This is a genomic window from Aeromonas sp. 102P (assembly GCF_051920345.1).
GTDB classification, from domain to species: Bacteria; Pseudomonadota; Gammaproteobacteria; order Enterobacterales; family Aeromonadaceae; genus Aeromonas; species Aeromonas veronii.
In genome coordinates this window covers 851,739-906,840 of record NZ_JBQBCZ010000001.1, presented here as the reverse complement: position 1 = coordinate 906,840, position 55,102 = coordinate 851,739, and the positions used below count along the sequence as shown (strand labels likewise).

Annotated in this window: 54 protein-coding genes, 3 tRNA genes and 1 pseudogene (2 of these 58 only partly in view); 20 read left to right on the top strand and 38 right to left on the bottom strand. The window is 60.9% G+C overall.

The window, feature by feature from the left end:
* The 3 genes from tuf to ACTG1K_RS04350 form a co-directional block, all read right to left on the bottom strand.
* On the bottom strand, nt 1-766 hold the 5' portion of the coding sequence (tuf, locus tag ACTG1K_RS04360; RefSeq protein ID WP_005339879.1) for an elongation factor Tu. It extends 419 nt beyond the left edge of the window; only the first 766 of its 1,185 coding nucleotides appear in the window; the start codon lies at nt 764-766; its stop codon lies off the left edge, out of view.
* A 168-nt stretch (nt 767-934) separates the two neighbouring features.
* Nucleotides 935-1,009 (bottom strand) — tRNA-Gly (locus tag ACTG1K_RS04355).
* A gap of 38 nt (nt 1,010-1,047) precedes the next feature.
* Nucleotides 1,048-1,132 (bottom strand) — tRNA-Tyr (locus tag ACTG1K_RS04350).
* A gap of 263 nt (nt 1,133-1,395) precedes the next feature.
* On the opposite strand from ACTG1K_RS04350, the gene coaA reads away from it, so the two are divergent.
* Nucleotides 1,396-2,334 carry a type I pantothenate kinase gene (gene coaA / locus ACTG1K_RS04345; RefSeq protein ID WP_005339877.1) on the top strand — a complete coding sequence of 313 codons (939 nt, stop codon included), beginning with the start codon at nt 1,396-1,398 and terminating at the stop codon, nt 2,332-2,334.
* Between the two features lie 81 nt (nt 2,335-2,415).
* On the opposite strand, the gene birA is transcribed toward coaA, so the two are convergent.
* Together birA and murB are read right to left on the bottom strand one after the other, a co-directional pair.
* The gene (gene birA, locus ACTG1K_RS04340; RefSeq protein ID WP_440004864.1) at nt 2,416-3,381 is read right to left on the bottom strand and encodes a bifunctional biotin--[acetyl-CoA-carboxylase] ligase/biotin operon repressor BirA; all 966 of its coding nucleotides are present in this window, start codon (nt 3,379-3,381) and stop codon (nt 2,416-2,418) included.
* Nucleotides 3,378-4,415, bottom strand: a complete 1,038-nt coding sequence (gene murB, locus ACTG1K_RS04335) for a UDP-N-acetylmuramate dehydrogenase (RefSeq protein ID WP_440004863.1) — start codon at nt 4,413-4,415, stop codon at nt 3,378-3,380. The genes birA and murB overlap by 4 nt, the downstream gene beginning before the upstream one ends.
* A gap of 127 nt (nt 4,416-4,542) precedes the next feature.
* Here murB and ACTG1K_RS04330 point away from each other — a divergent pair, with 127 nt between their 5' ends.
* Together ACTG1K_RS04330 and ACTG1K_RS04325 are read left to right on the top strand one after the other, a co-directional pair.
* Nucleotides 4,543-5,196 (top strand): potassium channel family protein, encoded by a 654-nt coding sequence (locus ACTG1K_RS04330; RefSeq protein WP_005339863.1) that lies wholly within the window; start codon nt 4,543-4,545, stop codon nt 5,194-5,196.
* Nucleotides 5,193-6,548, top strand: coding sequence for a TrkH family potassium uptake protein (locus tag ACTG1K_RS04325; RefSeq protein WP_440004862.1), 1,356 nt, complete (start codon nt 5,193-5,195; stop codon nt 6,546-6,548). The genes ACTG1K_RS04330 and ACTG1K_RS04325 overlap by 4 nt, the downstream gene beginning before the upstream one ends.
* Nucleotides 6,549-6,590: 42 nt before the next feature.
* Here ACTG1K_RS04325 and ACTG1K_RS04320 read toward each other — a convergent pair whose 3' ends face one another.
* Nucleotides 6,591-7,421: a cupin domain-containing protein gene (locus ACTG1K_RS04320; protein ID WP_440004861.1), complete on the bottom strand. Its 831-nt coding sequence runs from the start codon at nt 7,419-7,421 to the stop codon at nt 6,591-6,593.
* Between the two features lie 101 nt (nt 7,422-7,522).
* On the opposite strand from ACTG1K_RS04320, the gene ACTG1K_RS04315 reads away from it, so the two are divergent.
* Entirely contained in the window at nt 7,523-8,056 is a 534-nt protein-coding gene (locus ACTG1K_RS04315; RefSeq protein WP_139412137.1) for a carboxymuconolactone decarboxylase family protein, read from the top strand.
* 15 nt (nt 8,057-8,071) lie between these two features.
* A complete protein-coding gene (locus ACTG1K_RS04310) occupies nt 8,072-8,512 on the top strand; it encodes a DUF417 family protein (protein WP_123173957.1) in 441 nt (146 codons plus the stop codon).
* Between the two features lie 40 nt (nt 8,513-8,552).
* Here the strand turns inward: ACTG1K_RS04310 and ACTG1K_RS04305 are convergent, their stop codons facing one another.
* The 4 genes from ACTG1K_RS04305 to ACTG1K_RS04290 form a co-directional block, all read right to left on the bottom strand.
* Nucleotides 8,553-10,526 (bottom strand): DNA topoisomerase III, encoded by a 1,974-nt coding sequence (locus tag ACTG1K_RS04305; RefSeq protein WP_440004860.1) that lies wholly within the window; start codon nt 10,524-10,526, stop codon nt 8,553-8,555.
* Nucleotides 10,527-10,593: 67 nt separating this feature from the next.
* Nucleotides 10,594-11,091, bottom strand: coding sequence for a response regulator (locus ACTG1K_RS04300; RefSeq protein WP_042054822.1), 498 nt, complete (start codon nt 11,089-11,091; stop codon nt 10,594-10,596).
* Nucleotides 11,092-11,146: 55 nt separating this feature from the next.
* Nucleotides 11,147-11,716: a sensor histidine kinase gene (locus ACTG1K_RS04295; protein ID WP_440004859.1), complete on the bottom strand. Its 570-nt coding sequence runs from the start codon at nt 11,714-11,716 to the stop codon at nt 11,147-11,149.
* A 104-nt stretch (nt 11,717-11,820) separates the two neighbouring features.
* Nucleotides 11,821-13,113 (bottom strand): cyclic nucleotide-binding domain-containing protein, encoded by a 1,293-nt coding sequence (locus ACTG1K_RS04290; RefSeq protein ID WP_440004858.1) that lies wholly within the window; start codon nt 13,111-13,113, stop codon nt 11,821-11,823.
* A 276-nt stretch (nt 13,114-13,389) separates the two neighbouring features.
* Here ACTG1K_RS04290 and ACTG1K_RS04285 point away from each other — a divergent pair, with 276 nt between their 5' ends.
* Nucleotides 13,390-14,520: a NapC/NirT family cytochrome c gene (locus ACTG1K_RS04285; protein ID WP_042012259.1), complete on the top strand. Its 1,131-nt coding sequence runs from the start codon at nt 13,390-13,392 to the stop codon at nt 14,518-14,520.
* A gap of 23 nt (nt 14,521-14,543) precedes the next feature.
* The gene (gene torA, locus ACTG1K_RS04280) at nt 14,544-17,024 is read left to right on the top strand and encodes a trimethylamine-N-oxide reductase TorA (RefSeq protein WP_429112640.1); all 2,481 of its coding nucleotides are present in this window, start codon (nt 14,544-14,546) and stop codon (nt 17,022-17,024) included.
* Between the two features lie 85 nt (nt 17,025-17,109).
* Here the strand turns inward: torA and ACTG1K_RS04275 are convergent, their stop codons facing one another.
* Genes ACTG1K_RS04275 through ACTG1K_RS04260 form a run of 4 tightly spaced genes read right to left on the bottom strand, consistent with a single transcriptional unit; the run spans nt 17,110 to nt 19,975 of the window.
* On the bottom strand, nt 17,110-17,571 hold the full coding sequence (locus tag ACTG1K_RS04275; protein ID WP_108542312.1) for a hypothetical protein: 462 nt from the start codon (nt 17,569-17,571) through the stop codon (nt 17,110-17,112).
* A gap of 41 nt (nt 17,572-17,612) precedes the next feature.
* Nucleotides 17,613-18,962: a sensor histidine kinase gene (locus tag ACTG1K_RS04270; RefSeq protein WP_005339828.1), complete on the bottom strand. Its 1,350-nt coding sequence runs from the start codon at nt 18,960-18,962 to the stop codon at nt 17,613-17,615.
* Nucleotides 18,959-19,615 (bottom strand): response regulator transcription factor, encoded by a 657-nt coding sequence (locus tag ACTG1K_RS04265; protein ID WP_005339826.1) that lies wholly within the window; start codon nt 19,613-19,615, stop codon nt 18,959-18,961. Before ACTG1K_RS04265 ends, ACTG1K_RS04270 begins: the two co-directional genes overlap by 4 nt.
* 21 nt (nt 19,616-19,636) lie before the next feature.
* Nucleotides 19,637-19,975: a PepSY domain-containing protein gene (locus ACTG1K_RS04260; RefSeq protein WP_005339825.1), complete on the bottom strand. Its 339-nt coding sequence runs from the start codon at nt 19,973-19,975 to the stop codon at nt 19,637-19,639.
* A 63-nt stretch (nt 19,976-20,038) separates the two neighbouring features.
* Here ACTG1K_RS04260 and ACTG1K_RS04255 point away from each other — a divergent pair, with 63 nt between their 5' ends.
* Nucleotides 20,039-20,287, top strand: coding sequence for a PepSY domain-containing protein (locus tag ACTG1K_RS04255; protein WP_128834747.1), 249 nt, complete (start codon nt 20,039-20,041; stop codon nt 20,285-20,287).
* Here the strand turns inward: ACTG1K_RS04255 and msrQ are convergent.
* Nucleotides 20,284-20,910, bottom strand: coding sequence for a protein-methionine-sulfoxide reductase heme-binding subunit MsrQ (gene msrQ, locus ACTG1K_RS04250; RefSeq protein ID WP_440004857.1), 627 nt, complete (start codon nt 20,908-20,910; stop codon nt 20,284-20,286). The genes ACTG1K_RS04255 and msrQ overlap by 4 nt on opposite strands.
* Nucleotides 20,901-21,902, bottom strand: a complete 1,002-nt coding sequence (gene msrP, locus ACTG1K_RS04245) for a protein-methionine-sulfoxide reductase catalytic subunit MsrP (RefSeq protein ID WP_440004856.1) — start codon at nt 21,900-21,902, stop codon at nt 20,901-20,903. Before msrP ends, msrQ begins: the two co-directional genes overlap by 10 nt.
* A 369-nt stretch (nt 21,903-22,271) precedes the next feature.
* Here msrP and ACTG1K_RS04240 point away from each other — a divergent pair, with 369 nt between their 5' ends.
* A complete protein-coding gene (locus ACTG1K_RS04240; protein WP_005339809.1) occupies nt 22,272-22,754 on the top strand; it encodes a DUF1097 domain-containing protein in 483 nt (160 codons plus the stop codon).
* A gap of 1 nt (nt 22,755) precedes the next feature.
* Here the strand turns inward: ACTG1K_RS04240 and ACTG1K_RS04235 are convergent, their stop codons facing one another.
* From ACTG1K_RS04235 to cydH, 6 genes and pseudogenes are all read right to left on the bottom strand, one after another.
* Complete coding sequence (locus ACTG1K_RS04235; protein ID WP_005339807.1) at nt 22,756-24,036, bottom strand: sigma 54-interacting transcriptional regulator; 1,281 nt, start codon at nt 24,034-24,036, stop codon at nt 22,756-22,758.
* Nucleotides 24,033-24,560 carry a hypothetical protein gene (locus ACTG1K_RS04230; protein WP_440004855.1) on the bottom strand — a complete coding sequence of 176 codons (528 nt, stop codon included), beginning with the start codon at nt 24,558-24,560 and terminating at the stop codon, nt 24,033-24,035. Before ACTG1K_RS04230 ends, ACTG1K_RS04235 begins: the two co-directional genes overlap by 4 nt.
* Nucleotides 24,557-25,833, bottom strand: a pseudogene (locus ACTG1K_RS04225) (sensor histidine kinase); the annotation flags it as partial. The pseudogene ACTG1K_RS04225 and the gene ACTG1K_RS04230, both read right to left, overlap by 4 nt.
* Complete coding sequence (locus tag ACTG1K_RS04220; RefSeq protein ID WP_440004854.1) at nt 25,829-26,776, bottom strand: IS481 family transposase; 948 nt, start codon at nt 26,774-26,776, stop codon at nt 25,829-25,831. The pseudogene ACTG1K_RS04225 and the gene ACTG1K_RS04220, both read right to left, overlap by 5 nt.
* A complete protein-coding gene (locus tag ACTG1K_RS04215; RefSeq protein ID WP_440006845.1) occupies nt 26,773-26,991 on the bottom strand; it encodes a hypothetical protein in 219 nt (72 codons plus the stop codon). Before ACTG1K_RS04215 ends, ACTG1K_RS04220 begins: the two co-directional genes overlap by 4 nt.
* A gap of 100 nt (nt 26,992-27,091) precedes the next feature.
* The gene (cydH, locus tag ACTG1K_RS04210; RefSeq protein ID WP_216952243.1) at nt 27,092-27,184 is read right to left on the bottom strand and encodes a cytochrome bd-I oxidase subunit CydH; all 93 of its coding nucleotides are present in this window, start codon (nt 27,182-27,184) and stop codon (nt 27,092-27,094) included.
* Between the two features lie 124 nt (nt 27,185-27,308).
* On the opposite strand from cydH, the gene ACTG1K_RS04205 reads away from it, so the two are divergent.
* Nucleotides 27,309-27,884 (top strand): 2-amino-4-hydroxy-6-hydroxymethyldihydropteridine diphosphokinase, encoded by a 576-nt coding sequence (locus ACTG1K_RS04205; protein WP_440004853.1) that lies wholly within the window; start codon nt 27,309-27,311, stop codon nt 27,882-27,884.
* Here ACTG1K_RS04205 and ACTG1K_RS04200 read toward each other — a convergent pair.
* Nucleotides 27,810-28,514 carry an SDR family oxidoreductase gene (locus tag ACTG1K_RS04200; protein ID WP_421231100.1) on the bottom strand — a complete coding sequence of 235 codons (705 nt, stop codon included), beginning with the start codon at nt 28,512-28,514 and terminating at the stop codon, nt 27,810-27,812. The two genes, ACTG1K_RS04205 and ACTG1K_RS04200, sit on opposite strands and share 75 nt — an antisense overlap.
* Nucleotides 28,515-28,676: 162 nt before the next feature.
* Between ACTG1K_RS04200 and ACTG1K_RS04195 the strand changes: the two genes are divergently transcribed.
* Nucleotides 28,677-29,081 carry a CBS domain-containing protein gene (locus tag ACTG1K_RS04195; protein ID WP_005356342.1) on the top strand — a complete coding sequence of 135 codons (405 nt, stop codon included), beginning with the start codon at nt 28,677-28,679 and terminating at the stop codon, nt 29,079-29,081.
* Here ACTG1K_RS04195 and ACTG1K_RS04190 read toward each other — a convergent pair.
* Nucleotides 29,078-29,614 carry a DUF2301 domain-containing membrane protein gene (locus ACTG1K_RS04190; RefSeq protein WP_213388076.1) on the bottom strand — a complete coding sequence of 179 codons (537 nt, stop codon included), beginning with the start codon at nt 29,612-29,614 and terminating at the stop codon, nt 29,078-29,080. The genes ACTG1K_RS04195 and ACTG1K_RS04190 overlap by 4 nt on opposite strands.
* Nucleotides 29,615-29,701: 87 nt before the next feature.
* On the opposite strand from ACTG1K_RS04190, the gene ACTG1K_RS04185 reads away from it, so the two are divergent.
* Nucleotides 29,702-30,466, top strand: a complete 765-nt coding sequence (locus ACTG1K_RS04185) for a substrate-binding periplasmic protein (protein ID WP_440004852.1) — start codon at nt 29,702-29,704, stop codon at nt 30,464-30,466.
* Nucleotides 30,467-30,474: 8 nt separating this feature from the next.
* Here ACTG1K_RS04185 and asnC read toward each other — a convergent pair whose 3' ends face one another.
* Nucleotides 30,475-30,936 carry a transcriptional regulator AsnC gene (gene asnC / locus ACTG1K_RS04180; RefSeq protein ID WP_005339783.1) on the bottom strand — a complete coding sequence of 154 codons (462 nt, stop codon included), beginning with the start codon at nt 30,934-30,936 and terminating at the stop codon, nt 30,475-30,477.
* Nucleotides 30,937-31,090: 154 nt separating this feature from the next.
* Here asnC and asnA point away from each other — a divergent pair, with 154 nt between their 5' ends.
* Complete coding sequence (gene asnA, locus ACTG1K_RS04175) at nt 31,091-32,083, top strand: aspartate--ammonia ligase (RefSeq protein ID WP_440004851.1); 993 nt, start codon at nt 31,091-31,093, stop codon at nt 32,081-32,083.
* A 294-nt stretch (nt 32,084-32,377) separates the two neighbouring features.
* On the opposite strand, the gene clpB is transcribed toward asnA, so the two are convergent.
* The 3 genes from clpB to rluD all read right to left on the bottom strand — a co-directional run bounded on the left by clpB (nt 32,378) and on the right by rluD (nt 36,985).
* Nucleotides 32,378-34,951: an ATP-dependent chaperone ClpB gene (clpB, locus tag ACTG1K_RS04170; RefSeq protein WP_123173968.1), complete on the bottom strand. Its 2,574-nt coding sequence runs from the start codon at nt 34,949-34,951 to the stop codon at nt 32,378-32,380.
* Between the two features lie 202 nt (nt 34,952-35,153).
* Nucleotides 35,154-35,891 carry a peptidoglycan editing factor PgeF gene (gene pgeF / locus ACTG1K_RS04165; RefSeq protein WP_159158014.1) on the bottom strand — a complete coding sequence of 246 codons (738 nt, stop codon included), beginning with the start codon at nt 35,889-35,891 and terminating at the stop codon, nt 35,154-35,156.
* A 113-nt stretch (nt 35,892-36,004) separates the two neighbouring features.
* Nucleotides 36,005-36,985, bottom strand: coding sequence for a 23S rRNA pseudouridine(1911/1915/1917) synthase RluD (rluD, locus tag ACTG1K_RS04160; protein ID WP_005339771.1), 981 nt, complete (start codon nt 36,983-36,985; stop codon nt 36,005-36,007).
* A gap of 117 nt (nt 36,986-37,102) precedes the next feature.
* Here rluD and ACTG1K_RS04155 point away from each other — a divergent pair, with 117 nt between their 5' ends.
* Nucleotides 37,103-37,858, top strand: a complete 756-nt coding sequence (locus ACTG1K_RS04155; protein WP_101530913.1) for an outer membrane protein assembly factor BamD — start codon at nt 37,103-37,105, stop codon at nt 37,856-37,858.
* A 147-nt stretch (nt 37,859-38,005) separates the two neighbouring features.
* Here ACTG1K_RS04155 and ACTG1K_RS04150 read toward each other — a convergent pair whose 3' ends face one another.
* From ACTG1K_RS04150 to yqhD, 7 genes are all read right to left on the bottom strand, one after another.
* Nucleotides 38,006-39,334 (bottom strand): CoA-disulfide reductase, encoded by a 1,329-nt coding sequence (locus ACTG1K_RS04150; protein WP_047440367.1) that lies wholly within the window; start codon nt 39,332-39,334, stop codon nt 38,006-38,008.
* A 97-nt stretch (nt 39,335-39,431) separates the two neighbouring features.
* Entirely contained in the window at nt 39,432-40,832 is a 1,401-nt protein-coding gene (locus ACTG1K_RS04145) for an L-cystine transporter (protein ID WP_005341918.1), read from the bottom strand.
* A 133-nt stretch (nt 40,833-40,965) separates the two neighbouring features.
* Entirely contained in the window at nt 40,966-42,252 is a 1,287-nt protein-coding gene (locus tag ACTG1K_RS04140; protein WP_421255801.1) for an L-cysteine desulfidase family protein, read from the bottom strand.
* Between the two features lie 279 nt (nt 42,253-42,531).
* Nucleotides 42,532-43,308 carry a substrate-binding periplasmic protein gene (locus tag ACTG1K_RS04135; protein WP_047440371.1) on the bottom strand — a complete coding sequence of 259 codons (777 nt, stop codon included), beginning with the start codon at nt 43,306-43,308 and terminating at the stop codon, nt 42,532-42,534.
* A 98-nt stretch (nt 43,309-43,406) separates the two neighbouring features.
* A complete protein-coding gene (pntB, locus tag ACTG1K_RS04130; RefSeq protein WP_069526987.1) occupies nt 43,407-44,891 on the bottom strand; it encodes a Re/Si-specific NAD(P)(+) transhydrogenase subunit beta in 1,485 nt (494 codons plus the stop codon).
* An 11-nt stretch (nt 44,892-44,902) separates the two neighbouring features.
* On the bottom strand, nt 44,903-46,429 hold the full coding sequence (gene pntA / locus ACTG1K_RS04125; protein WP_425855735.1) for a Re/Si-specific NAD(P)(+) transhydrogenase subunit alpha: 1,527 nt from the start codon (nt 46,427-46,429) through the stop codon (nt 44,903-44,905).
* Nucleotides 46,430-46,936: 507 nt separating this feature from the next.
* On the bottom strand, nt 46,937-48,100 hold the full coding sequence (yqhD, locus tag ACTG1K_RS04120; protein ID WP_005356302.1) for an alcohol dehydrogenase: 1,164 nt from the start codon (nt 48,098-48,100) through the stop codon (nt 46,937-46,939).
* A gap of 157 nt (nt 48,101-48,257) precedes the next feature.
* Between yqhD and ACTG1K_RS04115 the strand changes: the two genes are divergently transcribed.
* Nucleotides 48,258-49,160, top strand: coding sequence for an AraC family transcriptional regulator (locus ACTG1K_RS04115; protein WP_019446575.1), 903 nt, complete (start codon nt 48,258-48,260; stop codon nt 49,158-49,160).
* 17 nt (nt 49,161-49,177) lie between these two features.
* Nucleotides 49,178-49,690: a lipocalin family protein gene (locus tag ACTG1K_RS04110; RefSeq protein WP_043823160.1), complete on the top strand. Its 513-nt coding sequence runs from the start codon at nt 49,178-49,180 to the stop codon at nt 49,688-49,690.
* A gap of 66 nt (nt 49,691-49,756) precedes the next feature.
* On the opposite strand, the gene ACTG1K_RS04105 is transcribed toward ACTG1K_RS04110, so the two are convergent.
* Nucleotides 49,757-51,649 (bottom strand): methyl-accepting chemotaxis protein, encoded by a 1,893-nt coding sequence (locus ACTG1K_RS04105; protein ID WP_128815732.1) that lies wholly within the window; start codon nt 51,647-51,649, stop codon nt 49,757-49,759.
* A 207-nt stretch (nt 51,650-51,856) separates the two neighbouring features.
* The gene (locus ACTG1K_RS04100; RefSeq protein WP_005339743.1) at nt 51,857-52,354 is read right to left on the bottom strand and encodes a lactoylglutathione lyase family protein; all 498 of its coding nucleotides are present in this window, start codon (nt 52,352-52,354) and stop codon (nt 51,857-51,859) included.
* Between the two features lie 100 nt (nt 52,355-52,454).
* Between ACTG1K_RS04100 and ACTG1K_RS04095 the strand changes: the two genes are divergently transcribed.
* Entirely contained in the window at nt 52,455-53,327 is an 873-nt protein-coding gene (locus ACTG1K_RS04095) for a LysR family transcriptional regulator (RefSeq protein WP_440004850.1), read from the top strand.
* Nucleotides 53,328-53,471: 144 nt separating this feature from the next.
* Here the strand turns inward: ACTG1K_RS04095 and ACTG1K_RS04090 are convergent.
* Nucleotides 53,472-53,548 (bottom strand) — tRNA-Trp (locus ACTG1K_RS04090).
* A gap of 201 nt (nt 53,549-53,749) precedes the next feature.
* On the opposite strand from ACTG1K_RS04090, the gene ACTG1K_RS04085 reads away from it, so the two are divergent.
* The 3 genes from ACTG1K_RS04085 to pyrB form a co-directional block, all read left to right on the top strand.
* Nucleotides 53,750-54,292 (top strand): hypothetical protein, encoded by a 543-nt coding sequence (locus ACTG1K_RS04085; RefSeq protein ID WP_362785995.1) that lies wholly within the window; start codon nt 53,750-53,752, stop codon nt 54,290-54,292.
* A gap of 99 nt (nt 54,293-54,391) precedes the next feature.
* Nucleotides 54,392-54,586 (top strand): hypothetical protein, encoded by a 195-nt coding sequence (locus ACTG1K_RS04080; RefSeq protein WP_013724188.1) that lies wholly within the window; start codon nt 54,392-54,394, stop codon nt 54,584-54,586.
* Nucleotides 54,567-55,102, top strand: the 5' portion of a protein-coding gene (gene pyrB, locus ACTG1K_RS04075; RefSeq protein WP_440004849.1) for an aspartate carbamoyltransferase. The gene runs 385 nt beyond the window's last position; the window shows 536 of its 921 coding nt (coding positions 1-536); its start codon is at nt 54,567-54,569; its stop codon lies off the right edge, out of view. The genes ACTG1K_RS04080 and pyrB overlap by 20 nt, the downstream gene beginning before the upstream one ends.

Sequence of the window (55,102 nt, the reverse complement as noted above, 5' to 3'; positions counted from 1 at the left end):
AGGTGGTAGAAACGGTATCTTTGATACCAACGATTTCTACGGTCTCACCTACTTTAACGATACCGCGCTCTACACGACCGGTAACTACGGTACCACGGCCAGCGATAGAGAATACGTCTTCGATAGGCATCAGGAACGGCTGGTCAATCGCGCGCTCCGGCTCCGGGATGTAGGTATCCAGGTGGCCAGCCAGCTCGATGATCTTCTCTTCCCACTGAGCGTCGCCTTCCAGCGCTTTCAGTGCGGAACCACGAACTACCGGCAGGTCATCACCCGGGAAGTCGTACTCGGTCAGCAGTTCACGAACTTCCATCTCTACCAGTTCGAGCAGCTCTTCGTCATCAACCATGTCACACTTGTTCATGAACACGATCATGTACGGGATACCAACCTGACGACCCAGCAGGATGTGCTCACGAGTCTGCGGCATCGGGCCGTCAGTCGCTGCTACTACCAGGATCGCGCCGTCCATCTGGGCAGCACCGGTGATCATGTTTTTAACGTAGTCGGCGTGACCCGGGCAGTCTACGTGGGCGTAGTGACGGGTAGCGGTGTCGTATTCTACGTGGGAGGTGTTGATGGTGATACCACGCTCACGCTCTTCCGGAGCCTTGTCGATCTGGTCGAAGGCGAAAGCTTTACCACCGAAGTGCTTGGCCAGCACGTTGGTGATAGCTGCAGTCAGGGTGGTTTTACCGTGGTCAACGTGGCCGATGGTACCCACGTTAACGTGCGGTTTATTACGCTCAAATTTTTCTTTAGACATGATCGTCCCTCTAAACTAACGCTGAGTACGCGGTGGCAAGCTAACCACAGAACAGTTTATATGATGGATTTGAATCTGGTGGGAAAGAGAGAGGTACTGATGGCTGGTTCGCTTGCCGAACTCACCCTAGGGTGCGGCTCTGCTAACGCCTGAGCCATATCAGCATCTTGGAGCGGGCAGCGGGAATCGAACCCGCATCATCAGCTTGGAAGGCTGAGGTAATAGCCATTATACGATGCCCGCATTTCTCTAACCCAAAGAACTCAAACCGCAGAGAAATATGGTGGAGGGAGAAGGATTCGAACCTTCGAAGGCAGAGCCGTCAGATTTACAGTCTGATCCCTTTGGCCGCTCGGGAACCCCTCCAGACGCCAGATTGTCACAACGGTAATTCTGCTTGCACCCGTTGTGTTTATCGCTTTTGCACGGCAAATAGACGACAGACAGTCAAGCGTCGCGCATTTTATTGTAAGGTTTTGGGGGATGCAACCATTGAACCCGGCAAAATATGCTTTATTGCTGGGAAGTTTGCAAAAAAGCGGGGGCAAACAAGCCAATCCTGCTGCGTCCCTTGTCGCCCCCCCACCCTTGGTGTATGGTCGCCGTGCCCAAGAAACAGTGATGACACCATGACGACAGAGCATAACCCCTATCTGCAATTCACCCGCGAACAATGGGCGTTATTGCGCGATTCGGTCCCCCTGACCCTGACCGAACACGATCTGCAGACCCTACGCGGGATCAACGAGAAGGTGTCATTGCGGGAAGTGGAAGAGATCTATCTGCCTCTCTCTCGCCTGCTCAATCTCTATGTCAAAGCCAAACAGCGTCGCAGCCGGGTGCTGGAGCAGTTTCTCGGCCAGTCCCGCGGCAAGGGCACCTACATCATCAGCATTGCCGGCAGCGTGGCGGGGGGCAAAAGTACCACGGCCCGTATTCTGCAGGCCCTGCTGGAGCGTTGGCCGGAACACCCTCGGGTGGAGCTGGTCACCACCGACGGCTTCCTCTATCCCAACAAGGTACTGGAAGAGCGCGGCCTGATGCGCCGCAAGGGGTTCCCGGAATCCTACGACATCCGCCATCTGGTGGAATTTGTCGCCAATATCCGCGCCGGTCACGAGAAGGTCGAAGCGCCGGTTTACTCCCACCTTATCTACGACATCATTCCCGATGAGAAGAAGGTGGTGGAGCAGCCGGACATCCTGATCCTGGAAGGGCTCAATGTGCTGCAAAGCGGCATGGATTACCCTCAGGAGCCCCATCGGGTCTTCGTGTCGGACTTTGTCGACTTCTCCATCTATGTGGATGCCGATGCCGAACTGCTGCGCACCTGGTATATCGAACGCTTCCTGAAATTCCGCAGCGGCGCCTTCTCGGATCCCGACTCCTACTTCCATAACTACGCCAAGCTGGCGGAGAGTGAGGCGACCCAGATCGCCAGCAACATCTGGCAAGATATCAACTATCTGAATTTGCAAGAAAATATCCTGCCAACGCGTGAGCGAGCCAACCTGATCATGACCAAGGGCCATGAGCACGCCATCGAGCAGATCAAACTGCGCAAATGATGACTGCAGTTGCCGGATAACGAAGAGGGGGCCCGCAGGCCCCCTCTTCTTGTTTGGCATCATGAGCGGCCTTACTGACCCTCAGTCGCCCCGGCGCAGGGAGAGTTCGCCCCCCAGATAGAATTTGATCCCTTCAGCTGTCTCCAGTCGCAGGGCGCCGCGATCGTCGATGCCACGGGCGATGCCGCGGATCTCCTGATCTCCCATCAGCAGGCGCACCGGGCGACCGGCAAAGTGATCGAGCCGATTCCACTCATCGACAAAGCTTGCCAACCCCTGCTGCTCAAAGGTGTGCAGCGCCCGCTGCAGATGGACGATCATCCGGGCCGCCAACTGATTGCGATCGACCAGCTCGGGATTGATGTGGCGCAGCTCGGCCCAGGCCTGATCGATCTTCTCCCCCTCGCGGGCAGGCATCGCCAGATTGAGACCGATGCCGATCACCAGATGACAACTGGCCCCGGCGCTACCGCTCATCTCCACCAGTATTCCCGCCAACTTGCGACCCTGATAGTAGAGGTCGTTCGGCCACTTGAGCTCGACGCCTTGATAGCCAAGGGACTCCAGCGCTTCAACCACTGCCACGCCGACCGCCAGACTCAACCCCATGGCTGCTGCCATGCCTTGTTCGAGTCGCCAGTACATGCTGAGGATCAGCTGGCAACCAAACGGCGAAATCCAGGGTTTGCCACGACGACCGCGCCCGGCTGTCTGACACTCGGCAAGACAGCTCTCGCCGGAGCGCAGCTCATTGACCCGATCCAACAGGTGTTGATTGGTCGAGCCAATGACCGGAAAACAGTGCACCGGCGCCATCGGGGCCAGTGCGTGCAAGGTAGCCTGATCATAGAGCGCCATCGGTACCGCCAACCGGTAGCCCTTGCCGGTCAGGCTAAAGAGATCCAACCCCAGCGCCTTAAGCGCCGCCATGTGTTTGCTCACCGCCGCCCGGCTGATGCCGAGCTGCTCGCCCAGCTGTTCGCCGGAGTGAAACTGGCCGTCGCTAAGCAGAGTGATCAGGGTCTGTCTGATGGGAGTCAACGTCATGAGATCACCTCGTCGAGCCAGGTTTCACCGTGCGCACCCATAAAACGCACCTCGTGCTCCAGTACCACGCCAAACGTCTGCTCCACGCTGTCGCGGACATGAGCCGCCAGCGCGATCAGCTCCATGGCACTGGCGCCCCCCAGATTGACCAGCACCAGCGCCTGCTCCTGATGAACGGCGGCGCGACCGATGGCGAAACCTTTCAGACCACACTGATCGATGAGCCAGCCCGCTGCCAGCTTGGACTGCCCTTCTCCGGCCGGATAGCAGGGCATCTGCGGATAGCGCGACTTGAGCGACTCCGCCAGCGCGGCAGGCACCACCGGATTTTTGAAGAAGCTGCCGGCATTGCCGAGCACGGCGGGATCCGGCAGCTTGGCCATGCGGGTGGCACAGACTGTATCGAAGATGGCCTGCGCCGAAGGCGCGTCACCGAGGGCTGCCAGCGGGCCATAGCCCAGCACCGGTTGCCACGCCTTGGGCAGTTTGAGCCCGACGGCGGTGATCAGGTGGGAATCCTGATACTCGTGTTTGAAGATGCTGTCGCGATAACCGAAGCGGCACTCTGCCGCCGCGATCCGCTCAATCTCGCCGCTCTGCCAGTTGAACGCCTCGACATAGGCGCAGAAGTCAGCCAGCTCAACGCCATACGCACCGATGTTCTGCACCGGCGCTGCACCGACCGTACCGGGAATGAGCGCCAGATTCTCCAGCCCGAACCAGCCCTGTTGCAAGGTATGGCGCACCAGCTGATGCCAATCTTCACCGGCCGCCACATGGAGCAACCAGTGATCGCCGCCATCTTCAGCGGTAATCCCCTTGAGCCGGTTGAGCACCACCAGACCGAGAAAATCGGTGGTGAAGAGCATGTTGCTGCCGCCGCCCAGATTGAGGCGCGGCAGCTGGTTGAGCTGCGGATCGGCACGCAGGGTCGCCAGATCGGCAACCTGCTCCACCTCGGCCAGCCAGAGGCAGTACGCATCGAGGGCAAGGGTGTTGAGCTTCAACAAGGAGGCGTTGGCATTCAGTTTCATCGGTCTATCCCGGCTTGGTGCAAGGGCGCAGTCTACCTCAAGTTGCCCCATGACGAAAAACCCGAGCCCTTTTCGGGGGAATAGCAGTGGTTTAGAGTAGGCGACTTCAACTGCTGAGGAATAACTCATGAACAACCAGTTTGCCGTCATCGGCCTGGGCCTGTTTGGCAGCGCGCTGTGCGAAGAGCTGCAACGGCAAGATGCCGAAGTACTGGCCATCGATATCGACGAGAGCAAGACCCGGCAAATCGCCGCCCTCTGCAATCACGTTATCGTGGCGGATGCCACCGATGAGGCCACCGTGGCCGAGCTGGGACTGGCCAATTTCGATATCGTCTTCGTTGCCATCGGTGACAACCTGGAGACCAGCATCCTCACCACCCTCGTCTTGAAAGAGGCGGGCGTGAAGAAGGTGTGGGTCAAGGCGCGCGACAAGTTCCACGCCAAGATCCTGCAGAAAGTGGGCGCCGACAAAGTAATCAACCCGGAGTGGGACATGGGCCGCCGGGTCGCCCAGAGCATGCTGGACAACCGGCTGTTCGACTATCTGGAGCTGGGCCACGACATGGTGCTGACCGAGTTCGTGATTGGCCTGCAACAGAACGGCCGGGAACTAGGCGACTTCCACCTGCTGCAACAGAGCGATTTTCAGCTGCTCGCCATCAAGCGTGGTGACGTGCTGCACAACGTGCTGACCGGCAAGATGGAGCTGCAACTGGGCGACATCCTGATCCTGGCGGGCAACAAGCACGCCATCGACCACTGGCTCGAAACCCTATGATCAACTGGCGCAGCAGCTACGCCTTCGCCCTCCATCGGGAGCAGGACTCCCGCTGGAGCGAAGCCCGGCTGATCCTCGGCAGCTTTCTGATCATTCTGCTGATTGGCACCATCTTTCTGGTGCAACCCTCCAGCCACAATGGCGAGGTTACCTTCGTCAACGCCCTGTTTACCGCCACCTCGGCCATCAGCGTGACAGGTCTTGGCGTGGTGGACACCGGTACCGCCTTCACCCTGCAGGGGCAGATTTTCCTGCTGATACTGATGGAGATCGGCGGTCTGGGCCAGATGACCATGACCCTGCTGCTGATCGCCATCTTCAGCAAGCGGGTCGGTCTGCGCCAGCAGGTACTGGCCAAGGAGGCGCTGGGACAGGAAGGCTCGGTCAACATCATTCAGCTGGTCAAACGGATCGTGCTATTCGCCTTTATCGCCCAGCTGATCGGTACCGGCATCATGGCGATCCGCTGGGTGCCCGAGATGGGTTGGGTGCACGGCCTCTATGTCAGCTTCTTCCACGCGGTCTCGGCCTTCAACAACGCCGGGTTTTCGCTGTTTGCCAACAACCTGATGGACTATAGGGACGACCCTATCATCAGCCTGACCATCGCCGGTCTGCTGATCCTGGGGGGGATCGGCTTTACCGTCATCGTCGATCTGGTGCGCAACCGCCGCTGGCGCAAGCTGAAGCTGCACAGCAAGCTGATGCTGCTGATGACCCCGGCGCTGCTGCTGGCCGGTACCCTGATGTTCTGGCTACTGGAACACAACAACCCCGGCACCCTCGGCAAGGCCGGTGTCGGTGGCCAGCTGCTGGCGGCCTTCTTCCAGTCTGCCAGCGCCCGTACCGCCGGTTTCAATACCATAGATATCGGGCTGATGACCCCAGCGGCGTTGCTGTTCCTGATGATGCTGATGTTTATCGGTGCCGGCGCCACCTCGACCGGTGGCGGTATCAAAGTCACCACTTTCGCCGTGGTGCTACTGGCGACCAAGGCGTTTCTGACCAAACGACCCCATGTCACCGCTTTTGGCCGCACCCTGTCGCCCCAGATCGTGACCCGCTCGCTGGCCATCATCATCGTCAGCACCATGGTGCTGATGCTGGCGATGTTCCTGCTGATGGTGACCGAGGATCTGCCGTTCGACAAAATCATGTTCGAGACCATCTCGGCATTTGCCACCGTCGGCCTCTCCACCGGCATCACCGCCTCCCTGAGCGAGCCGGGCAAGCTGATCCTGGTACTGGTGATGATCTGCGGCCGTCTCGGCCCTCTGACCCTGGCCTTTATGCTGGCCCGCCCGGTCGAGACCCGCATCCGTTATCCGGAAGAGAACGTCTATACTGGCTGACCAGCCATGAACACGGGGCAGCCATTGGCTGCCCCGTTTTTTTTATTCGGCTTGTTGCTGCGCCTTGAGCCAGCGCCCCGGGCTCACCCCCAGCTCCCGCTCGAATGCCCTACCAAAGGCAACACTGCTGCTGTATCCCGCACCCAGCGCCACCTGCACCATGGGCTCCCCCGCCAGCAGTTGCTGGCAGGCGCGCGCCATGCGCCAGCGGGTCAGATAACCAAGCGGCGCTTGACCGACCCGCTCCTGAAACCTCGCGGCAAAGCGGGCCCGCGACATGCCGGCCTCCCGCGCCAGCGTGGCCACCGTCCAGGGTTCATCCCCACGCTGATGCATCACCGAGATCGCCTTGGCCAACTGGGGATCGGAAATACCTGCCAGCATCCCCTGCTGACACACCCCTTGCTCGACCAGATGACGCAGCAGCAGGATCAACAGTACCTCGAGCAAGCGGGAGATCAGCGGATCCTGCCCGTAGCGGGGGTGAAACGCCTCGTCAAACAGCTGGTTCAGCACCGGCGTCAGGGCAGGCAACTCACGTAGCGGCAGCACCAGCGAGCCCGGTAATGCCAGCTGCAACGGCGATGCGCCCCCCTTGCCGAATGCGACATTGGCGCACACCAAATCACAACCCCCCAGCGTTCTGGGTTCAAGCTTGTGGGGACGTCCCCGAGGGAACAGGATCAGGGTCGGCTCCTCGAGCAGCAAGCTGGTTCCCCCCTCTTCACGCAGCATGACGGCGCCGCTGCGCAGCAGATGAAGATGTCCGCCGCTCGGGTAATCATCACTGGAGGAGTTCTGGCACAGGTTGCCGGCGAAGAAGATCTTGGCTTCGGGGGAGGCATGAACCAACAGAGCAGAGAGCGGATCCATATTTGAGACGAATAGTGTTTATTTGCAGACGATGAGTGATAAACCGTATCACGAATGACGGCACACTGTCTCCCGTACCTTCACTACCACAGGAGAAGATCATGAGCCGTATCCAACCCGTATCCCAACCGCAACCCGCAGCCGCCCAGACCCTGGCCACCCTGCAACGCAATCTGGGTATGGTGCCCAACCTCTACGCCACCCTGGCCCACTCGCCAGCCCTGCTCAATGGCTTCCTGGCCTTTGCCGAGGCGCTTGGCAAGGGGCGCCTCACTGCCCCACAACGGGAGTTGCTGGCACTGGCCATAGGTCAAGCCAACGCCTGCCAATACTGTTTGTCTGCCCACACACTACTGGCGGGCAAGGCCGGATTCTCGGCTCAGGAGATCCGGGCTGCCCGGCTCGGCCAGGCCTCGGCTCCCCTTGATCACGCCCTGCTGCAACTGGCAACAGCGCTGGTCAGTCAGCGCGGGGTGATCAGTGACGAGCAGCTTGCTAGCGCCCGTGCCGCAGGCGTAGATGACGAGCTGCTGCTGGAGGTGCTCGGCCAGGTGGTGGTCAATACCCTGACCAACTATGGCAACCACCTGGCGGCGACCGAGATCGACTTCCCGCCCGTCACTCTGACCCCTTAAACAAGGAGCCCCCCCATGCAGCAACATGACAAAGGCTTTCTGGTCGCCCTGGCGGGCGTGGTATTGACCCTGCTCTGGATCGGCGTCTTCAAGTTTACCCCGACAGAGGCAGCCGCCATCAAACCACTGGTAGCCAGCCACCCCTTGATGAGCTGGCTCTATGGCCCCCTGTCGGAACAGAGCGTATCGAACCTGATCGGGGTGGTCGAGATAGTGATTGCCATCGGGCTGGTCGTGGGTCTGTGGCAACCTCGCATCGGTTACTGGTGCAGCATGGGGGCTATCGTCACCTTCCTGGTGACGCTGAGCTTCCTGCTGACCCTGACAGGTGTCTGGAAAGTGGTTGATGGCGTGCCAGTCACCGAGTTCTTCCTGTTCAAGGATCTGGTGTTTCTCGGTGTGGTTCTGCACTACCAGCACAGGATCCGTGCCAGCTTGTCCACTCAGGCAGCCTGACAACAATGCCTTTGGCGCCCAGGATGGGCGCCTTTTTTCGTTATGCAGCCCTGGTCTGGCGCTTGCTGGTCGTCTTGCGCGGTCGGGGTCCGCCAGTCGTGCTGGCCGCCGGACTCTTGCGCCTGGTAAAACGTCGCTTGCCGGCACCCGGCGCCTCCTTGGGCAGGGCGCTGAAGCTGGCGCCGGAGTCCTGCCGCGCCCCTTCAATCAGACCGTTGAGCTGCTCGGTGAGCGGCCCCATAAACTGCTGGTAGCTGCCGTGGCGCTCGGCGATCTGGCCGAGGCTCTGCTCCCACAGCGCCGTCATATCCGGCGTGGTGGCAGTAGCAGGCAGCGCCTGCACCAGCGCCCGCCCGGTCGGGGTCGCCTTGATGCTCTTGCCCTGACGCACCAGAAAGCGGCGCTTGAACAGCAGATCGATAATGCCCGCCCTGGTCGCCTCGGTGCCGAGACCGTCGGTATCGCGCAGGGTCTTGCGGATCTCGGGATCCTGCACATAACGGGCGATGCCGGTCATGGCCGCCAGCAGGGTGGCATCGGTGAATGACTTGGGCGGCTGGGTCATCTTCTCCTGCAGCTCGCCCCGCTCGCAGAGCAACTGCTCACCCTCCTTCAGCGCAGGTAGAGTGCCCGCCTTCTCTTCGTCGTCATCCTCCTCCACCCCGAGCAGCGCCTTCCAGCCCGCTTTGAGAATGCGCCGCGCCTTGGCCTGAAACAGACCACCGGCGATGCGCAGCAGCACCTTGCTGTCGTTGTATTCGAACGGGGGATAGAACTGCAGCAGATACTGGCGGGCAATCAGGCCATAGAGCTTCGCCTCGTCGGCCCCCAGCGTGGCAGGGTTGCCCTGCTTCTCGGTGGGTATGATGGCGTGGTGGGCATCCACCTTGCTGTCGTTCCACGCCTTGCTACGGATCTTGCCGTCCGCCTCGGCAACTGCCTTGGCCAGCGCGGGCGCTGTGGCGGCGATGGCGCTGCGCACCTGCTCGGCCCGCTTGAAGTGGTCGGTCGGCAGATAGCGGCTATCGGAGCGCGGATAGGTGATGAGCTTGTGGCGCTCGTAGAGGCTCTGGCAGATGTCGAGCACCCGCTTGGCATCCATGCCGAAGCGCTTGGCGGCATCGATCTGCAGGCTGGAGAGGTTGTAGGGCAGCGGCGCCGCCTGCTTGCGGGCCTGCTCCTCCACCGATTCGACCTGAGCGGGCTGGCCGTTGATCCGGCTCACCACCTTGTCGGCCAGCGCCCGGTTGAGCACCCGCCCCTCCTCGTCCTGCCACGGCAGGCAGGCTTCGGACGGCAGCCACTTGGCGGGGAAGCGCTCGTTGCTATCGGTCAGCAGATGGGCCAGCACCTCGTAGAAGGGTTTGGACACGAAGGCCTCGATCTCGAGATCCCGCCGCACCACCAGCCCCAGCAGCGGGGTCTGCACCCGACCGACCGAGAGCAGCTCGCTGCAACCCGCCTTGCGCCCGAGCAGGGTGTAGGCGCGGGTCATGTTGATGCCGTAGAGCCAGTCGGCCCGACTACGGGCCAGCGCGGAGACCGCCAGCGGCACGAACTCCTTGTTGTCCCTCAGCTTCTCGAGGGCGCGGCGCACCGCGGGCGGGTTGAGATCGCTGATGAGGCAACGCTGCACCGGCTTGGTTTTCGGGTAGCCGAGAAAGTCGATCACCTCGTCGACCAGCAGTTGCCCTTCCCGGTCCGGGTCACCGGCGTTGACCACGCAGTCGGCCTGCTTGATCAGCCGTTTTATGACGGTGAGCTGGGTTTTGGTCTTGGGCTTGGCCACCAGCTGCCACTGGGCGGGGATGATGGGGAGATGCTCCATCCGCCACTGCTTGAAGGCGGCGTCATAGGCATCGGGCTCGGCCTGCTCCAGCAGATGGCCGATGCACCAGGTGACCACATCCCCCTGGGCTGTTTCGATAAAACCGTCGCCCTTCTTGTGGGGCTTGGGCAGGGCATCGGCAATGGCGCGGCCCAGCGTGGGCTTCTCGGCGATAAAGAGTCGCATCGGTGGCTACCTGCAATACTGTATATGCAGACAGTATACAACTGCCACCGCGAAAGCCCAACTGCCCCTATTCGTCGAACGGGTGATCGTGGATGGCGGCAAACAGCCGCGCCTGATTGAGCAGCGGCGCATAGTGGAAGGCATTTTCGCCATCTTCCGCCAGCAGGTAGTCGGTCAGCTGTTCGCGCACCGCCTCTTGCAGGGTCTCCAGCTTCCACGGCTTGGCGAGGTAGTAGTGCAACCCGCCGCGATTGACCGCTTCGACGGTGGCCTCCAGCCCCGCTTGTCCGGTCAGCAGCAATTTGCGGCTGGCCCGGGTGGTGGCACGCCGGTTCAGCTCCACCAGAAAATCGACCCCCAGGGTTCCCGGCATGATGTGGTCACAAAGGATCAGCGCCAGCTTGTTGCCGTCGCGCTCCCACTCCTCCACCACCGCACGCGCCTCATCGACGCTCTCGGCGGCTTCCAGTTCGAAGTGGGAACGGAACGGGGCGAGATCGTGGATCACCGCATCCAGCACCTCCCGCTCATCGTCCACACACAGGATCAGATAGTGTTTGTTCATTGCTCCTCCTTGGTGACATGGTTTGGCACGCCGCGCGATTGATGCTGGCGACTGCTCAGGCCGCATGCTCCTTGTTGTGCTGAGGTTCGCCCCCGTAACCGGCCTGCCCCATGCCGTCCAACGGCAGACAGACCCGCATCCGGGTGTAACGGCCAGGCTCCGAGGCCACCTCAATCCGGCCGTGGTGCTGCTGAACTATCTGCAGCGAAACGCTCAGACCGATACCGAGGCCGAAATGGCCCTCCCGCTTGGTGGTGAAGTTGAGATCGAAGATCCGCTGCCACAGCTCGGGCTCGATGCCGCAACCGCTATCCTCTATCTCCACCATGACCCACTCGGGATCCAGCAATCCGGTACGGATGGTGAGTCGCCCCGGGCCGCTCATAGCATCCAGACTGTTGGCGATCAGGTTGGTCCACACCTGTTGCAGGGCGATGGGGTGACAGCGCACCAGCGGCAGCGGCTGGTACTCCTTGCAGAGCTCATGATGCTTGAGGCGGTTTTCGAAAATCATCAGGGTATCTTCCAACCCCTCGTGCAGGTCTACCAGCGAGGGCTCGGCCCGATCCTGCCGGGCATACTGCTTGAGGCTCTTGACCAGATCGCCGATGCGACGGGCACACACTTCGATATTGCGCAGGAAGCTGCCGGTCTGCTGGAACAGCTCCAGCCGGGAGAGCAGCGCCTCCCGCTCGTCGGCAGTGCGGCTGGCAAACCAGCGCTGCCAGTTCAGCTCGTCATCCAGATCATCTGCACCGCCAGCCGCGCCTGCTGGCGATCACCAAAGCGCCCCTCAGCCTGCCGGGTCTTGTCACGGATCTCGCTGGTCGAGACCGGCTGTGAGGAGAGCGCCTGACAGAGGGTCTGGTTGCCCAGCCCCTTGATGGGTGCTGGCAGCTCGAGATTGACCAGATCGGGGATGGCGGCCCGCAGGGTCTCGCTGCCACGGATAATGGCCGCCACCGGGTTGTTCAGCTCGTGGGCGACACCGGCCACCAGCTGACCCAGCATCGCCATTTTTTCGCTCTCCACCAGTTGGGCGTGAGCGGCATCGAGGGAGTTGAGGGTCTGTTGCAACCGCATCTCGGTGCGGATGCTGTTTTGCAGGCGGCGATTGAAGTGGCGCAGCAGCAGGTTGGTAAAGGAGGGGAGCAGTTCGCTGCGCGCCTGCATCACCCGGGAGAATTGCAGCTTGTCGAGCTTGATCACCTCGGCACCGGTCAGGGTCACGCCGGTGGTGAAGGCGGGTTCGCCGGTCACAAAGGACATGCCCCCCACCAGCGAGCCGGTACGGTAGTGCACCACCTCCTGATCGATCCCCTGCTCGTCCCGCTTGCGCAGCACCACCTCCCCCTTGGCGATAAACCAGAGGAAGCTGTTGGGCTCCCCCTCGCGGGTCAGCACATGGCCCGGACTGTAGTGGCGGCAGACCCGCTCCTCGTCATTGCCCTCGAAAAACTGGTAGAGACCGTCGATCACCACCCGGGAGAGTTCTTCATCGCTGCAGTGGGTGTAATCCATAAAGCCCTGCCGATAGGCTGCCAACTGGCGATCGACGTGGGCTCGCAGCAGCTTCTGGTTGTCGAGAACGGCGGCATAGCTCAGCAGGTCCGCCTCGGGACGCTGCAATACAAAGTGGCCCGCCTGCTCGATCACCGCCCGGCGCAGGCTGCCATCGCGCCAGGGGCGTTGCAGGTAGTAGTCGAGACGACCGAGGTTGACCGCCTCGATGATCGATTTCATCTCCGGCTGGCTTCCGAGCAGGATCTTGCGGCACGCCTCGTGACGGCTGCCGAGGCGGATCAGAAAATCGGCCCCTCGCCCATCCCCCAGCTCGCTGTCACACACCACTACGGCGGGTGGCTGCCCCTTGCGATCCAGCTCGTCCAAGGCCAGCTCAGCTGACCCCTGACCGACTACCACCACCAGCGCGAAATGGCCGAGCAGCGGAGCCAACTCCTGTTCGAATTCGGCCAGCAGTTGCACGTTGGCGGCGACACACAGCAGTGAGAAAGGGCTCATCAGCGACACTCCGTTGAGGCTCACTGCTCACTATATCAGCGAATCTTGTGGGGTTTTGCGAGGGGGCTAACAGCTGTCGCGGAAAGTGCACAAATAGATAAAACAGAAAACAACTGAATTTAATTCGATATTTAAATCAATAACAAAACAAAAGACAAAATGTGACAATAATCAAAAATATAAACCATGATGAAGGTCAACGCCTTATCCCTGTCATTACTACTACTATTGGACTAGTACTATGTAGGTAATTATTGACCGTAGGAAAACGCCGCCATGATTGGAAAACTGATAAGAAAAACCTGGTTCTGGCTCCTGCTGCTCGGGGCCCTGCTGGGTGTCGCGGCACTGGGTGTCACCGTGACCGTGCTGCACAAGACCAGCTCCACCGAATTCTGCGTCTCCTGCCACTCCATGCAGACTCCGCTCGCCGAGTATCAGGGCAGTGTCCACTTCCAGAACACCAAGGGGATCCGCGCCGAGTGCGCCGACTGCCACATCCCGGGCGACCCCACCTCCTACCTGTGGACCAAGATCCGCGCCGTGAAGGATATCTATCACGAGGCGATCGGCACGCTGGATACCCCGGAAAAGTATGAAGCCCACAAGCTGCGGATGGCCCAGTCCGTCTGGGACGAACTGAAAGCCAACGACTCCGCCACCTGCCGCAGCTGCCACAGCTACGAGGCGATGGACATTCTGGCCCAGCGCCCCAATGCCCGCGCCGAGCACCCGGTCGCCATCAAGGAGGGCCAGACCTGTATCGACTGCCACCGCGGTGTCGCCCACATCATGCCTGACATGAGCGGCCTGGCTGCCGCCGGTGCCAGCGAGCTGGCGCAGGCTGCGGCCCAGACTCCGGCCAACGTCACCACCCGCTACGCCATCGCCACCACCCCGCTGTTCCTCGATGCCGCCGCCAAGACCGACGAAGGCACCCTGATGCCCTCCACTAGGGTGGAAGTGCTGGCCAACGAAAACGGCCGCGCCAAGGTGCAGATCGAAGGCTGGCAACAGGATGGTGTGAGCGAAGTGTTCTACGCCGCACCGGGCAAGCGGATCCTCAGCGTACTGGTCGGCGATGCCGCCAAGAAAGCACTGGTCACCGGCCAGAGCGAAACCGACAGCGCCACCAACCTCACCTGGCATCAGGTCAAGCTGACCGCCTGGGTCGACCAAAGCCAGCTCATCGGCGATCAGGGCAAGCTGTGGCAATACGCCTCCACCCTGATGTCCAACAACTGTACCGGCTGCCACGGCCTCACCGCGCTGGATCACTTCAATGCCAACCAGTGGATCGGCGTCATCAAGGGGATGGAATCTCGTACCTCCCTGACCCCGGAACAGGCTCGCATGTTGACCCAGTATGTCCAGAAACACGCCAGTGACATGAGCGCGGCCCACTAAGGCTGGCACAGAGGAAAACCGTTATGACTTTTTTCAATGACAAGAAGACCAATCTGTCCCGCCGCAACCTGCTCAAGGGGCTCGGCGCCTGCGCAGCCCTGCCCCTGCTCGGCGGCATTTTTCCCAAGAGTGCGCTGGCGCAAGCCATCAGCACCGCATTGAGTCAGTTCCCGACCCTGGTGCCCGCCCAGAAGGGCATTCTGACTGGCGCCCACTGGGGTGCTTTCGAGGCGATCGTCGAAGATGGCCGCATGGTGCGCGTCCAGCCGGTGGCCGATGATCCGGCGCCAAACGATCTCATCGACATGGCGCCGTTCCAAGTCCACGCCAAGAACCGCATCAAATACCCCATGGTACGCAAGAGTTGGCTGGAGCACGGCCCGGGCGCCAAGCCGGAGCTGCGCGGCGCCGACGAGTGGGTGCGGGTGAGCTGGGAGAAAGCCATTGAACTGGTGGCCGGCGAGATCCAGCGCGTCCAGTCTGACTTCGGCCCGCAGGCGATCCACGCCGGTTCCTACGGCTGGAAGAGTGTCGGCATGTTCCACAACAGCCGCACCCTGCTGCACCGCCTGATGAACCTCTCCGGCGGCTTCACCGGTTATGCCGGTGACTACTCCACCGGTGCGGCTCAGGTGATCATGTCCCACGTGATGGGCTCCATCGAGGTGTACGAGCAGCAGACCGCCTGGCCCAACGTGGTGGAAAACGCCGAACTGGTGGTGCTGTGGGGGGTCAATGCTCAGGTCACCCTGAAGAACAGCTGGAACATGCCGGATCACGAAGGTCAGGCTGGCTTCAAGGCGCTAAAAGAAAAAGGCACCCGCGTCATCAGCATCGATCCGGTCTACAACGAGACCGCCAAGCTGGTCGGCGCCGAGTGGATTGCCCCGAACGCCTACACCGACGTGGCCATGATGCTGGGTGTGGCCCACACCCTCTACAGCGAGAAGAAGCACGATCAGGCCTTCCTCGATCGCTACACCGTCGGCTTCGACAAGTTCCTCGCCTATCTGCTCGGCAAGGATGACGGTCAGCCGAAGAGCGCCGAGTGGGCGAGCACTGTATGCGGCGTCGATGCCAAGGTGATCCGCCAGCTGGCCCTCGACATGGCCGCCAAGCGCACCATGATCATGGCCGGTTGGGGCATGCAGCGTCAGCAGCACGGCGAACAGCCCAACTGGATGCTGGTCACTCTGGCCTCCATGCTGGGCCAGATCGGCCTGCCGGGCGGCGGCTACGGCTTCAGCTACCACTACTCCTCCGGTGGCAGCCCCACCGCCAAAGGCGGCATTCTGGCGGGCATCTCCGCCGGCAACGCACCGAAGAACAGCCCGGCCCCGATCCCGGTGGCCCGCATTGCCGACTGTCTCGCCAACCCGGGCAAGACCATCGACTTCAACGGCCGCAAGGTGACCTATCCGGACATCAAGCTGGTCTACGTGGCGGGCGGCAACCCCTTCCACCACCATCAGGACACCAACAACCTGCTGCAGGCGTGGCGCAAGCCGCAGACCGTGATCGTCCACGAGCCTTACTGGACTGCCACCGCCAAGCACGCCGATATCGTGCTGCCGGTCACTACCAGCTACGAGCGCAACGATCTGGAGATGGGCGGGGACTACTCCCAGCGCTATGTGTTCCCGATGCACCAGTGCGTACCGCCGCAGTTTGAAGCCCGCAACGACTTCGATATCTTCAGCGCCATCGCCGCCAAGCTGGGCGTGCAGGAGCAGTACACCGAAGGGAAGGACGAGATGCTGTGGCTCAAGCAGATGTACGACGGCATGGCGGCACAGGCCCGCGGCGCCCGCGTGGCGCTGCCGCCGTTCAATATGTTCTGGGAATCCAACAACTACATCCGCTTCCCGATCCCGGAGGCCAACCGCCAGTGGATCCGTCACGCCGATTTTCGCGAGAACCCGCTGCTCAACCCGCTCGGTACCCCGTCCGGCAAGATCGAGATCTTCTCCAACACGGTGGCGGGGATGGGTTACGCCGACTGCGCCGGCCATCCCAAGTGGTATGAGCCCAGGGAGTGGGTGAAGAGTGAGGTGGCGGCGCGCTATCCGCTGTCGCTCAACACCTCCCACCCGACCCAGCGGCTGCACTCCCAACTCGACAACACCCCGCTGCGAGACAAGTTCGCCATCGCCGACCGCGAGGCGATCATGATCCATCCGCTGGATGCCAAGGCTCGTGGCATCGCCCAGGGGGATCTGGTGCGTGCCTTCAACGAGCGCGGCCAGATCCTGGTGGGCGCCCTGCTATCCGAGGATGTGCGCCAAGGCGTGGTGCGGATCTGCGAAGGGGCCTGGTATGACCCGGCCAAGCCGGGCGAAGCGGGCAGCATTTGCAAGAACGGCAACGTCAACTGCCTCACCTTCGACGAAGGCTCGTCCAGTCTGGCGCAAGGCAACTGCGGCCACATGGCCCAGCTGCAGATCGAGAAGTACACAGGCCCGGTGCTGGCCAACACCGCCCACGCGGTACCGGCCAACGGCTAAGGCGATTGCCACCCAATAAAAACGGCGCCATCAAGGCGCCGTTTCTTTATCTGTCTGCCAAAGAGCACACATAGTCCGGACGGATTTAAAAATCCCCCTCTTCCATATACTCCTGCGCGCACTCCACCAGCTGCGGCCACAGCTCTTCCGGCACCCAGGCGTCCGGGTCATCTTCATCCCCGTCGTACTGGCTCCAGAAATAGCGGCGCAGGCCGGAGGCAAACTCGTCGCTGATCTCGGCCAGCTCGGAGAGCGGCCCCAACCAGGCGATGCGACGCAGGCCGGAGGCGAGATCGTTGATGGCATCCATCAGGGTGCGATCGTCGAAGCTCTGCTCCACCAGCAGGGTGAAGCGCTCGCGCGCCTGCTCGGTCTGCTCCTCGTCCAGCTCGCCCACATCGGCCAGCAAGTCGACAAAATCTTCCAGCAGGAACGCGATCAGGCCATCCCTGTCTTCAAACCACTGGATCTGGGCGCCCTTGACCCCCAGTACAGAGGCATCGAATGAATCGTCAAGATGGCACAGGGCCCACGGATCGTCGGTCATGGTTCTCTTCCTCAGGCTAAAACAAATGCCATATCTTATGCCTAGCTCTCGACCCTTGCCACCTTGGGCAACGAGAGGGAGGCGGCCAGCCCGCCCAGTTCGGCGCGGCCCATAATAAAGCTGCCGCGATAGGCTTCCGCCAGATCGGAGACGATGTTGAGACCGAGACCGGAACCCGGCACCTTCTCGTCGAGCCGCACCCCGCGCAGCACCGCCTTGGCGATCTGATCCTCGCTCATGCCGGGGCCGTCATCCTCGATACGCAGGGTGATCCAGCCCCCCAGCTCGGCGCTGGAGATACGCAGCTCGCTGGCAGACCACTTGAAGGCGTTCTCCAGCAAATTGCCCACCATCTCGTCGAAATCCTGCTCCTCCACCCCGACCGCCAGATTGGCGGGTACCTGCAGATCCACCGTCTTGCCCGGATAGAGGCGGGAGAAGGCGCGGCAGATGTACTCCACCCGCGCCCGCACCGGGGTCGAGACCCCGAGGATCTTGGCGGCACCGGTCACCCGTGCCTTGCCAAGGTGATAGTCGATATGGCGCTGGATCTGGTCGAGCTGCTCGCCGATGGCGGCCTGATCCTCCGGCGGCAACTGGGCCACCTGATTGCGCATGATGCTGAGCGGCGTCTTGAGGGCGTGGGCCAGATTGCCGGTGTGGGATCGCGCCCGCTGCAGCAGCTCGCCGTAGTGGTGCAGCAGCCGGTTGATATCCTCCACCAGCGGCTGGATCTCCAGCGGATAGCGCAGCCGGAAGCCCTCCTGATGACCCTCGTGAACCCGCCCCAGTTCACGGCGCAGCAGGTGCAGCGGCCGCAAACCGTAGACGATCTGGAACATGAAGCCGAGCACCAGACCGGCGGCAGCAAAGCCGAGACCGAGGAACAGGCTGATGCGGGTCTTGTTGAGAGTCTGGGTCAGGGCGCTGCTGTCCTTGGCCATCACCAGAGTGAAGACCCGATCCGAACCGGGCAGCAGCACGGTACGGGTCATGATCAGCAGCGGCTCCTTGTTGGGCCCCTTGCCGACAAAGAGGTCGGGATCGCCAAACGCCGACTTGAGGCCATCGCTCTTCAGGTTGGTATCCCACAGGGAGCGGGAGCGCCCCACCACATCGCGGCCCAATTCCAGCTGCCAATAGTAGCCGGAGTAGGGTTGATTGAAGCGGGGATCGGAGAGGGAGCCGGTGACCACCGGCAGGCCGGTTTTGGCCACTTCCAGCCGGGAGAGCAGATCATAGAGCTGCAGGCGCAGACCGTCGGCCTCCGCCTCCTGCCAGTAGTTGCGCATCATGGTCTGCAGACTGAAACCGGTGGCGAACAGAAACAGCCCGCACCACACCAGCGCGATGGCGACCAGTCGCCCCCGCAGGGTTCTGACCAGCCTCATTCGTTGATCCGGTACCCGAGGCCGCGCACTGTCTCAATCAGATCGGGGTTGGTTTTCTTGCGGATCCGGCCGATGAACACCTCCACGGTATTGGAGTCGCGGTCAAAATCCTGAGCATAGATGTGGTCGATCAGCTCGCTGCGCGACACCACCTTGCCCCGATGCTGCATCAGGTAACCCAGCACACGGAACTCGTGGGCGGTCAGCTTGATGGGAGTCCCTTCGTACCACACCTGCGACGCCGCCATGTCGAGCCGCACCCCGCCGATCTCCAGAATGGAGCTGGCGTTACCCGCCGCCCGGCGCACCAGCGCATGGACCCGCGCCACCAGCTCGGCCACCTGGAACGGCTTGGTCAGGTAGTCATCGGCACCGGCGTTAAGCCCCTCGATCTTCTCGTGCAGTTGGCCACGGGCGGTCAGCACCAGCACAGGGGTATCGATCCCCTTGCTGCGCCACTCCTTCAGCACGCTCAAGCCATCGCGCCCCGGCAGACCGAGGTCGAGAATGATGGCATCGTAAGGTTCGGTCTCGCCGAGAAAACCGGCCTCGTTGCCGTCGTGGCATAGGTCGGTGACAAAGCCGGAGAGGCGCAGCTGTTCGGCTAGCTGGCCAGCCAGAATTTTTTCGTCTTCAACAATCAGAATTCGCATGAACAGGCTTCCACACAGGGGTTATTCATCATCCTCGACCGGGGGCTTTGGCGGTTCGAACAACCGCTCCAGATGGTGGCCCTTGGCCCACACCAGCTCAAGGTTGTCGGCCCGATAGGCTACCTTGATCACGCTGTTTTCCCGATCGATGACTCGCAGTTCATAGAGCCAGATACCATCCTCTTCCCCCAGATCCACCCGCAACACCCGCACCGGCAATCTGGCCGCCACCTCCATCATTTCATGGAAGGGCCGAACCCGTCCCTCATGGACAGCTTGCTGCAGCATGGCTTCATCAGGCGTGACCGCCTGTGCCAGCAACGGCAGCAATAACCCAAGCAGAGGGAGCGCTCTATTCATGGATGATTCATCTCCAAAAACCTAACATAATGGCGTTTATAGTCTGCCAGCCATGAATCCGGAATGAATATGATCCCGCGCAGTTTCCTGCTGATCCTTTGCCTGTTGAGTGCCACAAGCTGGGCGGCCCAGAGCCGTCTCGACATGGCCGGGCTGGTCAAACTCCTGCTGGCGCAAGGGTATCACGACATTCGGGAAGTGGAGCTGGAAGGGGACAAATTCGAGGTCAAAACCCTCAATCGCCGGGATCAGAAGGTACATCTCATCGTCGATGCCTACACTGGCGAGATCAAACAACAAGAGGCCGATTAGGCCTCTTTTGCATTCCAGCGTCCCCGCATGGGGCGCAGCAGTTTCTCCCGTCTCGGCCAGAGCAGGGCGCAGGCCAGCAGCAGGTAGATGAGGGGCTCACCCCAACCGCTCTTGAGCGACCACCAGTAGTGCACCGGCACCAGCAGGGCGATGGCATAGACCCAGTTGTGCAGCTTCTGCCATGCTGCGCCCATGCGGCGCTGCAATGCGGGCAGCGAAGTGATGCTGAGGGCGGCCAGCAGCAGCAATGCCACCATCCCCACCACGATATAGCTGCGCTTGACCAGCTCGCCGCCAATCAGGCCCCAGTCAAACTGCAGATCCAACCCCAGCCACGCCATGAAGTGGAGCAGCGCCCAGGCAAAACACCAGAGCCCGAGGGGGCGGCGCAGCTTGATGAGCTGCCCCTGCCGCCAGCGCTTGGCCAGCGGCGAGACCAGCAGGGTGAGCAGCAGCAGGTTGAGCGCCCCCTTGCCGAGGTAGTGGATAAGCTCGGGCACCGGATCGCCCCCCAGCAGACCCGCTGGAATGGCAAAAACCAGCCAAAGCAGGAAGCCGAGGGAGCTCAGATGCACCAGCGCCCGCAAACCGCTGATATGGGCCGGTTTCAATCTCAGTACCATTGGCGCAGATCCATCCCCTGATAGAGCGAGGCGACTTCGTCACCATAGCCGTTGAACATCAGGGTCGGCTGACGCTTGGCGCCAAACACTCCGCCCTCACCGATGAAACGCTCGCTGGCCTGACTCCAGCGCGGGTGATCCACCTGCGGATTGACGTTGGCGTAGAAGCCATATTCGTTGGGAGCCAGCAGGTTCCAGGTGGTCGGCGGCATCTCCTCTACCAGCCGGATCGAGACGATGCTCTTGATGCTCTTGAAGCCGTACTTCCACGGCACCACCAAGCGGATCGGCGCGCCATTCTGGGCGGGCAGGGTCTTGCCATAGAGCCCCATCGCAAGGAAAGAGAGAGGGTGCATCGCCTCGTCGATACGCAGCCCCTCAACGTAGGGATACTCTATACCGCCCCCCAGACTGGGGGCCTGCCCCGGCAGCTGTTTCGGATCAAACAGGGTTTCGAAGGCAACAAACTTGGCGCGACTGGTGGGCTCGGCACGGCGGATGATCTCCGCCAGCGAGATGCCGTTCCAGGGCAGTACCATGGACCAGGCTTCAACGCAGCGCAGCCGGTAGATCCGCTCCTCCAGCTCGCTCTTGTTGATGAGATCCCACACATCGAGGGTAAAGGGCTTGGCCACCTCCCCCTCCACCTTGAGGGTCCAGGGTTCGGGCTTGAGGTAATGGCCGTTGCGAGCCGGGTCGGACTTGTCGGTGCCTAGCTCATAGAAGTTGTTGTAACTGGTGGCCTTCTCTTCCGGTGTCAGCACCAGATTGGCCGGGCGATCGGCAGGCTTGCTGTTGAGCGGTTTGGTGGCTAACTGGGGAGCATCCTCTTTGCCGCGCAGCAGGTCGAGCACTCCGGCCTGAGTGGGAAATGCCAGGGTGGCGGCGCCCAGACCCAGCCCTTTGAGAATAAGGCGGCGGTCCTGATAGACGGCTTCCGGGGTGACATCCTGTTCGGTGAGGGGGTGGGCGGTACGACGCTTGATCAACATGAAAAACTCCCGGGGCTGAGTGAGGCAGTATGGATAAGACCCGCCCCGGCAGATTTTTATTTCACACAAATTTACATCATGTGGTGCAGGGGCAGTGCCTTGGCCATGGTGCCGACCAGAAACAGGACTACGAACACCAGCAGGGGAACGATCACATTTGGCGCCATCAGACTCACTCCATGAGCAGGACAGGGCCTCTAACTATGGCCGACTGTCAGGCCGGTCACCAATGAATTTTTTTCGCGAGCGCAAGCGTATTCCTGAGTTGAAAAAGGTGATGAAGATCACACACCATTCGGCCCCCGCTTGCCGCCCCAATTGCCGGGGGTAGGCTGCCCATTCTGCGAAGCCAACTGAAGAGTCGCCCCCATGAGCCCACTGATCGCCATCGCCATCACCACTGGAATTCTCTCCGCCGTCTGGGGCTGGATTGCCGTCGCGTTCGGCCTTATCTCCTGGGTCGGCTTTCTCGGCTGCACCAGCTATTTCGCGTCAAGCGGCGGCTACAAGGCGCTGCTGCAGACCATCTTCTGCAACACCAGCGGCATGCTGTGGGCACTGCTGCTGATCCATGGCGACAGTCTGTGGGGAGCGGGCGTGGCGGGTTATGTGATGACGGGGGTGGTCGCAACCCTGATGTGCGTTCAGGCCAAGCAGCAGTGGCTCGGCTACATTCCCGGCACCTTTGCCGGTTGCTGTGCCACCTTCGGAGCGGCTGGCGAGTGGCGGCTGATCCTGCCCTCCCTCATCATTGGCGCCTTGTTCGGTTACCTGATGAAGGCGAGCGGCCTCTGGCTCTCCCATAAAACTCAAAAAGCCGATGCCGCTCCGGCGGTGGTTGATCCCGCCTGATTTATCCCTTCGATTTGAAGTTTGCTGCTTCAATACCGTGCCGATTCAATAACTTGTAGAAATCGGTACGGTTTCTGCCCGCCATGTTGGCCGCCAGGGTCACGTTGCCCTCGGTGGTGCGCAGCAAACGGATCAGATACTCCTTCTCGAATTCGGCCCGCGCCTCGTTGAACGAGGGGATGCCGCCGCCACCACCGCTCAGGGCGGACTCCACCATGGAGACCCCGATCACCGGGCTGCAACAGAGGCTGGCGAGCTGCTCCACCACGTTGCAGAGCTGGCGCACGTTGCCGGGCCAGGCAGCGGCAGCCAGCATCGCCAGCGACTCGGGCGAAAATCCCATGGCGGCGCAGTCGCTGTGGCGGCTACGGTAATCGTCGAGGGCCTGTCGGGCCAGCAGGGGGATATCCTCGCTGCGGGCACTGAGAGACGGCAAGGTGATATTGGCGACGTTGAGACGATAGAAGAGATCTTCCCGAAAGCGCCCCTCCTCCATCGCCTTGACCAGATCCTGATGACTGGAGCTGAGCACCCTCACCTCCGGCGTGCCCTGACCATACTCCTCCATCACCTGCAGCAGCTTGGCCTGCAGGGATTCCGACAGGCTGCCAATCTCGTCGAGAAACAGGGTCGCCCCCTTGGCCTGCTCGAACAGACCGGACTGGCCATCTTCACCAAACAGCTGCAAGTCGAGTGACGCCCACGGAATGGCGGCACAGTTGATGGTATGGAGCGGCTTGTCGCGCCGCTGGCTGGCCTGATGCAGCGCCTGCGCCATCGCCCCCTTGCCGGAGCCTGACGGCCCCATGATCAGCACCGGCACCTCCATGGTCGCAATGCTGTGGGCCTGGATCAGCAGCTGTTCCAGCTGGGGATTGCGGGTCAGGATCAGCGACTGCCACTCCTGCTGCTGTTTAGGCCGGGTCAGACTCAGCGCATGTTCGATGGTGGCGAACAGCTCATCCTTGTTGATGGGTTTGGTCAGGAAGCTGAATACGCCGGAGCGGGTCGCCTGAATGGCGTCCGGGATGGTGCCATGGGCGGTCATGATGATCACCGGCAACCCCAGCCACTGAGCCTGGATCCGCTCGAACAGCGCCAGACCGTCCATGCCGGCCATCCGCAGATCGCTCAGCACCAGATCGGCCCGTTGCTGACGCAACCGGTCGAGGGCCCCTTCCGCGCTGTCGGCGGTATCCACTTCATAACCCTGACTGCGCAGCCGCATGCTCATCAGTTTGAGCAGGCTGACGTCGTCATCCACCAACAGGATCCGGCTCATGGTATTACCTCACGATTCTCGTTCAGCTTGCGCTGGTTGAGCTGGTCGTCGATAGCGGTCAGCTGCTCGATCTGGCGGCGCAGCCGCTGGATCTCCTGACTCTGGTCATCGCGACGGCTGTCGCGGGCCAGCAGCTGTTCGCCGAGGGCGATCCAGCTGCGTAAAAAGGCCTGCGCATCGAGACCCAGTTCGGGCAGCATCTGCTTCAGGCGCGCCAGACCGGCGGTGCGATTGGCCACCGATTCGGCGGGGTGGGAGTCCACCATCGCCAGACTGCCCCGGCTCTCCAGATCGTCGGCCCCTTTCAGACGCTGACGCTCCTGCACCCGTTGCTGGGGGTGACTGGCCAGCAGCCAGTCGGAGTATTGCAGACGCACCTGCATCTCCTTGTTGGCAAACTCCATCCGCTTGGCAAAAGCGATATCGGAGGACTCCCGCTGTGCCTGTTGCGGCAGCAAGGAGCAACCCGCGAGCAGCCCTGCCATCAGAGCTGGAAATACGCGTTGTATCTTCATAGTCCTCATTTCAACGTCAACCTGAAACAGACATCCGCCTGTTTATCCTCTACCAGAACCAGTTCCCCCCCAGGCTGTTGGCAGACTCGCGGGCGATGGAGAGGCCCATGCCCGAGCCTTTCAAGAGACCTTGCCGCACTGTGCTGCCCTGCTCGAAGGGTTCAAAAATGCGTTGCTGATCGGCCACGGGGATCTTGGGCCCCTCGTTGGCCACTTCCAGCCAGCTTATCTGTTCATTCTGCCCTGCCCTGATCCAGATATTGCCCCCGCTGGCGCCGTAACTGACGGCGTTGGAGAAGAGGTTATCGAGGATCAGTCGTAGCCGGTAGGACTCCGCCCACAGGGTAACCGGCACGGTCGGCAAGTGTACACGGATCTGCTTGGACTCCAATGCCAGCCGGTACTCGGCAGAAAGTTCCGACAACATCGGCAGCAGGGGGACGGGCTCCAGTTCGAAGGCCTCCTGCTGACTGAGCCGGTTGAAGTCGAGCAGCCGCTCGATCAGGGTCTGCAAACGCCGACTGTTCTCATCGAGCATCTGGCAGATCTCCAGCTGATCCGGCGTCAAAGGCCCGACCAGCTGCTCGCAGAGCAGATCCGTCCCCTCCCGCAGCACCGCCAGCGGGGTCTTGAGCTCGTGGGAAACATGACGCAGGAACTGGTATTTCTGCAGCTCCAGCTCCTTGAGTTTGTCGTGCAGCCAGACGATCCGCTCCCCCAGCAATACCAGCTCGGCAGGGCCGTCAACCGGCTTGGGATCGGGTTCGACCCCGGCACCCAGACTCAAGATGCGCGACTCAATCTGTCGTACCGGGTGGATGATGAGGTAGGTGAAGATAAAGACCATCAGCAGGCTTAGCGCCGCCACCGCTCCACTCACCCACCAGAGCTCGCTGGTCAGTCCGGCGATGGTGAGCTGCACCCGATCCATATGTTCGTCAACCCGGCTGCGGGTGACTATTTCAAGCTGCTTGTTGGCATCGTTGAACTGCTCGAGCTTGTCTCCCGCTACCGCCGCCCGGGCCAACGCGGCATCCTGCAGGCTGTCGAGCCAGGCCAGCCCCTGATCGAGCCCGCTGTAGAGCTGGCCGTCGGTGATGGAGTTGCGGTGTTCCGCCAGCAACACCCGATACCCGTCGAGTTGCTGCTGGTAGCTGGTGAGGCTGCGGCGATCACCCAGCACCGCGAAGCGGCGCAAGGTGCGTTCGATATCGATGGCCTGCGCCGTCAGTAGGGTGGCGCGGCGGGTATCCTTGACCGCCCGCTCCATCTCGTCGCTAGTTGTGTAAACCCACCAGGTTGTTCACAGATTGAAGACGACTGATGGGGGGCTGGTAGCCCAGACTGGCATGAGGACGATGCCAGTTGTACTCATGCAACCACGGTTGCAAGTGCTCTGCCCGTTGCTCTGACGAGTCATAGCTCCGTGCATAAGCCCACTCACGCAGGGCGGTCTGAATGAAGCGCTCTGCTTTGCCATTGGTTTGTGGTGTGTAAGGCTTGGTGCGCAGATGCTTGAGCCCCAGCCGACGACACAGCTTCTGGAAGCGTTTCGACCGGTAACAGGCTCCATTGTCCGTGAGTAGCCGACTGAAACAAATGCCGAGCCCGGCGTAGTAGCGAAGTGCCTGTAACAGCGCCAGGCAGGCACTGCGTCCCGTTTCATCAGGATGCAGAGCGCTGAACGCCACACGGGAGTGGTCATCAATCGCCACATGAACACACTCCCACCCTGCGCCGCGTGAGTCCTTGCTGCGGTCGCCGGTGATACGATGGCCGGGACGGTGGAAACGCCCCAACTTTTTGATGTCCAGATGCAGCAAGTCACCCGGTTTCTCATGTTCATAGCGTTGTACTGGAACAGCTGGGGCCAGATTGGCCAATCGATGAAGTCCCATGCGCTGCAAGATGCGGGCGACAGTACTGTGCCCTATGCCCAGATATTGGCTGATGTGCCGATAGGTCCGTCGCTGCTTGCGCAGTTCGATAATCCTCTGCTGGCGCTGGTCATCAATGGCATGAGGGCAAGATGCGGGTCGAGAAGAGCGATTGTACAAACCATCAGGTCCCTCCTGGCGATATCGAGTGAGCCACTTGTAAGCGGTGCGGATACTGACCCCGGCAGCGTGAGCGGCCTCTTCAACGCGCAGGCCCTGCTCAAGGATACGCTGGACAAGAAGCTGTCGACCAAAGACGGTTAATCGGGCATTTTTATGATTGTTCACTCGGGCACCTCGGATGATTGGTTTGGTTGGTGCCTCCAATTCTCCGGGAATGCCCCGAGTGAACAACCTACAGAGAGATCACAGCTAGTGAGTTGGCTGAGGTGGGCAAGGGAGGTGCTGTTGTGCCAGATCATGCCGCCCAGCGGCATCAATACCAGCACGAATCCCATCAATACCACCTGCAGCAGGGAGCGTGGGCGAACCTTGGTCATCATCTCTTCTCTTGCGTTCTCACCGGTGCGCCAGCATAGCTGCACCGCCCAGAAAAACAAAACCGGCCAACAGGCCGGTTTGGATTATCTGGATTGTGGTGATTCACGCCAACGCGACAGAGGCCAGACAGATAATCATGATCAGCGCCAGCGCACCCGAAGCGGTCAACAGCGCCCATTTCAGCTCCACACTCATGCAAACCTCCTTTCTGCCAATCAGTGCCGGATCACAATAGATAAGACAATGTTAAGCCATAGTTAATCCGATAACCGTGAGCTGCGTATACATTTCAGATGAGCCCAACCCCGGGAAGGTCAGCATGTTCTATCTGTGTAGCATTGGTTCCAATATTGACCCGCATATCCATGTCAGCCGCGCGCTGGCCGAGCTGTTTGAGAACGTCGGTCCCCTTCGGCTGAGTTCGGTGATCCGCACCAAGCCGGTGGGAATGCACTCCAGCCACGACTTTCTCAACTGCCTGCTGGTGGTGGAGAGCCCGCTCGATGCCGCCCGCCTCAAGCAGCACTTTGTCGCCCTCGAGGTGGCTCACGGCCGTGATCGCAGCGATCCGCTCTGCAAGGTGCACGATCGGCCGCTCGACATCGATATTCTGGCCAGCAACAGGAGCGGTGACTTTGCCTCGGCAGAGGTCGATTCCTATCTGGCGGAGCTGCTGGCAGAGCTCTACGGCCATGGCGAGGTGCATGACCCCAAGGTGGTGCTGCAAGTGACGCTCCCCGCCCAGTCGGGCAAGCTCAAACCCGGCAAGGGCTTGCTGACCCGGCAGGTCGGGCTGGGGCCGCTGGTGCTCGGCAACCCCTCAGAGGTTGGCCAGAGCACGCCCGCCATCTACCTTGATGCTGGCACCCGTCATATAACTGTTCCCCACCAGTAGCTGCACCGCCTGCCAGATGGGCTCAAGTCCACCCTCCCGCGCCAGCGGCGTTTTCGCCAACACCTGCTGGCGCCAGCTCTCGTCATGTTCATCGAGAAACAGGATCGGCCCTGGCTCTATGGTGTTGACCCGAACCGTGGGCGCCAGCTCGCGGGCAAAGCTCATGGCCAGCGAATGGGCTCCCGCCTTGGTGGCCACATAGCTGGCAAAACGGGGGGCCGGGGCATGGATATAGATATCGGTGATGTGAATGATGCTGGCGTTGGGGTTGCTGGCAAGCTGAGGGGCCAGCGCCCGGTTAAGCTGGAAGGGGGCCGCCATGTGTACCCGGTAGAACTGCTCGAACTGGGCCAGTTGCGCCGCCGGATCAGTTGCCTGAGGTTCGAAAGCAGAGGCGTTGTGGATCACCAGCGCCAGATCCTGATGGGCAGCCAGCACATCGATCAGCTTGCCAACGTCCTCTTCCCGGCCAAAATCCGCCTGCACCAGTTCGACCCCCAATGCAGCCAGCGTGGCCAGCTCCGGCCGCTCGCTGCGATAGCTGCCCGTCACCTGCCAACCCGCTGCCACCAGCTGTTCACAGAGATAAAATCCGAGTCGACGGCCGCAGCCCGTTACCAATGCACGCATATGATCTCCTTTCCCTTTCATGGTCTTGCATGAACGAAGCCCGCCTGCCAGCGGATCACCGCCGATGGCCGGTGCCTATCAATCTCTGCGGCACAAGCCATTGGTCGCGGGCCACCCACCCGCGTCATAGTGGCGGCATCCCCCTCTTGCGGAGTCACCACCATGCTGAAAGTACACCACCACATGGGTCGCCTGACCCACTCCCTCACTGCCGGACTCGGCCTGGCCGAGGCGCTGGATCGCCTGCATCAATCGGGTCTTGGCGGCCTGCCGGTGCTGGATGAGCAAAAACGGCTTATCGGCTTTCTTTCCGAACAAGACTGCATTCCCAGCCTGCTCACCGGCAGCTACCACTGCGATACCCGCACCAGGGTGGAGGATCTGATGAACCGCTCGCCCCTCTCGGTCGGGCCGGATGAGAGCATTCTGGATCTGGCTCGCCAGATGGCCGATGCCAAGCCCAAGATCTACCCGGTGCTGCAACAGGGCAAGGTGATCGGCATCATCAGCCGCCGTCAGGTGATGCAGGCCCTCAACCAGCAGATGAAGGTGTGCCAGCAGACCTAGATCTGGTAACGCCCCTTGTCACCGATATCGAAGTGCAGGGGCATCCGCCACTTGGCCAGCGCCAGCAAGGTCAACAGGGCCCCGCATACCAGCGCCACCAGTGCGGCGGCCCACTCCACCCGCAACCACTCCAGCAGCCATAACGCCGGCAGCAAAATGGGCACCAGCTTGATGCCGGGAATCGAGAAGCAAAACTGCTCCTTGAACGCCAGCCCGGAGAGGGTCGCCAAGGCCGCTCCCAGCACCAGCGCATCCGGCGCCCCCACCGCTGCCAGGGCCAGTGCGCCCCACCCAAATCCCTGTAGAATCAGGCGAATCCGCTTGTCGTAGATATGCAGCGAGAAGCCGCAGATTGCGCTTGCCACTGCCAGCGACATCAACCATTGTGCCGACGGGAGCAGTGCCATCCCGCTCAGCAGCGCCGCACCGCGGCAAAGCAGCAACAAGGCTGCCGCACTCAAGCCAAGGCGGTAGAGCGAGACGGTCAACTTGTCGATCCCGTCCAGCGGGCTCTCGATTTCAGGATTTGCCATAAACAGTCGCTTCTAACGGATCAGGTGCCATCCAATATACTGGAATCAGGTCTTGGAATATCTTCAAACGGGCTCAGGAGACGTAGTTTGCGTGTGATCCCCCTGTTTTGGTTGCTGTTTCCACTCGGATTGCCCGCCAAAGAGCTGGTGATCTGTGGCACCATGGAGCCCCCGCTCAAGTTTCTCGATGTCGATCAGAAACCCCGTGGGCTCGATATCGACATCGTCACCGCCATCTTCGACAAGCTGGAGACGCCTTTTAGGATCGAGCTGGCCGACTCCGGCGCCCGCCTCACCCGCAATGCCGAAACCGGCGCCTGCGACCTGGTGATGACCCACTCCTACAAGGCGGAGCGGGAAAGTTATCTCATCTATCCCCAACAGGCCCATCTTCGCCACAGCTGGCACTTCTTCGTGCGCAAGGCGGACCTGATGAAGATCCGCTACGAAACGCTGGCTGATCTCAAACCCTGGCGCATCGGCGTGACCAAGGATTTCTCCTACACCCCTGAACTGGCAGCGGCCATGACCGACCCGGCCTATCAGTTCCAGGAGATCACCATGAACCAGCTGCAACTGCGCAAACTGCTGGCCGGACGGATCGATACCGTGCCCATGCCGCTGGTCACCGCCTTCACCCAGACCAAGGAGGAGGGGCTGACGGGCAAGGTCGATTACCTGCCCAAACCGCTCAAGAGCAGCCCCTACTTCAACACCTGGGCCCGCGCACGGGCGGATGCACAGACCCCCGCCCTGATGGCGGCCTACGATGCCGAACTGCTGCGCATGAAACGCAACGGTAGCCTCAAGGCCCTCTACGACAAGTACGCCATCCCCTATATCGAACCCTGATCAAGGGGTCAGGGTTTCACATCCCGCAGGATCGGATTCTGCAGCGAAATCAGGGTTTCAGTGGACTGGATCTCGTCGATGGTCTGGATCTTGTTGATCAGCACTATCTGCAGCTCGTCTATGGAGCGGGTCATCACCTTCATGAAGATGCTGTAGTGGCCGGTGGTGTAGTAGGCCTCCACCACTTCGTCCAGCGCCTGCAGCTTGGCCAGCGCCGAGGGGTAATCCTTGGCACTCTTCAGATTGATCCCGATAAAGCAGCAGACGTCGTAACCCAACTTCTTGGGGTTAACCTGCACCCGTGTCCCCTCGATGATCCCCGCCTGTTTCATCTTCTCCACCCGCACATGGATGGTGCCCGGGCTGACCGCCAGTTGTTTCGCAAGTTCGGCGTAAGGGATCCGCGCATTCTCCATCAGAGCGGTGAGGATGGCCTGATCGAGATTATCGATCCGGTAATTTTCCGGCATTTTTTTGCACTCCCGTTGACGATACCTCATTAAAAAGCGGCTTATTTTGAAGAAAAAAATACATAAAGCCTATTTCTATTATCGAATATTGAATTTAGTTGGCATTCCGTTGAAGAATCACCACATCCAACGGGGTTTGAAACAGGAATTCAGCATGAAACAGCACTACATTCGCAGCCAACAGCAGATCAGCTTCGTCAAAGAGATGTTCTCCCGCCAACTCGCCCAGCAACTGGGTCTGATGGAGGTGCAAGCCCCCATTCTGAGCCGGGTCGGTGATGGTACTCAGGACAACCTCTCTGGCCACGAGAATGCAGTGCAGGTCAAAGTGAAGACCCTGCCGGAGCACAGCTACGAAGTGGTCCATTCACTGGCCAAATGGAAGCGCCAGACCCTGGGTCGCTTCGGCTTCGGCCCGGGCGAAGGGATCTACACCCACATGAAGGCGCTGCGTCCGGATGAAGACAAGCTCACCCCCATCCACTCCGTCTACGTGGATCAGTGGGACTGGGAGAAGGTGATGCCGAGCGAGCGCCGCGATCTCGCCTATCTGCAGGAAACCGTGCGCGGTATCTGGGCCGCCATCAAGGCCACCGAGCGCGCGGTCTGTGCCGAGCATGAGCTGACCCCCTTCCTGCCGGCAGAGATCCAGTTCCTGCACAGCGAAGAGCTGCTGGCCCGCTACCCGGATCTCGATGCCAAGGGGCGCGAGCGCGCCATCGCCAAAGAGCTGGGTGCCGTATTCCTGATCGGCATCGGCGGTGCCCTCTCCCACGGCGAGCGCCACGATGTCCGCGCCCCGGATTACGACGACTGGAGCAGCCACAGCGAGCTGGGTCTGGCCGGTCTGAACGGTGACATTCTGGTGTGGAACCCGGTACTGCAGGACAGCTTCGAAATCTCCTCCATGGGGATCCGGGTCGATGCCGAGGCGCTGAGCCGCCAGCTCGCCATCACAGGTGACGAGGAGCGCCTGCAGTACGACTGGCATCAGGAGCTGCTGGCCGCACGGATGCCGCAGACCATCGGCGGCGGCATCGGCCAATCTCGTCTGGCCATGCTGTTGCTGCAAAAAGAGCATATCGGTCAGGTGCAGGTTGGTGTCTGGCCAGCCGAGATGAAGGCCGCCATCCCGGGCATGCTGTAAACGCGTTGATTTCATCGGTCTGGCCTGTGCGCAGTGGCACGCGGGTCAGCCCTGAAGGTGTGTGGCGGTGCGGACTGAACGAGCGCAGTCCGGACATGCTGTAAGTCGCGTGGTCATCCCTGATGACCCACGGCGAAACCGGGGCTTGCCCCTGCGACCCGCTCAACCCACGTCAGGTCGCTTCACTACATTCCTCCCGGCAATCTTCGGATTGCCGTTTTTTTTATTTTCCATCGCCCAGATATGGCAACGCCAGCCCGAGGGCTGGCGTTGCAAACATAGATACGAGACTGGTTACTGGGTCATGGTGAGGCCGTTGCTGTCGGCTCCCAGCAGCAGTTTCTTGCCGGGGACGATGCGGCCGGAGAGCAGCGCCTGCGCCAGCGGGTTCTCCACCTTCTGCTGGATCGCCCGCTTGAGGGGACGCGCCCCATAGACGGGGTCGAACCCGGCATGCACCAGCTTCTCGAGCAGCGCTTCGCTCACCTCCACCTCGTAGCCCTGCGCCTCCAGTCGCCCCATCAGGCTCTTGAGCTGGATGCGGGCGATGGACTTGATGTGATCCTCGCCGAGGGGATGGAACACCACGGTCTCGTCGATCCGGTTGATAAATTCCGGCCGGAAACTGCGGGTCAGCACATCCATCAGCATGGCCTTCATCTCGTCGTAATCCTTCTCGGAGTGGTGCTCCTGAATCAGATCCGACCCGAGGTTGGAGGTCATGATCACCACCGAGTTGCGGAAATCGACGGTCCGACCCTGACCATCTGTCAGGCGGCCATCGTCCAGCACCTGCAACAGGATGTTGAAGACATCGGGATGTGCCTTCTCCACCTCGTCCAGCAGGATCACCGAGTAGGGACGACGGCGTACCGCCTCGGTCAGATAACCGCCCTCTTCATAACCCACATATCCGGGAGGCGCCCCCACCAGACGGGCCACGCTGTGTTTCTCCATGAACTCGGACATATCGATCCGCACCATGGCATCCTGGGTATCGAACAGGAACTCGGCCAGCGCCTTGCACAGCTCGGTCTTGCCCACTCCAGTGGGCCCCAGGAACAGGAAGGAGCCGATGGGGCGATTCGGATCGGAGAGACCGGCACGGGAGCGACGAATGGCGTTGGAGACCGCATCAACCGCCTCCTCCTGGCCAATCACCCGGCTGTGCAGCTGATCTTCCATCCGCAGCAGCTTGTCGCGTTCACCTTCCAGCATGCGGGCGACCGGAATCCCGGTCCAGCGGGCCAAGACGTCTGCGATCTCCACATCGGTGACCCGGTTGCGCAGCAGGCTGGTCTCCTGCATCTCGGCTTGAGTGGCGAGATCCAGCTGTTTCTCCAGCTCCGGAATGCGGCCGTACTGCAGCTCGGACATCCGGCCCAGGTCGCCTGCGCGGCGCGCCACGTCGAGATCCTGACGGGCCTGCTCCAGCGCTGCCTTGATATGCTGGGTGCCGGCAAGAGCGGCCTTCTCGGCCTTCCACACCTCGTCCAGCTCGTTGTATTCCCGATCTTTTTCGCCAATCTCCTGATTGATCAGCTCCAGCCGTTTGCGGCTGGCGTCGTCGTCCTCCTTCATCAGCGCCTGCTGCTCCAGCTTGAGCTGGATGATGCGCCGCTCGAGACGATCGAGCGCCTCCGGCTTGGAATCGATCTGCAGCCGGATGCTGGCTGCCGCCTCGTCAATCAGGTCGATAGCCTTGTCCGGCAGCTGGCGATCCGCGATATAGCGGTGTGACAGCTGGGCCGCCGCCACGATGGCGGGGTCGGTGATCTGCACATGGTGGTGCAGCTCGTAACGCTCTTTCAGGCCGCGCAGAATGGCGATGGTGTCCTCCACGCTCGGCTCTTCCACCAGCACCTTCTGGAAACGACGCTCCAGCGCGGCATCTTTCTCGATGTACTGACGGTACTCATCCAGGGTGGTGGCGCCGACGCAGTGCAGGTCGCCACGGGCCAGCGCAGGTTTCAGCATGTTGCCCGCGTCCATGGCCCCTTCGCCCTTGCCGGCGCCGACCATGGTGTGCAGCTCGTCGATAAAGAGGATGACGTTGCCTTCCTCCTTGGCGAGATCGGTCAGTACGGCCTTGAGCCGCTCTTCAAACTCGCCGCGATACTTGGCACCGGCCACCAGCGCCCCCATGTCCAGCGACAGCACCCGCTTGTTCTTGAGCCCTTCCGGCACTTCACCGTTGATGATGCGCTGGGCCAGTCCCTCGACGATGGCGGTTTTACCGACACCGGGGGCACCGATCAGCACGGGGTTGTTCTTGGTACGGCGTTGCAGCACCTGAATGGTGCGGCGGATCTCGTCATCACGGCCGATCACCGGGTCGAGCTTGCCGATTTCGGCCCGCTCGGTCAGATCGATGGTGTACTTCTCCAGCGCCTGACGGTTCTCCTCGGCGTTGGCATCCTCCACCTTCTTGCCGCCACGCACCTTGTCGATGGCCGCTTCGAGTTTCTCCTTGGTCAGCCCCTGGGCGCGCAGCAGCTCACCCAGCGTTCCCTTGTCATCGAGGGCAGCCAGCACGAACAGTTCGGAGGAGATGAACTGATCCTTGCGCTGCTGGGCCAGTTTGTCGCAGACGTTGAGCAGGCGGCCGAGGCCGTTGGAGAGCTGCACATCCCCTTCCACACCGCTGACGCGCGGCAGGCGATCCAGCTCCTCGCCAAGGCGGGAGCGCAGGGCATTGATATCCATCCCGGTCAGGGTGAGCAACGGACGGATAGAGCCGCCATCCTGATTGACCAGTGCGGTCATCAGGTGAACGGGTTCGATGAATTGGTGGTCACGACCCAGCGCAAGAGACTGGGCATCGGAAATAGCAATCTGGAATTTGCTGGTAAGGCGATCGAGGCGCATTGCACTCCCCCTTCAAACAGACAGACGCCGCTTGCGCGGCAAACAACATAACTTTCTGAGATGAAAGATGAGGCCCGTACGGGCTATTTCAAGGGCATGGACTGGTTATTTTTTCTGCAAGACGGGACAAGAACAGGATCCCCGCCTCTCTCATACGGATCTGTTCTTGAGAGAGACGGGCTATTACTTGGCGGGTGATTGCTTAGCGGGCCAACCAGATGAGGGAGGCCATCCGGCCGGTCTGGCCGTCGCGACGATAAGAGTAGAACTGCTCGCTATCGCTGAAGGTGCAGTATTCACCACCATAGACGGCGGTGACGCCAGCGTGGGCAAGGCGCAACCGCGCCAGCTGGTAGATATCCGCCAACCATTTGCCGTCGTTGGACGAAGGGACGAACGCCGCGACCGCTTCAGCCTGCTCAGCCATAAAGGCCTCGCGCACCTCGCCACCCACTTCAAATGCAGTGGGGCCGATGGCCGGGCCCAGCCAGGCCAGGATCTCGCCCGGCTCACAGCCCATGGCGGCGATGCTTGTCTCCAATACGCCCTCTTTCAGGCCACGCCAGCCCGCGTGAGCGGCAGCCACTACGGTACCCGCCCGATCGCAGAACAGCACCGGCAGACAGTCGGCAGTCATCACGATACAGGCCTGATCCGCCTCATGGGCGCAGGCGGCATCGGCATCCGGTGCTTGCTGATAATGGCTGCTGACCTGATGAACCACGGTGCCGTGCACCTGATTGAGCCAGTTGAGGGGCCCCGGGATGGCGGCCGCCTGCTGCAAGCGGGCGCGGTTAGACTCGACTCGCGCCGGTTCGTCACCCACATGGGCGCCCAGATTCAGCCCGGCGAAAAACCCCTCGCTTACCCCGCCATCCCGAGTAGTTGACAGGGCTCTGACATTGGCCGGAGCAGGCCAGTCAGGTTCGATCCATTTCATCTGTGACTCCTTCAATTTCACCGATATAAAAACGGGGCTCCTGCAAGGGAACCCCGTTTGGCATCTATTCGGGCCGGATGACGCCAGAAACCGACGCAGCAGGCCCTATCACATCAGTTCCAGACCAGATCATCCGGATTGGCGAGAGTATCCGCGCGCAGCACTTCCATCAGCTCCACCATGTCTTGCGGTGTAGCTGAGTGCCACTGCATCACTTCCCCCGTGATGGGGTGAGCCAGTTGCAGCATGGTGGCATGCAGCGCCTGACGGTTGAAGTTACGCAGTGCCTGGGTCAGCTCGGGGGTCGCGTTGCGCAGCGGGCGCAGACGACCACCATAAGCGGGATCACCCACCAGCGGGTGCTTGATGTGGGCCATGTGGACACGGATCTGGTGGGTACGGCCGGTCTCCAGACGCAGACGCAGACGGGTGTGGCCACGGAACTTCTCGTGAACCCGGTAGTGAGTTACGGAAGGACGACCATTGGGCACCACGGCCATATGAGTACGCTGGGTCGGGTGACGGCCGATGGGCGCATCGACGGTTCCACCTGCGGTCATGTGACCGATGGCGATCGCTTCGTACTCACGGGTGATCTGGCGCGCCTGCAACGCTTCCACCAGATGGGTCTGGGCGGGTACGGTTTTGGCAACCACCATCAAACCTGTGGTGTCTTTATCCAGACGGTGCACGATACCGGCGCGGGGCACCTCGGCAATGCCGGGGTAGCGGTGCAGCAGGGCGTTGAGGATGGTGCCATCCGGCGTACCTGCGCCCGGGTGAACCACCAGACCGGCCGGTTTGTCGATCACCAGAATGTGTTCATCTTCATAAACGATGTTGAGCTCGATATCCTGGGCATCCCAGCGAGTATCATCTTCCAGCTCGACATTCACATGCACCTGCTGCCCGGCCAGAATCTTCTCGCGCGGGGTGTTGGCAACCTGACCGTCCAGGGTCACTCTGTCCTGTAAAATCCACTCCTTGATGCGGGTGCGGGAGTAGTCTGGAAACAATTCGGCCAGGGCCTGGTCGAGTCGCTGCCCGAATTGGTGATCCTGGAATTCGCCTGTCAGTTCAATATGCTGGCTCATGTATGGTCTCTTGAGCGGGGGGTATCAATTCGAAATAATCCGGGTATTCTAGCTTTTCTTTTAGCCAAGCATAACGGATACTTTGCCAATTTCGTGGAAATGGACCGGATGTTGTTGATGGGAAAGAAGTCTCACCTGCTGATGTCGCTCGCCTTGGTCGCTACCTTGATCACAGGCTGTTCCAGCACCAAACCCAAGGTACCCGACGAACCGCCGGAGACCCTGTACCAGAAAGCACGCCTCAAACTGGACGTTGGCAATTACGTGCAAGCCACTGAATTGCTGGAGGCTTTGGACTCTCGCTACCCGTTCGGTGCCTACTCCAACCAGGTGCAGCTTGACCTCATCTATGCCTACTACAAGCAGGATGATACCGCTCAGGCGATCGCCAATATCGACCGTTTTATCCGCCTCAATCCGGCGCATAAAAATATCGATTACGTCTTCTATATGCGCGGCCTGACCAACATGGCGGCGGATTACAATTTCTTCCAGAGCCTGTTCGGTATCGATCGGGACGACAAAGACCCTGCTTATGCCCGTCAGGCATTCCAGGACTTCAAGACCCTGTTGCAGAACTACCCCAACAGCGTCTATGCCGCCGATGCCCGCGCTCGCATGATTGGCCTAAAGAATCGTCTGGCCCGATATGACCTGAGCGTGGCCGAGTATTACGTGAAGCGTGATGCACTGGTCGCGGCCGCCAACCGGGCCAAGCTGATTGTCGAAACCTACCCCGACACAGCCGAAACCGAGAAGGCATTGGAGATCATGGTCGAGTCTTACGACTCTCTGAAGATGCCGCAGCTGGCCAAGCATGCCCGCGAAGTGCTGGCCAAGAACTACCCGGAGAACCGCCTCGGCCGTGGCTGAGTGATACGGATAAACCGGTAACAAAAAACCGATGCCTTGGCATCGGTTTTTTTATCGCTGCAATTTACCCTCAACTGTTACCCGCAGATAGCTCTGTAGATCTAGTTCAGCGTGACGGCGCCCTCCCTGCACCGTCATAGCAGGGCGTTACTTCGCGACATTACCCGCCACGTTCAGGGCATCCCAGGTGCGGGAGAAGGGCGGCGCATAGGCAAAGTCCAGCATGCCGAGCTGCTCGGTGGTCACTCCCATGGTGATGGCCACCGCCAGCGCGTCGATGCGGTGTACCGCCCCCTTGCGACCGAGGATCTGGCCACCCAGCAGCCGCTTGCTGCCCGCCTCATAGACCAGCTTGACGTGAATGTCGGACTGGCCCGGGCAGTAGTTGGTATGGCACTTGTCCTTGATCACCACGGTGCGATAGTCGATCCCCATCGCCTTGGCTTCCTGCTCGGAGAGGCCGGTACGGCCCGCTTCCAGCCCCAGCACCTTGAGCGCCGCAGAACCGAGGGTACCCGGGAACTCCTGCTCGGCCCCCGCCAGGTTCTCACCCACCATGCGCCCCAGCTTGTTGGCGATGGTGGCGAGCGGCACATAGACCTGCTGCTGCTTCACGCTGTGCCAGACGCTGGCACAGTCACCGGCTGACCAGACGTTGGCCAGCGAGCTGCGCCCCTGACGATCCACCTTGATGGCACCGTTGCCGAGCCGCTCGATGCCGGTGTCGGCCAGAAACTCGGTGTTGGGCTTGACCCCGGTGCAGACCACCACGATATCGGCCTCGTACTCGCCCTGGCTGGTTCGTACACCGGTCACCCGGCCATCCCCCAGCAGTGCTTCAACTCGCTCACCCAGATGAAGAGAGACCCCCTGCTCGCGCAGTTCGGTTTCGATGTGCTGGGTGATCTCGCCATCAAACGCGTCGGGGATGACCCGAGCCGCCAGCTCGATGAGACGCACCTCTTTGCCCTGATGGACCAGCGCCTCGACCACCTCCAGCCCGATAAAGCCGGAGCCAATCACCACGGCGCGGCGATTGTGCTTGTCTTGCACCGCCGCCTTCAGCGCCAGCCCGTCGGCCATCCGGCGCAGACCGAATACCCCTTGCTGCTGCAGACCGGGGATGGGGGGCATCACTTCGCGGGCGCCGGTGGCGATCATCAGCCGATCGTAGCGATCGGTGAAGGTGTCGCCGTTGTGCTCCACTACCAGAGTCTGGGCCGCCGCGTCGACGCTCAGCACCTGATGGCCAATCTTGACCTCGATCCCCTTGGCGGCGAACTGCTCGGGGGTGAACTCGGCCATGTAGCCAGGCTCCTGAAACTCGTCGCCGACGAAGTAAGGCAGGCCGCAGGCACCGAAAGAGATCACCTCGGACGCCTCATACACCACGATGTCGGCATCTTTGGCCAGACGGCGCGCCTTGGCCGCCGCGCTCATACCGGCGGCTTCGCCACCGATGATCAGAATTCTCATTGTTTTTCCTCTCAATGGCGCAGGGAGGGCATGCCCTCCCTGCGGTCTATGACGGGAAAGGGTCACCCCTTTCCACAGGCAGATCAACCGACGCAAATCAGACGGTGGACTCTTCGCCGTCCAGACTCACTTCGTGATCGCTGTTGAACACATGCATGTCGGTCTCGCCCATCAGGCGGCTGGTGACCGTCCCTGCGGTGATGGAGCCGGAGACGTTGAGCGCGGTACGGCCCATGTCGATCAGCGGCTCGATGGAGATGAGCAGACCGGCCAGCGCCACTGGGAAGTCCAGCGCGGAGAGCACGATCAGCGCGGCAAATGTGGCGCCGCCGCCAATCCCGGCCACCCCGAAGGAGCTGACGGTGATGATAGCGATCAGGGTCATGATAAAGCCGGGATCCATCGGGTTGACCCCGACGGTCGGGGCAATCATCACGGCCAGCATGGCCGGATAGATACCGGCACAGCCGTTCTGGCCGATGGTGGAACCGAAGGAGGCGGCGAAGTTGGCGATCCCCTCAGGAATACCCAGCGACTTGGTCTGGGTTTGCACGTTCATCGGGATGGATCCCGCACTGGTGCGCGAGGTGAAGGCAAACGCCAGCACCGGAGTGATCTTCTTGAGGAAGCGCAGCGGGTTGATGCCGACCATGCTCACCAGCAGCAGGTGCACGACAAACATGATGGCGATGGCGCCGTAAGAGGCCATCACAAAGCTGAGCAGGTTGAGAATATCCGCATAGTTGGAGCCGGAGACCACCTTGGTCATCAGCGCCAGTACGCCAAACGGGGTCAGGCGCAGCACCAGAGTCACCATCCGCATCACGATGGCATGAGCCACGGCCACGAAGTGGCTGAAGCTGGCGAAGATCTCCGGCTTCTTGCGGGCGATGCCGGTAGCGGAAAGGCCGATGAAGATGGAGAAGATCACCACGGCGATGGTGGAGGTCTTGCGCGCCCCGGTCATGTCGAGGAAGGGGTTGGCCGGAATGAACTCCAGCATCATCTTGGCGAACGACATGCTCTCGACGCTACCGAGGGTTGTCTGCAGCGCAGCGCCACGGGCGCTCTCGGCGGCACCGGAGGTGAGCCCTTCAGCGGTCAGGCCAAACAGGTTGGACATCAGGATGCCTGCCCCGGCGGCGATGGCGGTGGTGAAGATCAGCACGCCTATGGTCATGGCACTGATCTTGCCCAGCGCGGTGCCGCCATTGAGCTTCAAGATAGCGCTGATGATGGAGACCATGATGAGCGGGATGATGATCATCTGCAGCAGCTTCACATAGCCGCTACCCACGATATCCAGATAGTCGATGGTCTGAACAATGACGGGCGAACCTGCACCGTAAAGCAGTTGCAACGCGGCGCCGAACAGAATACCGAGCCCCAGACCGGCAAATACCCGGCGGGTGAAGCTCACATGTTTTTCCTGTAACCGGTAGAGAAAGAACAGCAAGATGGCGGCGATGGCCAGATTGCCGATAACGCTAAATGTCATGGTATGACTCCCCAAAAAGCGGGCTTGGGCCCGAGAAACAAGAGCAAGCGCCATGCTTGCCCTGGCAACCGTGTCAGACGGTCTGCGCCGTCGTGACAAGAACAAGGGGGTCTATCGCCCCCTTGTCACAGATTCACTGCTTCTGCTGTTTCGCTCGCATGATGTTGATGATTTCAATGTCGGTATCCAGCATCCCCTCTTTGGAGAGGCGGCCCAGATTGGCGATGGTCTGGTCCACATCATCGGAAACGATCCCCTCGCTCTGGGGGACATGCAGGTTGTTGATGGCCATCAGCGAAGACTTTACCGCCGCCGAGGTGGAAGTGGAGACCTTCATGGAGCAGGCGCTGCCCGCGCCGTCGCAGATGATGCCGGAGACATCGCCAATCATGTTGTTGATGCAGTGGCTGATCTGCTGATACTGGCCGCCCAGCAGCCAGGTAATGGCGGCACCGGCACCCATGGCGGCGGTACTGGCGGCGCAGAGGGCCGACAGCTTGTTCTGATAGGTCTTGATGTAGATGGCCACCAGATGGCTCATCACCAGCGCCCGGGTCAGCTGCTCGTCGCTCGCCTTGAGGAAGCGGGCGGCCGCGACCACCGGCATGGTGGCGGCAATGCCCTGATTGCCAGAACCGGAGTTGGACATGGCGGGCAGCATGGCGCCATCCATCCGTGCATCGGAGGCGGCGGAGGAGAGGCGCATCGCCAGGGTCATCAGATCGTCGGAGAGCAGCTTGCGCTCCACCTGCTCGGTGAGGATCTTGCCAATCTTCAGGCCGTAACCCTGCAACCCTTCGTCCGCCAGCGCCTGATTCATGGTGGCGGCCTCGCGGATAAAGTCGATCTCCGCCAGCGGCACTTCCAATGCAAAATCGACGATCTCCCGCAGGGTCATGGCCGGTTTGGCGGATTTGGCCGGCTGGATCTGCACGCCGGGAGCGCTGGCCTGCGCCATCAGCACCTCGCCATCCTTCTCCATCAGGATGATGCGAGTGTGGTCGGTACAGATCACCACCCGGGCACTGTGCCCTTCAACTTCGGCCAGCACCTCGGCATAGAGCACGTCCGGCACATCCTTCACATCCACCTTGATGACCGGCAGCAACGTCTTGGCCGCTTCCACCTGTTCTGGTGTAAGGGTCTTGAGCACCTCCAGCCCGGCATCCGGGTTGCCGCCGGTGATGCCGACCGCAGCGGCCACCGGAAGACCGATCATGCCGGTGCCCGGCACTCCGACCCCCATGCCGTTCTTGAACAGATTGCCACTGACCCAGACGCTGATGCGGGTCGGAGTCTCCCCCAGCAGCTTGCGGCAGTTGGCCGCCGCCAGCGCCACCGACATCGGCTCGGTACAGCCCAGGGCCGGCACCACTTCACGCTTGAGCAGGGTAATAAAGTCGGTCCATTGTGGTTTCATCTGTGCATTCTCATCTTGGTGGCGCAATGCCTGTCATCGCCACAGGCAACAGCATGGCAAAAAAGGGTGACACGGGATCAACATCAAGCAGGAGCGCGTCGCCAAGGCGTCGCGAGAGAGGTGGCCGTCTGATGACTGCCCCATGCAAATCAACTTAATTTGATTCTAATATCAATAAAATCAAATTAAGTTGCGCAACATCGCTTTTTTAGCGCCATTATGCCCGTCTTTTAACAAAGCGCGACAATTTGTGATGCAACGCACAGACGATGGAGTCACCTAGAGATGATAGCGGGCCAGCAGCTGCTGGTAGGCCGGGGTCTGCTTGAACTGTTTCAAGGCGGCCGAGAAGCGCCTCGCCAACTGGTCATGGCCGGGCTTGTGGGTAAATCCGAGAAAGTTGCGGTTATCGTCGGTCAGCAGGCGGCGACCATTGAACACCTGATCCTGCAGCCCCTGGGTACGCAGCAGATAACGACCAACTTGTTCATTGAGCACGACACCATCCAGTCGGCCGGCCATCATCAGATGCAACTGCTTGACCATCTTGCCATCGCCCGTCATGGCGACCCTGATCACCCCTTCATCGGCCAGAAAATCGGGGCTGTAGGCATAGTCAGCCTGAATGCCGATCCGCAACCCCTTGAGGTCGGATAATTGCTCGAATTTCACCGGACGATCCACCGGATAGAAGAGCACTTCGCCACTACGAGAGAGCGGCTCTTCGGGATAGTGGAGCCACTCTTGGCGATCCTTGTTATAGAAGACGTCGAGTACCGCATCCCCCTGCCCGAGGCGGGCCTGTTGCAACACCCGCTTCCATGGCAGCACCTTCACCTCGGTGCGATAGCCGAGCTGCTGCAGCACGGTGCGAGCCAGCTCGAGATCTGCGCCCACCAGCTCCCCCTTGTCGCTGTGCATCACATAGGGGGGCCACAGTTCTGTCAATATGGTCAGGGTCGGCTTGTCATGAGCCATAGCCATGCCACCGACGAGAAGAGATGCCAGCAGCCAGCCGTACCACCCGATCCTTCGCCAACCCTGACACCACATCATGGAGATCCCTCATGGTCCGTATGGATTGAGGATATACAAGGGATGGGCAATAAAAAAGGAGGCCGAAGCCTCCTTGATATCCACTCTCTGAATGGCACTTACAGTGCTTTCAGGATTGCCTCGACGCTGGCCTTGGCATCGCCAAACAGCATCTGGGTATTTTCCTTGAAGAACAGCGGGTTCTGGACACCGGCGTAGCCAGTGTTCATGGAGCGCTTGAAGCCGATGACATTCTGCGCTTTCCACACTTCCAGCACCGGCATACCGGCGATCGGGCTGCCCGGATCTTCCATCGCGGCCGGGTTGACGGTGTCGTTGGCACCGATCACCAGCACGGTGTCGGTATCGGCGAAGTCCTCGTTGATCTCGTCCATTTCCAGCACGATGTCATACGGGACTTTCGCTTCCGCCAGCAGCACGTTCATGTGGCCAGGCAGACGACCGGCGACCGGGTGGATACCGAAGCGCACCTTGACGCCGCGGTCACGCAGCTTCTGGGTGATCTCGGCAACCGGATACTGAGCCTGTGCCACCGCCATACCGTAGCCCGGGGTGATGATGACGGAGCTGGAGTTCTTCAGCAGGTCAGCCACTTCCTCGGCGCTGGTTTCGCGGTATTCGCCCATCTCCTGATCAGCCGTGGAGGCCACGCCATCGGAGCCGAAGCCACCGGCGATCACGGAGATGAAGGAGCGGTTCATCGCCTTGCACATGATGTAAGAGAGGATGGCACCGGAGGAACCCACCAGCGCACCGGTGACGATCAGCAGGTCATTGGAGAGCATGAAGCCCGCCGCTGCTGCTGCCCAACCGGAGTAGGAGTTCAGCATGGAGACCACGACCGGCATGTCGGCACCACCGATGGAGGCAACCAGATGCCAGCCGAAGGCGAAGGCGATCAGGGTCATCACCAGCAGAGCGAAGGTGGAGCCACCGGCGTTGACGAAGTAGACCATCAGGGCCAAAGAGGCGACCACGGCCAGCAGGTTCAGCTTGTGGCGGTGCGGCAGCATCAGCGGCTTGGAGGAGATCAGACCGCGCAGTTTGCCGAAGGCAACCACGGAACCGGTAAAGGTTACGGCACCGATGAAGACGCCCAGGAAGATCTCGACCAGATGGATGTTCAGCATGGCGCCGGTCAGGTGCTCGACCTGAGCAACGCTGTTGGCCTGCTCGAACGCCGCACGGGCGGCTGCCAGGGTGGCATCCAGATTGGAACCGACGGAGACGACCACCTCAGCAGGTGCAGAGGGGTGCAGATCGATGAAGCTGTTGAAGCCCACCAGCACTGCCGCCATACCCACGAAGCTGTGCAGCACGGCCACCAGCTCGGGCATCTCGGTCATTTCGACCTTGAGCGCCAGACGCACGCCGATGGCACCGCCGATCACCATGGCCAGAATGATCCAGTGAACGCCACTGGTCTCCGGGTTGAATACGGTGGCGAGCAGGGCGATAGCCATACCCGCGATACCGAACAGGTTGCCATGCTTGGCCGTTTCTTGCTTCGACAGTCCCGCGAGACTGAGGATGAAGAGCACGGCGGCAACGATATAGGATGCTGTTACCAGTCCTTGAGACACGTTAAACCCCCTTAATCCTTACGGAACATCTTCAGCATGCGCTGAGTGACGGTGAAACCGCCGAAGATGTTGATACTGGCAATCAGCACGGCGATGAACGCCAGCGCGGTGACCAGGGTCGACCCTTGCCCGATCTGCAGCAGGGCACCGACCACGATAATGCCGGAGATGGCATTGGTGACCGACATCAGCGGCGTGTGCAGGGCGTGAGAGACGTTCCACACCACGTAGTAACCGACCACACAGGCCAGGATGAATACGGTGAAGTGGGAGAGGAAGGCTGCCGGGGCAACGGAGGCGATCCAGCCGAAGGCGGCGATGCCGAGGGCACCGAACACGAACTTCTTGTTGGAAGGCTTGGCCTCTTCCTTCTTGGCTGCCGGTTTGGCGGCGGCCGGTTTCTGCGGGGCGGCAGAGACGGAGATGGCGGGCGGCGGGAAGGTCACTTCACCGGCCTGGATCACCGTCATGTTGCGCTGAACCACGTCCTCGAAGTCGATGGCGACGTTGCCGTCCTTCTCCTTGCACATCAGCTTCATCAGGTTGACCAGGTTGGTACCGTAGAGCTGGGAGGACTGGGCAGGCAGACGACCCGGCAGATCGGTGTAACCGATCACCTTGACGCCGTTGGCAGTGACATGCAGTTCGCCCGGCACTGTGTATTCACAGTTACCGCCAGCCTGAGCGGCCATGTCCACAATGACGGAGCCCGGCTTCATGCTGTCGACCATCTCTTTGGTGATCAGCTTGGGAGCCGGCTTGCCCGGGATCAGGGCGGTGGTGATGATGATATCCACCTCTTTGGCCTGCTGTGCGAACAGCTCCATCTCGGCCTTGATGAACTCATCGGACATGACTTTGGCGTAACCATCGCTGGATGCACCGTCTTCGCCACCGAAGTCCAGCTTGAGGAATTCCCCACCCATGGATTCGATCTGCTCGGCCACTTCCAGACGGGTATCGAACGCACGCACGATGGCACCGAGGGAACCGGCCGTACCGATGGCGGCCAGACCGGCTACGCCGGCACCGATCACCAGTACCTTGGCAGGCGGCACTTTACCGGCTGCGGTGATTTGACCGGTGAAGAAGCGACCGAACTGGTGCGCAGCTTCAACCACGGCGCGATAGCCACCGATGTTGGCCATGGAGGAGAGGGCATCGAGGGACTGGGCACGGGAGATCCGCGGCACCATATCCATCGCCATCACATTGATGTTGCGCTCGGACAGCTTCTTGACCAGCTCAGGGTTCTGGGCAGGCCAGATGAAGCTCACCAGAGTGGAGCCATCTTTAATTTGTGCGATCTCGGCATCGGTCGGCGCATTGACCTTGAAGATAAGGTCGGCTTGCCAGACATTCGGCACCACGCTGGCACCGGCAGCCTCGAAGGCGGCATCATCGAAGCTGGCCGACAGGCCTGCGCCGGTCTCGATGGCGACCTCGAAGCCGAGCTTTTTCAGCTGCTCGACGGTAGCCGGGGTCGCTGCGACCCGGGTCTCACCGGCGAGACTCTCTCTCGGTATTCCAATCTGCATGACTATTCCCTGATGGTTAATAAACAATCGCTGCCCAGTGTCTCACTTCTGACGAAACAAGACATGACCAAAGTGCAGGTCCAGGGCTCTTTGTTATGAAAATCAGTAGGCTTTACCTCAACCTCCTGTCATGGTCAGGCCCCCGCTTTTCAGGCGCGAAGGTGATTAGTATCAAATTTTGGAGTTTTATTACAACCGCAGTCCCGACGGCACTCGTACAGAATTCAGCCCATCCCTGGCTACGATTAAAAAAAACAAACCAAATTAGAGGCTTATACCAGTAAAAACGGCTGAAAAAAGTGATCCAACCAGTCAAAAAAAATGTTTTACCGGCCCTCTATCTTAGCGTTTTTTGTTCTTACGAAATCCGCTTTCGTCTCACTTCTCGCAGCGAAACGCCGAAAAGTAACATTTTCCCAACAAAAGCGGGGCCGCTCAGCCGCCAGCTGGCGGGAAAGGGCCCCGGCAATTCAATCGTTTCGCCCGTTTGGCACCGATTGGTGGCCCTTACCAGGCCGCTTCATAAATATGCTGGCTCTGCACCAGATCGATATCGCTGTGCTCGCCCAGACGGGTCATGCCGTGCTCACCCAGCTTGCCGATCAGGGTGTCGATACCCAGATCTTTCAGACCGTAGTCGCGCAGTCGGGTCTTGACCCCCATCCGCTCGAAGAAGTCGCGGGTCGCGGCGATGGCATCATCGATGCGCTCCGCTTCGCTGCCGCTGTTCAGACCCCACACCCGCTCTGCGTATTGCAGCAGCTTGGCATGTTTCTGTTTGCGCTTGGCCTGCAGCAGGGCAGGCAGCACCACCGCCAGAGTCTGGGCGTGGTCGAGGCCATGCAGGGCGGTCAGTTCGTGACCCAGCATGTGGGTGGCCCAGTCCTGCGGCACACCGGCACCGATCAGGCCGTTCAACGCCATGGTAGCGCTCCACATGATGTTGGCGCGCACCTCATAGTTGTGCGGTTCGGCCAGCGCCTTGGGGCCCTCTTCGATCAGGGTTAGCAGCAAGCCTTCGGCGAAGCGATCCTGCACCTTGGCATTGACCGGATAGGTGAGGTACTGCTCCACGATGTGAACAAAGGCATCCACCACCCCGTTCGCCACCTGACGCTCGGGCAGGGTGTAGGTGAGCACCGGATCGAGCACGGCGAAGCGCGGCATCACGAACGGCGAGAAGAAGTGCACCTTGTCGCCACTGCTGCGACGGGTGATGACGGCGCCCATGTTCATTTCGGAACCGGTCGCCGGCAGGGTCAGCACGGAACCGAGCGGAATGGCGGAGCGCACTTCGCTGCCGACGGTCTCGAGAATGTGCCAGGGATCCTTGGCCAGATCGTAGTGCGCGGCAGCGGCGATAAACTTGGTGCCATCGAGCACGGAGCCACCGCCAACGGCGAGCAGGAAATCGACCCGCTCGGCACGGGCCAGCTCCACGGCGCCCATCAGGGTCTCGTAGGCCGGGTTCGGCTCGATGCCGCCAAATTCAAACAGGGTCATGCCAGCCAGCTCGTTGCGGATCTGTTCCAGCAGGCCGCTGCGCACCACGCTGCCGCCACCATAGGTGATCATGACGCGGGCGTCGCTCGGAAGCTGCTCGCGCAGCTGGGCGATCTGCCCTTGGCCGAACAGGATTTTGGTCGGGGTATGGAGAGTAAAGTTGTTCATCGACATTGCCTTCTTCTGATAGTCTGGGCGGCCTGGCCGCGAAATCGTGATTGCATTTTTCTCCAGAACAACCCTACTATCAAGACAACATCCTGCTTGATGCTTGCCTATTTCTACAAAGCAGCGAAAACCGGAACTGTCGAATCAAAGAGCCCCCATGCAAAACCGTTACAGCGACCTCGCAGCCAGATTGACCCGCCACGTCACCGCCCCCGGCATCACCCCATCACCGGTGAAACAGGTCAACCTCATCTATACCACCGAACACCATGGCCGCACCCCGGTGCTCTACCAACCGCGGATGATCGTAATCCTGCAGGGGCACAAGGTGGGTTATCTGGCGGATCAGGTGTTTCGCTACGACCCCAACCACTATCTGCTGATGACCCTGCCGCTGCCCTGCGAGTGCGAGTGCTTCGCCTCCCCCGAGCAGCCGCTTATCGGTTTTACCATCGAGATCGATCTGGTCACCCTGCAAGAGCTGTTGCTGGAGCTGGGCGATGCCTTGCCCGCCCCCGCGCCGCAAAAGAGCGGTGTCCACTCGGTCCCCCTGTCGGAAACCATGTTTTGCGCCGCCGAGCGACTGATCGAGCTGATGGATAACCCGTTGCACGCCAGGGTGCTGGGGCCGCAGACGGTGCGGGAGATGCTGTTCCACGCTCTCACCGAGGGGGGCGGCCCGGCGCTGCAGGCGCTCGCCAATCGCCACAACCATGTGGGCCAGATCGCCAGGGTGCTGCGTATGATAGAGTCCCGTTATGCCGACAACCTCACCATGGAGGAGCTGGCGCGAGAGGTGAACATGAGCGTCTCCGCCTTTCACCACCACTTCAAGGCGGTCACCGCTACCTCGCCGTTGCAGTACATCAAGTCGTTTCGCCTGCACAAGGCGCGAATGATGATGCTGCACGACGGCATCAAGGCGGGCACCGCGGCGGCCAGAGTCGGTTACGAGAGCAACTCCCAGTTCAGTCGGGAGTACAAGCGCTTCTTCGGCAGCACGCCGACAGATCAGGCCTCCCGCTTCCGGGATGGCCAGCTGCGCATCATCGAGGGATAACAAGAGAGGGATTACTTATGCGTTCATTGCTTTGCCTGTTCACCGCTTTGCTGCTGACGGCCTGTACCGGGATTGCCGACGGCATCCGCCCCGTTACCGGCTTCCAGCTCGATCGTTATCTTGGCACCTGGTACGAAATCGCCCGCCTCGACCACAGCTTCGAGCGGGGGCTGGAGCAGGTGAGCGCCACCTACAGCCTGCGGGACGATGGAGGCGTCAAGGTGCTCAACCGCGGCAAGCAGAGCGATGGCAGCTGGCGCGAAGCCGAGGGCAAGGCCTACTTCGTCGGCAACCCGGACGAGGCGCGGCTCAAGGTGAGTTTCTTCGGCCCCTTCTACGGCGGCTACAACGTCATCGACCTCGACCCCGATTACCAGCTCTCGCTGGTGACCAGCTACAACCACGACTACCTCTGGATCCTCTCCCGCTCACCCAACCCGCCCAAGACGAAGGTGGATGCGCTGGTCGCCAAAGCGAAGTCGCTGGGCTTTGCCACCGACCAGCTGATTTGGGTCAAGCAGACCCCTTAAGCCAGCCGTAAAATAACAAAGGGCAGCCCGCGGGCTGCCCTTTCTGTTGCTGGCGTGGCGGGATGATCAGAGCCGGAAGCGACCGATCTCCTGCTCCAGCCGCTCGGTCAGCGACTTGAGTTCGGCCGCCTGCGCCGCCTCGCTGCCCGCCTGCTCGGCCAGCTCTTGCGAGACGTGGCGGATATTCTCGGTATTGCGGCTGATTTCGCCGGTCACCGAGGTCTGCTCTTCGGCAGCCGCCGCGATCTGGGTCGCCATGTCGCTGATGGAGCCGATCGCCTCGTTGATCCGGGCAAGGCTCTGGTTGGCCGCTTCCGCATCCTCGACGCTGGTACCCGCCAGCTGACGGCTGGTCTCCATGCCACCCACGGCGCGACGGGTGGTCTGCTGCAGGGTCTCGATCATCTGCTGGATCTCGTCGGTGGAGTCATGGGTACGGCGCGACAGCACCCGCACCTCGTCCGCGACTACCGCAAAACCGCGGCCCTGCTCACCGGCCCGGGCAGCCTCGATGGCGGCGTTGAGCGCCAGCAGGTTGGTCTGCTCGGCGATGCCGCTGATGGTCGCCAGAATGCCGCTGATCTTCTGGGCATGGCTGTCGAGCTCGTTGATGATCTGGCTGGCATCGGCCACTTCGTCCGCCAGACCGGTAATGCTGCGCTGACTCTGGCCAACCTGGGATTGACCAGCGACCGCCAGTGCGACCGCATCGGTGGCGGTAGTGGCGGCAAACTCGGCGTTGCCGGCGATCTCCTGGGTAGCGGAAGCCATCTCAGTCACCGCGGTCGCCACCATCACGATCTCGTCCTGCTGCTGGCGAACCCGCTGACTGCGGGCCTGCGCCCCGGCCGCCTGAGCGCGAGACTGTGCCGCCAGCTCGACGGTCACATCCCGCAACCGGCTGACGATACCGTGCAGCCGCGCCACAAACTGGTTGAAGTTCTGGGCCAGCTGACCCACCTCATCCTTGCTGTGAGTGTTGATGTGAACGGTGAGATCCCCCTCGCCGTGGGCAATGTCGTGCAGGGCGTGCGCGACCCGACCGAGATCGGCGAACAGGTATTTGAAGGTGGCGGTGAGCAGAGCGCTGAACACCAGCATCAGCACCAGGGTCAGCCCCACCAGCTCCCACAGCAGGCTGCTGAGCGGCGCCTCCAGCACATCGCGATACATCACCATGGCCAGCAGCCAGTCGGTGCCCGGTACCGGTTGTACCGCCAGCAGCACATCCCGCCCGTCGAGGGTGGCGGCGTGCAGCTCGCTGTTTTCGCGGCCCCATTGCTGGAAGGTGGCGGCCGAGAGTCCCGGCGCCAGCTCGGCGATGGGCTTGAGCGCCAAATCCTTCTGCGGATGGCCGACGATAAGGCCGCTGCTGTCGAGCAGCATGGCGTAGCCCTCACCCTGCACCTTCATCGCCAGCACTTCGTCGATCAGCTTGTCGAGCGCCAGGTTGGCCCCCACGGCACCGACCAGCTCGCCCTGATGGCGTACCGGCTCGGAGAGGGTGACCACCAGCTTCTGCATGGTGACGCTGACATAGGGGGCAGTGACGATGAGCTGACCCGCTTTCACCGCATCCTGATACCAGGGGCGCTCGCGCGGGTCATAGTTGCCGGTGTTGAGGGAGGGGTCCTGCCGGGTCATCACCCCCTGCGCGGAGCCAAAATAGGTGAGCCCGAAGCCGCCCGAGGTGTAGGCCTGCTTCAGGTGCGGCACCAGCTCGGCTTGGGGGTTATCGCTGATCAGGTTGACCAGCGCATGGACGGTGTTCTTGCGATCCGTCATCCAGTCGCCGATGGCGACCGAGTAGGCGTGGCCATAGTTGACCGCCTCGCTCTGGATGGCGCTCATGGTGCGGGATTTTAGGGTGTGAAAGGCAACGATGCCGAGCAGTGATGCCATCAGCAGCACTACGCCAAGACTGGTGGCCAGCAGCTTGCCGCGCAGAGAGAGGGTCATGACGACGAATCCTTGTTGTTGTGTCAGGCAGGGAAAACCCTGATGTATCAAAGGCTATCGGCCGCAATATGAACAGACTTTAGTGAATCTGTATATTTTCCCATCTATCAACAACAGAACGCGCTATTCGTGTGAAGCAGATCGCTATTCCATGCTACTGACTCTTGTAACAACAAAGCAGCAGGCCGCCCGAAGGCGGCCTGCCACTTACCCCTGATATGCACCGGCGGAGTAGGTCAGCTCATAGCTGTGGCTGTAGATCTCGACGATATTGCCGAAGGGATCTTCCATGTAGACCATGCGGTAGGGCTTCTCACCCGGGTAGTACTCGCGCACCGGCATCCGCTGCTTGCCGCCCGCCGCGACGATGCGCGCCGCCAGCCCCTCGACATCCGGATCCTGCACGCTGAAGTGGAACACCCCGGTCTTCCAGAATTCGAAGTTGTTCTCACGGCGCTCGCTGTTGGGGAACTCGAACAGCTCGATGCCGATCTTGTCGCCGGTAGAGAGGTGGGCGATGCGAAAAGAACCCCAGCCCGGGCCGAACACGTCGTTGCACATCACGCCGATGGCGGAGTCATCCTCGGTGATGGTGGTCGCCGGCATGATGAGATACCAGCCCATCACCTTGGTATAGAACTCGACTGCCTTGTCGAGGTCAGTCACCGTGATGCCGATGTGGGAGAAGTTACGTGGATAGGTCATACGTCACCTTGAAATTGTGTGTGGGAAACAGGTGACATGATAGGAAGGGGCGACATAATGAAAAATAAGGTCAAACTAATTGAAGGCATAAATTAAATTTATGGTTAATCCACTCTGGCTCCATACCCTGGTGGTGGTGCATGAAACTGGCAGTTTTACCCGCGCCGCCGAGCGGCTGGATCTCACCCAGGCCGCCGTCAGTCAGCATATCTCGCGTCTCGAGGCCGAATTTGGCACCCTGCTACTGCGCAAGCCCCGTCAGCTGGAGCTCACTCCGCGCGGGCTGGTGCTGCTCGACTTCGCCCGCCAGCAGGCGCAGGCCGCCGAACAGCTGCGAGCGCGCCTCTCGGACGATGACCCTCACCACGGCGCCATCACCCTCACCACCCCCGGCAGCATCGGCCTGCTGCTCTATCCCCTGCTGCTCGACCAGCAACAGGAGCACCCCGGACTCACCATCCAGCACCGCTTTGCCCCCACCCCCGACATAGTGCAGGCAGTACTGGCGGGGCGCAGCGATCTGGGACTGGTGGATCAACCGCCGGAGCACCCCAGCATCGCCGCCGAGCCCTTCGCCCGCGAACCCCTCTGTCTGGTGGTACCCAACGACGGCGAGGAGCAGAGCTGGCAGCACCTCTGTCAGCTCGGCTTTATCGACCACCCGGATGGCCGCAGCATGGCACAACGCCTGTTGGGACGACGCTACCCCGGCCAGCGCGTTGACGAGATCCCACTGCGCGGCTTTACCAACCAGATCGGCCTGATCCTGGAGCCGGTCGCCCGCGGCCTCGGTTTTACCGTGCTACCCCGCTTCGCCGTCACCGCCTTTGCCCAACAGGAGAAGATCCGGGTGATCCAGAGCAGCATTGAAGTGATCGACACCCTCTTGCTGATCTACCGCGCCGAGTGGCCGCTCCCCGCCCGCCACCAGCGGCTGGTCACCGTCCTGAAACAGCGGGTTGCTGCACATTGAACGCTCTTGCGGCAGACATCGAGATCAATGTGGCCACAGTCACCGAGAGCTAGCGGCAAGAAGGAGAAGAGAAAGGAGAGAGGGATAAATTGGCGAACGCCGGAAATGCGAAAGTCCAGCTCAATGAGCTGGCCTTTCTGAAAATGGCAGGGGCGGCAGGACTCGAACCCGCAACCATCGGTTTTGGAGACCGCTGTTCTACCAATTGGAACTACGCCCCTGCAACAAACGAGGCGTAGTATACAAAGTGGAGATCAAAGGTAAAGGCTTTTTTTACGCTTTCGATGCGATTGCACAAATCCCGAACAAGTCGCGGTTGTTTGTGCAGCAAAGCGGGATAACTTGCTGTATTTGCAGCCCTGCCGGGGTAGGAATGGGACATAAATGGGGGTAGGGTGAAATCAGGTACCGGGAGGCCACTTATGCTCAATTACCGACTGCTCCAACAACTGGCGCCCCTCAACTTCAGGGATGAACGCAAAACAGAGTCCCTGCCCGCCTATCTTGAACGGGTCGCACCACTGGTGCCCTTTATTCCTGAAAATGTGCTTTCCCAGTGGATTTACCGCCATTGGCGCGGTTTTGAGTCCAACTGGAGCTTTATCGATCTCGCCAACCATCAGTTCACCTGTGAAAGCTGGCCCACCGCGCAACTGGTGGATCAGGTGGACTCCCGCCATATGGAGGTGATCGAGCGCTGGGGCGAGATGCTGCGCAGCAACCGGTATGTCCGCCGCTCCTGGCTCGGCGAGAAGATGCTGAGCGACGGCACCTGGCCCGAACCTGTCATCGTACTGGCGCCGGAGGAGGGAGCCAGCTACCCGAACGGCCATCCCCTGCCCCGCCCCTACTGCCTGCTGGAAGGACACCACAGACTCGGTTATTTGCGCGCCATGGTCCGCGATGGGGAATCGCTGCAAGAGACGCACAAGGTGTGGATTTGTCGTCATGTTTCCGCCACTTAAACGTTTTTCATGCTGAAATTGGCATCGGAAATAAAATTTTGACAATTAAAAAAGCGGCCCTATAATCTGTCCGGTTTTGAAAAAGGTCGGGACGAAACGATGCAGTTTTTGATTCAGAAAACAGCCTTGCAGACGGGTGGTGCGCACCAGAGCGGCCCCGTTGTTTCCGGTTCCCACCCCAACGATCCCCAGTTATTTTTAAAAAAAGCCCCTGTTTCAGGGGCTTTTTTTTGTGCCCGAAAAACCTCCAATGATGTCAAAGGGAATGCAGACGATGACCAATCCACTCTATAAGAAACATGTCATCTCCATTTCGGACCTGACCCGGTCAGAAATGGAACTGGTAGTCTCAACCGCACAACGGTTGAAGGCTGAACCTGACACCAGCCTGTTGAAAGACAAGCTGGTTGCCAGCTGCTTCTTCGAAGCCTCCACCCGCACCCGCCTCTCGTTCGAGACCGCGGTACAGCGCCTTGGCGGCAACATCATCGGCTTCGCCGACGGGGGCAACACCAGCGCCAAGAAGGGTGAGACGCTGGCTGACTCCATCAAGATCATCGGTTCCTACTCGGATGCGGTGGTGATGCGCCACCCGAAAGAGGGCGCGGCCCGTCTGGCCTCCGAGTTCTCCCGCGTGCCGGTCATCAACGGCGGCGACGGCTCCAACCAGCATCCGAGCCAGACCCTGCTCGACCTGTTCACCATCCATGAGACCCAGGGTCGTCTGGACAACCTCAACGTCGCCTTCGTCGGTGACCTGAAATATGGCCGCACCGTGCACTCGCTGGCCCAGGCCCTCAGCCTGTTCAG

What these genes read in the sequence shown, in the direction of transcription:
- ACTG1K_RS04150 (WP_047440367.1), bottom strand. Translation starts at nt 39,334, where the DNA reads ATGAGAATTCTGATCATCGGTGGCGAAGCCGCCGGTATGAGCGCGGCG.
- ACTG1K_RS04095 (WP_440004850.1), top strand. Translation starts at nt 52,455, where the DNA reads ATGGTTAATCCACTCTGGCTCCATACCCTGGTGGTGGTGCATGAAACT.
- coaA (WP_005339877.1), top strand. Translation starts at nt 1,396, where the DNA reads ATGACGACAGAGCATAACCCCTATCTGCAATTCACCCGCGAACAATGG.
- asnA (WP_440004851.1), top strand. Translation starts at nt 31,091, where the DNA reads ATGAAACAGCACTACATTCGCAGCCAACAGCAGATCAGCTTCGTCAAA.
- ACTG1K_RS04110 (WP_043823160.1), top strand. Translation starts at nt 49,178, where the DNA reads ATGCGTTCATTGCTTTGCCTGTTCACCGCTTTGCTGCTGACGGCCTGT.
- ACTG1K_RS04270 (WP_005339828.1), bottom strand. Translation starts at nt 18,962, where the DNA reads ATGAGGCTGGTCAGAACCCTGCGGGGGCGACTGGTCGCCATCGCGCTG.
- ACTG1K_RS04305 (WP_440004860.1), bottom strand. Translation starts at nt 10,526, where the DNA reads ATGCGACTCTTTATCGCCGAGAAGCCCACGCTGGGCCGCGCCATTGCC.
- ACTG1K_RS04100 (WP_005339743.1), bottom strand. Translation starts at nt 52,354, where the DNA reads ATGACCTATCCACGTAACTTCTCCCACATCGGCATCACGGTGACTGAC.
- ACTG1K_RS04145 (WP_005341918.1), bottom strand. Translation starts at nt 40,832, where the DNA reads ATGACATTTAGCGTTATCGGCAATCTGGCCATCGCCGCCATCTTGCTG.
- pntA (WP_425855735.1), bottom strand. Translation starts at nt 46,429, where the DNA reads ATGCAGATTGGAATACCGAGAGAGAGTCTCGCCGGTGAGACCCGGGTC.
- ACTG1K_RS04290 (WP_440004858.1), bottom strand. Translation starts at nt 13,113, where the DNA reads ATGAGCCCTTTCTCACTGCTGTGTGTCGCCGCCAACGTGCAACTGCTG.
- cydH (WP_216952243.1), bottom strand. Translation starts at nt 27,184, where the DNA reads ATGAGTGTGGAGCTGAAATGGGCGCTGTTGACCGCTTCGGGTGCGCTG.
- murB (WP_440004863.1), bottom strand. Translation starts at nt 4,415, where the DNA reads ATGAAACTGAATGCCAACGCCTCCTTGTTGAAGCTCAACACCCTTGCC.
- ACTG1K_RS04115 (WP_019446575.1), top strand. Translation starts at nt 48,258, where the DNA reads ATGCAAAACCGTTACAGCGACCTCGCAGCCAGATTGACCCGCCACGTC.
- ACTG1K_RS04080 (WP_013724188.1), top strand. Translation starts at nt 54,392, where the DNA reads ATGCAGTTTTTGATTCAGAAAACAGCCTTGCAGACGGGTGGTGCGCAC.
- pgeF (WP_159158014.1), bottom strand. Translation starts at nt 35,891, where the DNA reads ATGAAATGGATCGAACCTGACTGGCCTGCTCCGGCCAATGTCAGAGCC.
- ACTG1K_RS04275 (WP_108542312.1), bottom strand. Translation starts at nt 17,571, where the DNA reads ATGACCGACGATCCGTGGGCCCTGTGCCATCTTGACGATTCATTCGAT.
- msrQ (WP_440004857.1), bottom strand. Translation starts at nt 20,910, where the DNA reads ATGGTACTGAGATTGAAACCGGCCCATATCAGCGGTTTGCGGGCGCTG.
- ACTG1K_RS04330 (WP_005339863.1), top strand. Translation starts at nt 4,543, where the DNA reads ATGAACAACCAGTTTGCCGTCATCGGCCTGGGCCTGTTTGGCAGCGCG.
- msrP (WP_440004856.1), bottom strand. Translation starts at nt 21,902, where the DNA reads ATGTTGATCAAGCGTCGTACCGCCCACCCCCTCACCGAACAGGATGTC.
- ACTG1K_RS04200 (WP_421231100.1), bottom strand. Translation starts at nt 28,514, where the DNA reads ATGCGTGCATTGGTAACGGGCTGCGGCCGTCGACTCGGATTTTATCTC.
- ACTG1K_RS04260 (WP_005339825.1), bottom strand. Translation starts at nt 19,975, where the DNA reads ATGAATAGAGCGCTCCCTCTGCTTGGGTTATTGCTGCCGTTGCTGGCA.
- yqhD (WP_005356302.1), bottom strand. Translation starts at nt 48,100, where the DNA reads ATGAACAACTTTACTCTCCATACCCCGACCAAAATCCTGTTCGGCCAA.
- ACTG1K_RS04310 (WP_123173957.1), top strand. Translation starts at nt 8,072, where the DNA reads ATGCAGCAACATGACAAAGGCTTTCTGGTCGCCCTGGCGGGCGTGGTA.
- ACTG1K_RS04195 (WP_005356342.1), top strand. Translation starts at nt 28,677, where the DNA reads ATGCTGAAAGTACACCACCACATGGGTCGCCTGACCCACTCCCTCACT.
- rluD (WP_005339771.1), bottom strand. Translation starts at nt 36,985, where the DNA reads ATGAGCCAGCATATTGAACTGACAGGCGAATTCCAGGATCACCAATTC.
- ACTG1K_RS04320 (WP_440004861.1), bottom strand. Translation starts at nt 7,421, where the DNA reads ATGGATCCGCTCTCTGCTCTGTTGGTTCATGCCTCCCCCGAAGCCAAG.
- ACTG1K_RS04215 (WP_440006845.1), bottom strand. Translation starts at nt 26,991, where the DNA reads ATGATGACCAAGGTTCGCCCACGCTCCCTGCTGCAGGTGGTATTGATG.
- asnC (WP_005339783.1), bottom strand. Translation starts at nt 30,936, where the DNA reads ATGCCGGAAAATTACCGGATCGATAATCTCGATCAGGCCATCCTCACC.
- ACTG1K_RS04300 (WP_042054822.1), bottom strand. Translation starts at nt 11,091, where the DNA reads ATGAACAAACACTATCTGATCCTGTGTGTGGACGATGAGCGGGAGGTG.
- ACTG1K_RS04285 (WP_042012259.1), top strand. Translation starts at nt 13,390, where the DNA reads ATGATTGGAAAACTGATAAGAAAAACCTGGTTCTGGCTCCTGCTGCTC.
- ACTG1K_RS04230 (WP_440004855.1), bottom strand. Translation starts at nt 24,560, where the DNA reads ATGAGGACTATGAAGATACAACGCGTATTTCCAGCTCTGATGGCAGGG.
- ACTG1K_RS04235 (WP_005339807.1), bottom strand. Translation starts at nt 24,036, where the DNA reads ATGAGCCGGATCCTGTTGGTGGATGACGACGTCAGCCTGCTCAAACTG.
- ACTG1K_RS04190 (WP_213388076.1), bottom strand. Translation starts at nt 29,614, where the DNA reads ATGGCAAATCCTGAAATCGAGAGCCCGCTGGACGGGATCGACAAGTTG.
- torA (WP_429112640.1), top strand. Translation starts at nt 14,544, where the DNA reads ATGACTTTTTTCAATGACAAGAAGACCAATCTGTCCCGCCGCAACCTG.
- ACTG1K_RS04315 (WP_139412137.1), top strand. Translation starts at nt 7,523, where the DNA reads ATGAGCCGTATCCAACCCGTATCCCAACCGCAACCCGCAGCCGCCCAG.
- ACTG1K_RS04205 (WP_440004853.1), top strand. Translation starts at nt 27,309, where the DNA reads ATGTTCTATCTGTGTAGCATTGGTTCCAATATTGACCCGCATATCCAT.
- ACTG1K_RS04105 (WP_128815732.1), bottom strand. Translation starts at nt 51,649, where the DNA reads ATGACCCTCTCTCTGCGCGGCAAGCTGCTGGCCACCAGTCTTGGCGTA.
- ACTG1K_RS04140 (WP_421255801.1), bottom strand. Translation starts at nt 42,252, where the DNA reads ATGAAACCACAATGGACCGACTTTATTACCCTGCTCAAGCGTGAAGTG.
- ACTG1K_RS04155 (WP_101530913.1), top strand. Translation starts at nt 37,103, where the DNA reads ATGGGAAAGAAGTCTCACCTGCTGATGTCGCTCGCCTTGGTCGCTACC.
- ACTG1K_RS04135 (WP_047440371.1), bottom strand. Translation starts at nt 43,308, where the DNA reads ATGATGTGGTGTCAGGGTTGGCGAAGGATCGGGTGGTACGGCTGGCTG.
- ACTG1K_RS04325 (WP_440004862.1), top strand. Translation starts at nt 5,193, where the DNA reads ATGATCAACTGGCGCAGCAGCTACGCCTTCGCCCTCCATCGGGAGCAG.
- birA (WP_440004864.1), bottom strand. Translation starts at nt 3,381, where the DNA reads ATGACGTTGACTCCCATCAGACAGACCCTGATCACTCTGCTTAGCGAC.
- ACTG1K_RS04255 (WP_128834747.1), top strand. Translation starts at nt 20,039, where the DNA reads ATGAATATGATCCCGCGCAGTTTCCTGCTGATCCTTTGCCTGTTGAGT.
- ACTG1K_RS04265 (WP_005339826.1), bottom strand. Translation starts at nt 19,615, where the DNA reads ATGCGAATTCTGATTGTTGAAGACGAAAAAATTCTGGCTGGCCAGCTA.
- ACTG1K_RS04085 (WP_362785995.1), top strand. Translation starts at nt 53,750, where the DNA reads ATGCTCAATTACCGACTGCTCCAACAACTGGCGCCCCTCAACTTCAGG.
- clpB (WP_123173968.1), bottom strand. Translation starts at nt 34,951, where the DNA reads ATGCGCCTCGATCGCCTTACCAGCAAATTCCAGATTGCTATTTCCGAT.
- ACTG1K_RS04240 (WP_005339809.1), top strand. Translation starts at nt 22,272, where the DNA reads ATGAGCCCACTGATCGCCATCGCCATCACCACTGGAATTCTCTCCGCC.